The organism is Tessaracoccus zhenghani (assembly GCF_055326325.1).
On record NZ_JBUZNQ010000001.1, the window covers coordinates 459,498 to 515,114 of the forward strand.

54 protein-coding genes and 1 pseudogene (2 of these 55 running past the window's edge) are annotated in these 55,617 nt (G+C 69.2%); 21 read left to right on the top strand and 34 right to left on the bottom strand.

Features of this window, described 5'->3' with window-relative positions:
* Positions 1-122 carry the 3' portion of a LacI family DNA-binding transcriptional regulator gene (locus ACZK4S_RS02030; protein ID WP_463643201.1) on the top strand. The gene continues 883 nt to the left of window position 1, outside the view, so 122 of the gene's 1,005 nt are visible here — the last part of the coding sequence; its start codon lies off the left edge, out of view; its stop codon occupies positions 120-122.
* Here the strand turns inward: ACZK4S_RS02030 and ACZK4S_RS02035 are convergent.
* The 13 genes and pseudogenes from ACZK4S_RS02035 to ACZK4S_RS02095 form a co-directional block, all read right to left on the bottom strand.
* Positions 110-964 (bottom strand): aminodeoxychorismate lyase, encoded by an 855-nt coding sequence (locus tag ACZK4S_RS02035; RefSeq protein ID WP_463643202.1) that lies wholly within the window; start codon positions 962-964, stop codon positions 110-112. The two genes, ACZK4S_RS02030 and ACZK4S_RS02035, sit on opposite strands and share 13 nt — an antisense overlap.
* Positions 965-989: 25 nt before the next feature.
* Positions 990-2,087, bottom strand: a complete 1,098-nt coding sequence (locus ACZK4S_RS02040; RefSeq protein ID WP_463643203.1) for a PLP-dependent cysteine synthase family protein — start codon at positions 2,085-2,087, stop codon at positions 990-992.
* A 22-nt stretch (positions 2,088-2,109) separates the two neighbouring features.
* Positions 2,110-2,961, bottom strand: a pseudogene (locus ACZK4S_RS02045) (phosphoribosylaminoimidazolesuccinocarboxamide synthase); the annotation flags it as partial.
* Between the two features lie 239 nt (positions 2,962-3,200).
* Positions 3,201-3,941 carry a sirohydrochlorin chelatase gene (locus ACZK4S_RS02050; RefSeq protein WP_076061997.1) on the bottom strand — a complete coding sequence of 247 codons (741 nt, stop codon included), beginning with the start codon at positions 3,939-3,941 and terminating at the stop codon, positions 3,201-3,203.
* A complete protein-coding gene (gene cysN / locus ACZK4S_RS02055; protein WP_463643204.1) occupies positions 3,941-5,236 on the bottom strand; it encodes a sulfate adenylyltransferase subunit CysN in 1,296 nt (431 codons plus the stop codon). The genes ACZK4S_RS02050 and cysN overlap by 1 nt, the downstream gene beginning before the upstream one ends.
* A complete protein-coding gene (gene cysD, locus ACZK4S_RS02060) occupies positions 5,236-6,135 on the bottom strand; it encodes a sulfate adenylyltransferase subunit CysD (protein WP_198928267.1) in 900 nt (299 codons plus the stop codon). The genes cysN and cysD overlap by 1 nt, the downstream gene beginning before the upstream one ends.
* Positions 6,132-6,848: a phosphoadenylyl-sulfate reductase gene (locus ACZK4S_RS02065; protein ID WP_463643205.1), complete on the bottom strand. Its 717-nt coding sequence runs from the start codon at positions 6,846-6,848 to the stop codon at positions 6,132-6,134. Before ACZK4S_RS02065 ends, cysD begins: the two co-directional genes overlap by 4 nt.
* Entirely contained in the window at positions 6,845-8,512 is a 1,668-nt protein-coding gene (locus tag ACZK4S_RS02070; RefSeq protein ID WP_463643206.1) for a nitrite/sulfite reductase, read from the bottom strand. The genes ACZK4S_RS02065 and ACZK4S_RS02070 overlap by 4 nt, the downstream gene beginning before the upstream one ends.
* Positions 8,513-8,606: 94 nt before the next feature.
* Positions 8,607-9,008, bottom strand: a complete 402-nt coding sequence (locus ACZK4S_RS02075; RefSeq protein ID WP_463643207.1) for a pilus assembly protein — start codon at positions 9,006-9,008, stop codon at positions 8,607-8,609.
* Positions 9,009-9,071: 63 nt separating this feature from the next.
* The gene (purB, locus tag ACZK4S_RS02080; protein ID WP_463643208.1) at positions 9,072-10,502 is read right to left on the bottom strand and encodes an adenylosuccinate lyase; all 1,431 of its coding nucleotides are present in this window, start codon (positions 10,500-10,502) and stop codon (positions 9,072-9,074) included.
* Positions 10,503-10,611: 109 nt separating this feature from the next.
* A complete protein-coding gene (locus ACZK4S_RS02085; RefSeq protein ID WP_463643209.1) occupies positions 10,612-11,472 on the bottom strand; it encodes a MaoC family dehydratase in 861 nt (286 codons plus the stop codon).
* A gap of 3 nt (positions 11,473-11,475) precedes the next feature.
* Complete coding sequence (locus ACZK4S_RS02090; RefSeq protein WP_463643210.1) at positions 11,476-12,861, bottom strand: 3-oxoacyl-ACP reductase; 1,386 nt, start codon at positions 12,859-12,861, stop codon at positions 11,476-11,478.
* A gap of 1 nt (position 12,862) precedes the next feature.
* Positions 12,863-14,104: an acetyl-CoA C-acetyltransferase gene (locus ACZK4S_RS02095; RefSeq protein WP_143570972.1), complete on the bottom strand. Its 1,242-nt coding sequence runs from the start codon at positions 14,102-14,104 to the stop codon at positions 12,863-12,865.
* A 79-nt stretch (positions 14,105-14,183) separates the two neighbouring features.
* Here ACZK4S_RS02095 and ACZK4S_RS02100 point away from each other — a divergent pair, with 79 nt between their 5' ends.
* Entirely contained in the window at positions 14,184-14,828 is a 645-nt protein-coding gene (locus ACZK4S_RS02100; RefSeq protein WP_076061975.1) for a TetR/AcrR family transcriptional regulator, read from the top strand.
* Positions 14,825-16,789 (top strand): acyl-CoA dehydrogenase family protein, encoded by a 1,965-nt coding sequence (locus ACZK4S_RS02105; RefSeq protein ID WP_463643211.1) that lies wholly within the window; start codon positions 14,825-14,827, stop codon positions 16,787-16,789. The genes ACZK4S_RS02100 and ACZK4S_RS02105 overlap by 4 nt, the downstream gene beginning before the upstream one ends.
* On the opposite strand, the gene ACZK4S_RS02110 is transcribed toward ACZK4S_RS02105, so the two are convergent.
* The 6 genes from ACZK4S_RS02110 to ACZK4S_RS02135 all read right to left on the bottom strand — a co-directional run bounded on the left by ACZK4S_RS02110 (position 16,782) and on the right by ACZK4S_RS02135 (position 22,032).
* Complete coding sequence (locus ACZK4S_RS02110; protein ID WP_463643212.1) at positions 16,782-17,897, bottom strand: DUF3048 domain-containing protein; 1,116 nt, start codon at positions 17,895-17,897, stop codon at positions 16,782-16,784. The genes ACZK4S_RS02105 and ACZK4S_RS02110 overlap by 8 nt on opposite strands.
* 92 nt (positions 17,898-17,989) lie before the next feature.
* Positions 17,990-19,216 carry a phosphoribosylamine--glycine ligase gene (gene purD / locus ACZK4S_RS02115; RefSeq protein WP_463643213.1) on the bottom strand — a complete coding sequence of 409 codons (1,227 nt, stop codon included), beginning with the start codon at positions 19,214-19,216 and terminating at the stop codon, positions 17,990-17,992.
* A 29-nt stretch (positions 19,217-19,245) separates the two neighbouring features.
* On the bottom strand, positions 19,246-19,476 hold the full coding sequence (locus tag ACZK4S_RS02120) for a hypothetical protein (RefSeq protein WP_076061967.1): 231 nt from the start codon (positions 19,474-19,476) through the stop codon (positions 19,246-19,248).
* 43 nt (positions 19,477-19,519) lie between these two features.
* Positions 19,520-20,434 (bottom strand): sigma-70 family RNA polymerase sigma factor, encoded by a 915-nt coding sequence (locus tag ACZK4S_RS02125; protein ID WP_463643214.1) that lies wholly within the window; start codon positions 20,432-20,434, stop codon positions 19,520-19,522.
* Between the two features lie 73 nt (positions 20,435-20,507).
* The gene (locus ACZK4S_RS02130) at positions 20,508-20,747 is read right to left on the bottom strand and encodes a hypothetical protein (RefSeq protein WP_459398134.1); all 240 of its coding nucleotides are present in this window, start codon (positions 20,745-20,747) and stop codon (positions 20,508-20,510) included.
* Between the two features lies 1 nt (position 20,748).
* A complete protein-coding gene (locus ACZK4S_RS02135; protein WP_463643215.1) occupies positions 20,749-22,032 on the bottom strand; it encodes an adenylosuccinate synthase in 1,284 nt (427 codons plus the stop codon).
* A 207-nt stretch (positions 22,033-22,239) separates the two neighbouring features.
* On the opposite strand from ACZK4S_RS02135, the gene dhaK reads away from it, so the two are divergent.
* From dhaK to dhaM, 3 genes are read left to right on the top strand one after another with little or no spacing between them, the layout of a single operon-like run.
* Entirely contained in the window at positions 22,240-23,235 is a 996-nt protein-coding gene (gene dhaK / locus ACZK4S_RS02140) for a dihydroxyacetone kinase subunit DhaK (protein WP_076061959.1), read from the top strand.
* A complete protein-coding gene (dhaL, locus tag ACZK4S_RS02145) occupies positions 23,232-23,867 on the top strand; it encodes a dihydroxyacetone kinase subunit DhaL (protein ID WP_369819267.1) in 636 nt (211 codons plus the stop codon). Before dhaK ends, dhaL begins: the two co-directional genes overlap by 4 nt.
* Positions 23,867-24,580, top strand: a complete 714-nt coding sequence (gene dhaM / locus ACZK4S_RS02150) for a dihydroxyacetone kinase phosphoryl donor subunit DhaM (RefSeq protein WP_463643216.1) — start codon at positions 23,867-23,869, stop codon at positions 24,578-24,580. Before dhaL ends, dhaM begins: the two co-directional genes overlap by 1 nt.
* Positions 24,581-24,584: 4 nt before the next feature.
* Here the strand turns inward: dhaM and ACZK4S_RS02155 are convergent, their stop codons facing one another.
* The gene (locus ACZK4S_RS02155) at positions 24,585-25,025 is read right to left on the bottom strand and encodes a DUF3151 domain-containing protein (RefSeq protein WP_463643217.1); all 441 of its coding nucleotides are present in this window, start codon (positions 25,023-25,025) and stop codon (positions 24,585-24,587) included.
* A gap of 191 nt (positions 25,026-25,216) precedes the next feature.
* Complete coding sequence (locus ACZK4S_RS02160) at positions 25,217-25,660, bottom strand: VOC family protein (protein ID WP_459398139.1); 444 nt, start codon at positions 25,658-25,660, stop codon at positions 25,217-25,219.
* Positions 25,661-25,748: 88 nt separating this feature from the next.
* Here ACZK4S_RS02160 and typA point away from each other — a divergent pair, with 88 nt between their 5' ends.
* Positions 25,749-27,611 (top strand): translational GTPase TypA, encoded by a 1,863-nt coding sequence (gene typA / locus ACZK4S_RS02165; RefSeq protein WP_076061951.1) that lies wholly within the window; start codon positions 25,749-25,751, stop codon positions 27,609-27,611.
* 141 nt (positions 27,612-27,752) lie between these two features.
* On the opposite strand, the gene ACZK4S_RS02170 is transcribed toward typA, so the two are convergent.
* On the bottom strand, positions 27,753-28,319 hold the full coding sequence (locus tag ACZK4S_RS02170) for an HD domain-containing protein (protein ID WP_463643218.1): 567 nt from the start codon (positions 28,317-28,319) through the stop codon (positions 27,753-27,755).
* Positions 28,316-28,738: a hypothetical protein gene (locus ACZK4S_RS02175; protein ID WP_463643219.1), complete on the bottom strand. Its 423-nt coding sequence runs from the start codon at positions 28,736-28,738 to the stop codon at positions 28,316-28,318. Before ACZK4S_RS02175 ends, ACZK4S_RS02170 begins: the two co-directional genes overlap by 4 nt.
* A 170-nt stretch (positions 28,739-28,908) precedes the next feature.
* On the opposite strand from ACZK4S_RS02175, the gene ACZK4S_RS02180 reads away from it, so the two are divergent.
* Positions 28,909-29,541, top strand: a complete 633-nt coding sequence (locus ACZK4S_RS02180) for a SatD family protein (RefSeq protein ID WP_076061947.1) — start codon at positions 28,909-28,911, stop codon at positions 29,539-29,541.
* Between the two features lie 8 nt (positions 29,542-29,549).
* On the opposite strand, the gene ppk2 is transcribed toward ACZK4S_RS02180, so the two are convergent.
* Positions 29,550-30,467: a polyphosphate kinase 2 gene (gene ppk2 / locus ACZK4S_RS02185; protein WP_076061944.1), complete on the bottom strand. Its 918-nt coding sequence runs from the start codon at positions 30,465-30,467 to the stop codon at positions 29,550-29,552.
* A 119-nt stretch (positions 30,468-30,586) separates the two neighbouring features.
* On the opposite strand from ppk2, the gene tpx reads away from it, so the two are divergent.
* Positions 30,587-31,084: a thiol peroxidase gene (gene tpx / locus ACZK4S_RS02190; protein WP_076061941.1), complete on the top strand. Its 498-nt coding sequence runs from the start codon at positions 30,587-30,589 to the stop codon at positions 31,082-31,084.
* Positions 31,085-31,148: 64 nt separating this feature from the next.
* Here the strand turns inward: tpx and ygfZ are convergent, their stop codons facing one another.
* Both ygfZ and ACZK4S_RS02200 read right to left on the bottom strand, forming a co-directional pair.
* Positions 31,149-32,084: a CAF17-like 4Fe-4S cluster assembly/insertion protein YgfZ gene (gene ygfZ / locus ACZK4S_RS02195; protein ID WP_463643414.1), complete on the bottom strand. Its 936-nt coding sequence runs from the start codon at positions 32,082-32,084 to the stop codon at positions 31,149-31,151.
* The gene (locus tag ACZK4S_RS02200; protein WP_463643220.1) at positions 32,081-32,635 is read right to left on the bottom strand and encodes a heme-binding beta-barrel domain-containing protein; all 555 of its coding nucleotides are present in this window, start codon (positions 32,633-32,635) and stop codon (positions 32,081-32,083) included. Before ACZK4S_RS02200 ends, ygfZ begins: the two co-directional genes overlap by 4 nt.
* A gap of 35 nt (positions 32,636-32,670) precedes the next feature.
* Here ACZK4S_RS02200 and dtd point away from each other — a divergent pair, with 35 nt between their 5' ends.
* Positions 32,671-33,108 (top strand): D-aminoacyl-tRNA deacylase, encoded by a 438-nt coding sequence (gene dtd, locus ACZK4S_RS02205; RefSeq protein WP_463643221.1) that lies wholly within the window; start codon positions 32,671-32,673, stop codon positions 33,106-33,108.
* A 6-nt stretch (positions 33,109-33,114) separates the two neighbouring features.
* Here dtd and ACZK4S_RS02210 read toward each other — a convergent pair whose 3' ends face one another.
* The gene (locus ACZK4S_RS02210; RefSeq protein ID WP_463643222.1) at positions 33,115-33,867 is read right to left on the bottom strand and encodes an NADase-type glycan-binding domain-containing protein; all 753 of its coding nucleotides are present in this window, start codon (positions 33,865-33,867) and stop codon (positions 33,115-33,117) included.
* A 109-nt stretch (positions 33,868-33,976) separates the two neighbouring features.
* On the opposite strand from ACZK4S_RS02210, the gene ACZK4S_RS02215 reads away from it, so the two are divergent.
* The 9 genes from ACZK4S_RS02215 to ACZK4S_RS02255 all read left to right on the top strand — a co-directional run bounded on the left by ACZK4S_RS02215 (position 33,977) and on the right by ACZK4S_RS02255 (position 44,171).
* Entirely contained in the window at positions 33,977-34,630 is a 654-nt protein-coding gene (locus tag ACZK4S_RS02215; RefSeq protein WP_076061934.1) for a winged helix-turn-helix domain-containing protein, read from the top strand.
* The gene (gene mshD, locus ACZK4S_RS02220; RefSeq protein WP_158069066.1) at positions 34,620-35,489 is read left to right on the top strand and encodes a mycothiol synthase; all 870 of its coding nucleotides are present in this window, start codon (positions 34,620-34,622) and stop codon (positions 35,487-35,489) included. The genes ACZK4S_RS02215 and mshD overlap by 11 nt, the downstream gene beginning before the upstream one ends.
* Positions 35,486-37,588: an RNA degradosome polyphosphate kinase gene (locus ACZK4S_RS02225; RefSeq protein WP_076061928.1), complete on the top strand. Its 2,103-nt coding sequence runs from the start codon at positions 35,486-35,488 to the stop codon at positions 37,586-37,588. Before mshD ends, ACZK4S_RS02225 begins: the two co-directional genes overlap by 4 nt.
* On the top strand, positions 37,546-38,457 hold the full coding sequence (locus ACZK4S_RS02230; RefSeq protein WP_158069065.1) for an NUDIX hydrolase: 912 nt from the start codon (positions 37,546-37,548) through the stop codon (positions 38,455-38,457). The genes ACZK4S_RS02225 and ACZK4S_RS02230 overlap by 43 nt, the downstream gene beginning before the upstream one ends.
* Before the next feature lie 221 nt (positions 38,458-38,678).
* Entirely contained in the window at positions 38,679-39,818 is a 1,140-nt protein-coding gene (pstS, locus tag ACZK4S_RS02235; protein WP_076061926.1) for a phosphate ABC transporter substrate-binding protein PstS, read from the top strand.
* A gap of 115 nt (positions 39,819-39,933) precedes the next feature.
* Positions 39,934-40,923 carry a phosphate ABC transporter permease subunit PstC gene (pstC, locus tag ACZK4S_RS02240; RefSeq protein WP_076061924.1) on the top strand — a complete coding sequence of 330 codons (990 nt, stop codon included), beginning with the start codon at positions 39,934-39,936 and terminating at the stop codon, positions 40,921-40,923.
* Entirely contained in the window at positions 40,923-42,014 is a 1,092-nt protein-coding gene (gene pstA / locus ACZK4S_RS02245) for a phosphate ABC transporter permease PstA (protein ID WP_463643223.1), read from the top strand. The genes pstC and pstA overlap by 1 nt, the downstream gene beginning before the upstream one ends.
* Before the next feature lie 16 nt (positions 42,015-42,030).
* A complete protein-coding gene (pstB, locus tag ACZK4S_RS02250) occupies positions 42,031-42,810 on the top strand; it encodes a phosphate ABC transporter ATP-binding protein PstB (protein WP_076061919.1) in 780 nt (259 codons plus the stop codon).
* Between the two features lie 425 nt (positions 42,811-43,235).
* Complete coding sequence (locus ACZK4S_RS02255) at positions 43,236-44,171, top strand: type IV toxin-antitoxin system AbiEi family antitoxin domain-containing protein (RefSeq protein WP_143570968.1); 936 nt, start codon at positions 43,236-43,238, stop codon at positions 44,169-44,171.
* A 155-nt stretch (positions 44,172-44,326) separates the two neighbouring features.
* Here ACZK4S_RS02255 and ACZK4S_RS02260 read toward each other — a convergent pair whose 3' ends face one another.
* Both ACZK4S_RS02260 and ACZK4S_RS02265 read right to left on the bottom strand, forming a co-directional pair.
* A complete protein-coding gene (locus tag ACZK4S_RS02260; protein WP_463643224.1) occupies positions 44,327-45,568 on the bottom strand; it encodes an MFS transporter in 1,242 nt (413 codons plus the stop codon).
* Positions 45,565-46,500 (bottom strand): ferredoxin family protein, encoded by a 936-nt coding sequence (locus ACZK4S_RS02265; protein ID WP_463643225.1) that lies wholly within the window; start codon positions 46,498-46,500, stop codon positions 45,565-45,567. Before ACZK4S_RS02265 ends, ACZK4S_RS02260 begins: the two co-directional genes overlap by 4 nt.
* Positions 46,501-46,616: 116 nt before the next feature.
* Here ACZK4S_RS02265 and ACZK4S_RS02270 point away from each other — a divergent pair, with 116 nt between their 5' ends.
* Entirely contained in the window at positions 46,617-48,518 is a 1,902-nt protein-coding gene (locus tag ACZK4S_RS02270) for a heavy metal translocating P-type ATPase (RefSeq protein ID WP_076062058.1), read from the top strand.
* On the opposite strand, the gene ACZK4S_RS02275 is transcribed toward ACZK4S_RS02270, so the two are convergent.
* Positions 48,449-49,666, bottom strand: coding sequence for a glycoside hydrolase family 3 N-terminal domain-containing protein (locus tag ACZK4S_RS02275; protein WP_463643226.1), 1,218 nt, complete (start codon positions 49,664-49,666; stop codon positions 48,449-48,451). The two genes, ACZK4S_RS02270 and ACZK4S_RS02275, sit on opposite strands and share 70 nt — an antisense overlap.
* On the bottom strand, positions 49,663-51,069 hold the full coding sequence (locus tag ACZK4S_RS02280; protein WP_463643227.1) for a mycothione reductase: 1,407 nt from the start codon (positions 51,067-51,069) through the stop codon (positions 49,663-49,665). Before ACZK4S_RS02280 ends, ACZK4S_RS02275 begins: the two co-directional genes overlap by 4 nt.
* 33 nt (positions 51,070-51,102) lie before the next feature.
* On the opposite strand from ACZK4S_RS02280, the gene ACZK4S_RS02285 reads away from it, so the two are divergent.
* Complete coding sequence (locus ACZK4S_RS02285; RefSeq protein ID WP_463643228.1) at positions 51,103-51,867, top strand: SDR family NAD(P)-dependent oxidoreductase; 765 nt, start codon at positions 51,103-51,105, stop codon at positions 51,865-51,867.
* Here ACZK4S_RS02285 and ACZK4S_RS02290 read toward each other — a convergent pair.
* The 3 genes in view from ACZK4S_RS02290 to resB are tightly spaced (at most 3 nt apart) and all read right to left on the bottom strand, a layout consistent with a single transcriptional unit that may run on beyond the window.
* Entirely contained in the window at positions 51,864-53,315 is a 1,452-nt protein-coding gene (locus tag ACZK4S_RS02290) for a GerMN domain-containing protein (RefSeq protein WP_463643229.1), read from the bottom strand. The two genes, ACZK4S_RS02285 and ACZK4S_RS02290, sit on opposite strands and share 4 nt — an antisense overlap.
* Positions 53,316-53,318: 3 nt before the next feature.
* The gene (ccsB, locus tag ACZK4S_RS02295; protein ID WP_076061905.1) at positions 53,319-54,233 is read right to left on the bottom strand and encodes a c-type cytochrome biogenesis protein CcsB; all 915 of its coding nucleotides are present in this window, start codon (positions 54,231-54,233) and stop codon (positions 53,319-53,321) included.
* A protein-coding gene (gene resB / locus ACZK4S_RS02300; protein WP_233120771.1) for a cytochrome c biogenesis protein ResB crosses the window boundary here: on the bottom strand, positions 54,230-55,617 show its 3' portion. 178 nt of this gene lie beyond the right edge of the window; 1,388 of the gene's 1,566 nt are visible here — the last part of the coding sequence; its start codon lies beyond the right edge, outside the window; it ends in the stop codon at positions 54,230-54,232. The genes ccsB and resB overlap by 4 nt, the downstream gene beginning before the upstream one ends.

The window sequence follows — 55,617 nt, forward strand, 5'->3', positions numbered from 1 at the left end:
TGGGCGAGACCGCCGCGCGGCTGCTGATCGACCACGTGACCCATCCCGGGCACGAGCACCAGAGGGTGGTGCTGGAACCCGTGCTGGTGGTCCGCCGGTCGTCGGGCTGCTACGAGGAGTAGCCGGGCATCTTCAGCAGGCGGCACACGTCGTCGTGGAGCGGCGACACGGGCAGCTCACGGCCATCGGCCTGCGTGACGCGCGCGGCCAGACGGCCGCTGGACAACAGCCAGACACCCCGGGCCCGGAAGAGGTCCTCGACGGTGATGGGCTTCACCTCCACGCTCAGCCCGGCCGCGGGGCCCTCGTCGAGCAGCTCGGCGATTGTGATGGAGCGCAGGATGCCCTCGAGCGGCGGCGTGGTGAGCACCCCGTCGAGGTCCAGCACGACGCTGGAGGTGGGGCCCTCGAGGATGGTGCCCGACGGGGTGATGAAGATGACGTCGTCCGCGCCGTTGGCGATGGCGTAGCGGCGCGCGGCCATGTTGATGCCGTAACTCAGGGACTTGGCGCCGGGCAGCAGCCATGGCAGGTCGACGATGCCTGAGCCTTCAAAGCCGCGGTCGAGCATCAGGACGCGCACCCCGTCGCGGCGCTCACGCAACGTGCGCTCGTCCATGGGGGCGGCCATCACCCAACCGTTGGGCTCCTCGATGCCCTCGGCCCCACGGGTCATGATGAGGCGCAGCACCGCTTCCCGGTCGGCGTGCCAGTCCCACGCCCGCACGACGGCCTCGATCGCCCGCCGGTAACCGGCGGCATCCGGCGCAGGCAGGTGCAGGATCTCGGCAGACCTCGCCAGACGCGCGAGGTGTTCCTCGACATGGAGCGCGGCCCCGTCGACGGCGAGCAGCGCGTCGAACACCCCGTCGCCCCGGACGACGCCCTGGTCGTCTGCGCGGACGATGGGCTGGGAGGGGTCGATGATCGTGCCGTCGAGGAGTGCAACCATGCGGATAGCCATGGCTGGAACTCTACGCGGCCGCCGCTCAGGCGGGGCCTGCCTGGCCGAGCAGGTCCTCAGCCTGCCGCCGGTGGGCGGCCGGGTCGATTCCGTGCTCGGCCAGCCAGGAGTCGTGGCCGTAGGTGGCCGCGTAGCGCTCGCCGGAGTCACAGATCAGCGACACGATGCTGCCGCTCTCCCCCGCCTCCTGCATCTGGCGGGCGATCTGCAGGGTGGCCCACAGGTTGGTGCCGGTGGAGGGCCCGACGGTGCGGCCCAGCACGCCGGTGACGGCCCGGGCCATCGCGACGGAGGCACCGTCCGGCACGGCGATCATGCGGTCGACGACCCCCGGGACGAAGCTCGGCTCCACCCGGCTGCGGCCGATGCCCTCGATGCGCGAGCCGCGGTCCGTGTGCACGCCAGGGTCGCCGTCGCGCCAGCCGGGCAGGAACGCGGAGAAGTCCGGGTCCGCCACCGCGAGGCGGGTGTGGTGACGGCGGTAGCGCACGTACCGCCCGATGGTGGCGGCCGTGCCGCCGGTGCCGGCGCTCACCACGACCCACGACGGGATGGGATGACGCTCAAGCTCCAGTTGGGAGAAGATCGAATCGGCGATGTTGTTGTTGCCCCGCCAGTCCGTGACCCGCTCGGCGTGCGTGAACTGGTCGAGGTAGTGCCCCCCGGTTTCGCTGGCGAGGCGGGCGGCCTCGTCGGAGATGGCCGTCGGGTCGTCGACGAGGTGGCAGGTGCCGCCGGCGCGTTCGATGAGGCCGATCTTCTCCCCACTGGTGGAACGCGGGATGACGGCGATGAACTTCAGCCCCAGCAGCCGCGCGAAGTAGGCCTCACTGACGGCCGTGGAGCCGCTGGAGGATTCGATGACGGTGGTGTGCTCATGGATCTGCCCGTTGCACAGCGCGAAGAGGAACAGCGAGCGCGCCAACCGGTGCTTGAGCGAACCCGTGGGGTGCGTCGACTCGTCCTTGAGGTAGATGTCGACGTCGGGGTAGGCCCGCAGCGGGAGCCTGAGCAGATGCGTCTCCGCGGAGCGGTTCGCGTCGGCCTCCACCTTGCGGATGGCCTCGTGGACCCAGGCGCGGTCCACGGCGTCCGAGCGGTCGATGTCCTGGCCAGGTGTCATGTCAGGCCGCCGTGAAGTCCTCGCCCGTCAACCGGCGGTAAGCCTCGAGGTAACGGCTGCGGGTGGCGTCGACCACGTGCTCGGGCAGTGCCGGCGGCGGGGTGTCGGAGGCCCTGTCCCAGCCGGAGTCCTTCGCCAGCCAGTCACGCACGTACTGCTTGTCGAAGCTGGGCAACGACTCGCCCGGCGCCCAGAGGGCCGCGTCCCAGAAGCGCGACGAATCCGGGGTGAGCACCTCGTCGGCCAGCACCAGCGTGCCGTCGGGGCGGCGGCCGAATTCGAACTTGGTGTCGGCCAGGATGATGCCGCGCTCTGCGGCGATCTCGGCTGCCCGCGAGTAGATCCGCAGCGTGAGGTCGCGCAGCTGTGCAGCGAGCTCCTCGCCGTGGATGCCGGCGATGGTGGCGTAGTCGACGTTCATGTCGTGCTCCCCCATCGGCGCCTTGATGGCCGGCGTGAAGATGGGCTCGGGCAGCTTGTCGCCGTCGCGCAGGCCCTCGGGCAGCGGCACCCCGCACACCGTGCGCGACTCCTGGTACTCCGTCCATCCGGACCCGGTGAGGTAGCCGCGCGCGACGCACTCCACCTCGACCATGTCCAGCGACTCCACCAGCGTGGCGCGGCCGGCAACCGCCTCGGGTACCTCCGTCGAGACGACGTGGTTCTCGACGAGGTCCGTGAGCTGGGCGAACCACCACAGCGACAACTGGGTCAGGATCGCGCCCTTGTCGGGGATGAGCGTGCTCAGCACGTGGTCGTAGGCCGAGATGTTGTCCGTGGCGACCATCAGGATGCGGCCGTCCGCTTCGTACAACTCGCGGACCTTGCCCGCGTGCAGGAGGGGGAGGTTGAGGAGGTGCCCGTACTGACTCACCGGGTGAGCGTACCAATCCCCGCGCCGTCGCCCTGCGCCTGATCGAAGTCCTCTTCGATCAGCGCCCTGTTCACCGCACCGCCCGTCATGCCCCCGGCTCCCAGCCCGCCGCGCATGTGCGCCGCCTAGGGGTTGTGTGGGCTGCCAATGTCCACCACGAGGACCCGACGACCGGCGTGCCCATGCCGGAGATCTGCCAGGCATTCTTCAGAATCGCCTGAGGGCGCACCGAGGCCCCGTCAGGCGACCAGCGCTGGCGCCGCCGGATCCGCGTGCCGCGGCACAGTGACGGTGTGGTCCCCGTTCACCCGCGCCACCAGGAGATCCGCGAGGGCCCCGGTGTCGCCGAGGGCGCCGGGCACCATGTCGATGCCGAGCGCCGCGCACCGCTCAACCATGCGGTCGCGCAGGATGCCCTCCGCCACCATGAAGCTCACCGCGACCACCCGCGACGCCTCGTCGCGCAGGCGCGGGACGACCTCTTCGACGGCGTCCCCACCGTCGAGCGCCGCCACGGCCCAGCGGCCCCAACCCAGCCGGGGCGAGGCGGCGATGGTCTCGGCCACCGCAGTCACGGCGGGGCGGTCGGAGGATCCTGCGACGAACACCAGCACCGCGGTGTCCGGTTCCGGCGGCACACCGGCCGCAGCGAGCGCCTCCTCGCAGGCCGCGAGCAGGCGAGAGTCCGGGCCGAGGGGCGGCGTCGGCGTCACCGGGGAACCGTGCGCCCCGAGCGCCGCCACGGCGGCCGGGATGTCGACCCTCGCGTGGTAGGCCTTGGTCAGCAGCACGGGGGCCGCGACGGCGGGCCGGCCCTGCAGTGCATGGGCCACGTCATCGATCGTCGGGCCGTGGTGGTCCAGGTACGACGTGTGCACCTCGCGGCCCGGCTGGCGCAGCCGCACGGCGTCGGCGATCCGCTCGATGGCGGCCGCGTGGCGCGGGTCCGGCGAGCCGTGCGCGATGAGCACGACGTCCATCAGATCTCCGCCCCCGCGTAGCGGTCCGGGGCGTCTGCCATCCCGGCGGCCATGGTGGCACCGTCGGCTTCGTCGATCAACAGGAACGCTCCGGTGCGCCGCAGCTCGTGGTAGTCGTCGATGGGCAGGTCGTCGGCCAGCCGGATGCGGACGCGGCCGATGTCGTTGAGCTCCAACTGCTGAGGGGCTCGGGTGTATTCGACGGCCTCGATGTCGAGCTGGTCCAGGATCTCCTCCACCAACGCGCGGACGGTGCGGGTGCCGGCCCGCAGAAGCACGCGGTCGCGGGGGCGCACCGGACGCTCGGAGAGCACGCACACCATGCCGCTGACGGTGCGGGTGACGTGCCCGGGCGATTCCGCAGAGGCGAGCAGGTCGCCGCGCGAGATGTCGATGTCATCTGCCAACCTGACCGTCACGGACTGCGGCGCGAAGGCCTCAGTGAGCTCGCGCACCGTGCCGTCGGCCTGGCCCTGGTCGATGCCGATGACGCGCGAGCGGCGGCCGGAGGGCAGCACAGCGATCTCTTCGCCCACCCTGACGATGCCGGCAGCGATGCGCCCCGCGTAGCCCCGGTAATCGCGGTGCCCCTCGGATTGCGGGCGGAGCACTGCCTGGACGGGGAGCCGCAGCGGCTGAGTGGCCGGGTCTGTGCCCACCGGCACCGCTTCGAGGTGCTCGAGCAGAGTGGGGCCCGAGTACCAGGGGGTGTTGGCCGAGCGCTCCACCACGTTGTCGCCCAGCAGCGCCGAGAGCGGCACCGCCAGCACGTCCTGGATGTCGAAACGCGCGGCCACAGTGCGGGCATCGGCGACGATCTCGGTGAAACGGGCCTCGTCCCAGCCGACGAGGTCCATCTTGTTCACCGCGATCGCCACGTGCCGCACGCCGAGCAGCCCGGTCACCGCGAGGTGCCGGCGCGTCTGTTCGACGACGCCGTGGCGCGCGTCCACCAGAATCAGCGCCAGCTCTGCCGTCGAGGCGCCCGTGACCATGTTGCGGGTGTACTGCACGTGGCCGGGGGTGTCGGCGAGCACGTAGGAGCGGTTCGCCGTCGAGAAGTAGCGGTACGCCACGTCGATGGTGATGCCCTGTTCGCGCTCGGCGCGCAGACCGTCGGTCAGCAGCGCCAGGTCCGGGCCCTCGAGCCCGCGCTCGCGGGAAACCCGGTCCACGGCGTCGAGCTGGTCCGCCAGCACGGATTTCGTGTCGTACAACAGCCGGCCCACGAGCGTGGACTTGCCGTCGTCGACGGAGCCCGCGGTGGCCAGACGGAGAAGGTCGTGCGTGCTCATCAGAAATACCCCTGCTTCTTACGGTCTTCCATCGCAGCCTCGGAGAGGCGGTCGTCGGCACGCGTGGCGCCGCGTTCCGTGATCCTCGAGGCAGCCACCTCGAGGATGACGTCCGACACCTCGCGCGCGTCGGATTCGACGGCGCCGGTGCAACTCATGTCGCCGACGGTGCGGTAGCGCACCGTGCGGGTCTCGAGCGTCTCCCCGTTGGTCGGGCCGCCCCAATCGCCTGGTGCGAGCCACATGCCGTCACGCTGGAACAGTTCGCGTCGGTGGGCGTAGTACAGGCTGGGCAGTTCGATCTGCTCCCGCTCGATGTAGCGCCAGACGTCCAGCTCCGTCCAGTTGGACAGCGGGAACACCCGCACGTGTTCACCCGGGGCGTGCCGGCCGTTGTACAGGTCCCAGAGTTCGGGGCGCTGCCGACGGGGGTCCCAGGCGCCGAACGAGTCGCGCAGCGAGAAGACGCGCTCCTTGGCTCGGGCCTTCTCCTCGTCGCGGCGGCCGCCCCCGAAGACGGCGTCGAACCGGCCCTTCTCAATGGCATCGAGCAGCGGCACCGTCTGCAGCGGGTTGCGGGTACCGTCGGCGCGCTCACGGAGCCGGCCGTCGTCGATGTAGTCCTGCACGCTGGCCACGTGGAGCCGGGCGCCGACGCGCTCGACCGTGCGGTCACGGTAGTCGAGCACCTCGGGGAAGTTGTGCCCGGTGTCGACGTGCAGGAGCGAGAACGGCAGCGGCGCCGGCGCGAAAGCCTTGAGCGCCAGGTGCAGCATGACGACGGAGTCTTTGCCGCCGCTGAAGAGGATCACCGGCCGTTCGAACTCGCCCGCGACCTCGCGGAAAATGTGGATGGCCTCTGACTCGAGGTGTTCCAGGTGACTCAGGATGTAGCTCATGTGTGTAGTCCGCATTCCGTCTTGTTCTTGCCCGACCAACGGCCGGCCCGGGGATCCTCACCGGCCGCGACCGGCCGGGTGCAGGGCTGGCAACCGATGGACGGGTAGCCCTTCTGGCGTAGCGGGTTGAGGTGGACGTCCTCCTCGAAGGCGAACCGTTCCACGTCGTCGTCCGTCCACGCCGCGATGGGGTTGATCTTGATCATGTCGCGCTTGGCGTCCCAGCCCACGAGCGTGATGTCCGTGCGGGTGGGCGCGTCGACGCGGCGCATGCCCGTCACCCAGGCGCTGTGCCCACTGATGGCGCGCTCCAGGGGCTCGACCTTGCGGATCGCGCAGCAGTTGTCGGGGTTGGACTCGAAGAGCCGTGGCCCGTGCTGCGCGTCCTGCTCGTCGACGGTGAGCAGCGGCAGGACCGTGCGGAGCCGGACCCGGCCGGCGTAGTGGTCGCGCGTCTCGAGGGTCTCCGGGAAGTGGAAGCCCGTGTCGAGGAAGAACACGTCGAGCGACGGGGCGCTCTGGGCGATGAGCTCGACGAGCACCTCGTCGCCCATGGACGAGGCGGCCGTCACATCGCTGCCGAACGCGTCTGCCGCCCAGATGAGCACCTCGCGGGTGAGCGCCACCCGCCCGAGGTGCCCCTGATACCGCTCATCGGCCTCCAGCGCCGTGAAACGCGCCTGCGCTTCAGCCGCGGTGTCGAGGAGGGTCATCGGAGGTCGTCCTCTTCTGCGCGGTGCGCCCACTGACGGAAGGATTCGCCGTCGATGCGCTGCGCGAGGAAGGTGCGCGCGAGCCGCTCGATGTACTCCGGCAGGTCTTCGGCGGTGACCTTCAGCGCCCGCGTCTTGCGCGCGAGCTGGGGCTCGAAGCCCAGGCCGCCGCCCAGGTGCACCTGGAAGATCTCCGTCAGGTTGCCGTCGGCGTCCTGCTGCACCATGCCCTTGAGGCCGACGTCCGCCACCTGCGTGCGGGCGCAGGCGTTCGGGCAACCGTTGACGTGGATGGTGAACGGTACGTCGAAATCGGGCAGGCGGGCCTCGAGTTCCTCGACGACGGTGCGGGCCCGCGCCTTGGTCTCGACGAGCGCCAGCTTGCAGAACTCGATGCCGGTGCAGGCCATCACGCCGCGGCGGAACTCCGAGGGTCGGGCCTGCAGGTCCAGCGGGTTGAGCGCCGCGACGAGGGCCTCCGTGTTCTCCAGGGGGACGTCGAGCACCAGCAACTTCTGGTGCGGAGTGAGGCGGACGCGCCCGGACCCGTACTGCGATGCCAGGTCGGCGATGCGCTTGAGACGCGTGCCGGAGACGCGGCCGGCGATAGGGGCCACGCCCACCCAGAACAGCCCGTCGTTCTGCGGGTGGATGCCGATGTGGTCGCGGCGTGCCTGCGACACGTCGGGGGCCGGACCGTCCACGAGGCGGCGGTGGAGGTACTCGTCCTCCAGCACCTTCCGGAACTTCTCAGGGCCCCAGTCCGCCATGAGGAACTTGAGGCGTGCCTTGTTGCGGAGGCGGCGGTAGCCGTAGTCGCGGAAGATCGACGTGACGCCGGCCCACACGTCGGGGATCTCGTGCAGCGGGACCCACGCGCCCAGCCGCTGCGCGAAGATCGGGTTGACGGACAGGCCGCCGCCCACCCAGAGGTCGAAGCCGGGCCCGTGCTGCGGGTGCACCACGCCGACGAACGAGATGTCATTGGCCTCATGCACGATGTCGAGCGTGGTGTTGCCGGAGATGGCGGTCTTGAACTTGCGCGGCAGGTTGGAGAACTCCGGGTTGCCGATGTAGCGCTCCAGGATCTCCCGCACGGCCGGGGTGCCGTCGACCAGTTCATTGGCCGCGATCCCCGCCACCGGGGAGCCGAGAATCACCCGGGGCACGTCGCCGCAGGCCTCGGTGGTGGAGAGCCCCACCGCTTCGAGACGCTCCCAGATCTCCGGCACGTCCTCGATGCGGATCCAGTGGAGCTGGATGTTCTGGCGGTCCGAGATGTCCGCGGTGTCGCGCGCGAACTCGGAGGAGATGCCGCCGATCACCCGCAACTGTTCGTTGGACAGGGCGCCGCCGTCGGAGCGCACGCGCATCATGAAGAATTCGGCGTCGAGCTCCTCGGGCGCCAGCGTGGCCGTCTGGCCACCGTCGATGCCCTCCTTGCGCTGCGTGTAGAGGCCCCACCACCGCATGCGGCCCCGGAGGTCGTCACCAGGGATCGACGCGAAACCCTGCTTTGAGTACACGTCGATGATCCGCTGGCGGACGTTCAGGCCGTCGTCGGCCTGCTTGAGTGCCTCGTTCGGGTTGAGCGGGGTCTTGTCGCCGTCCGCCCACGCGCCAGTCACCTGTACGCGCTTGGGCCGCGCTGCCACATCTGTCATGGGGGGTCCTTCTCTAGGGCCTTGTCACCCGCCCACAACCTCCCAGGGGGCCCACGTCATTCCCCACATCGCCTCCAGCGAACATGTCAATCGTTCAACTACGCGTCACGGGTACGCCCCGTGCGGTACCCCCGCCCTCGACGGCGATACCGTGGATGCCGATGAGGCCGAGGAACACGGTGTCATAGGTGCCCCGCACCGTGACCTGCGCGCCCGAGGCCTGCGTGAGCCGGACGTCCGCGGTGTAGCCGGCTGCCTGGGCGAACCCGAGGGCCGCGCGCTTGCCGGCCGCGATGTCCAGCCTGACGCCGGCGTCCGTCAACGACACCTGGTGGGTGGCGGCGCGGGCTGCCTGGGCCGCGATCTCCCGGGCCTCCTGCTCGGCTGCGGCGTGGCCGGCGAAGTCGACGCCGAGGCCGACGGTGACGATGAAGGCGGGGAGGGCCACCGCCGTCCAGACGGACAGCGACAGCCCTCTCTCGTTTCTGCGGCGCATGCCGCCATTGAACAGGCCTCCCGGGTCACCGTGTCCGGCGCCGCGGGTCAGGGTGTGGACAACTCAGAGCACGGCACCCGGGCGGTAGGCCGCGGCCTCGGGATCAGCCTCGACGATCTCAGCCACCCGGGCGGAGATGCGCGCCACCTGCGCCTGAGCCGTGCCGGCCAACTCGAGTGGGCTGCCCACGAGCCCGCCCAGTTCGTCGCGCGTGAGGCCGAGCCTGTCGTCGGAGGCCAGCCTGTCGAGCAGGTCGTTGGTGCGCGCGCCCTTGCGCAGATCCAGCGCCACGGCGACGGCGTGCTCCTTGATCGCCTCGTGCGCCACCTCGCGGCCGACGCCCTTGCGCACGGCCGCCATCAGTACCTTGGTGGTGGTGAGGAAGGGCAGGTAGCGCTCGAGTTCGGCCTCGATGACCGCCGGGAAGGCGCCGAAGTCTGCCAGCACCGTGAGGAAGGTCTCGAACAGACCGTCGAGGGCGAAGAACGCATCGGGCAGCGCCACGCGGCGCACCACGGAACAGGAGACGTCGCCCTCGTTCCACTGGTCGCCGGCCAACTCCCCGAGCATCGAGACGTAGCCGCGCAGGATGACGGCCAGGCCGTTGACGCGCTCGCAGGAGCGGGTGTTCATCTTGTGGGGCATGGCCGACGAGCCCACCTGGCCCTCCTTGAAGCCCTCGGTGACCAGTTCGATGCCGGCCATGAGGCGGATGGTGGTGGCCACGTTCGAGGGGGCGGCGGCGATCTGCGCCAGGGCGGTCACCGCGTCGTAGTCCAGCGAGCGCGGGTAGACCTGACCGGTGGAGGTGAACACCGCTCCGAAGCCCAGTTCCTCGGCGATGCGGCGCTCCAGCTCGGCCAGCTTGTCGGCGTCGCCGCCCAGGAGGTCCAGCATGTCCTGCGCCGTCCCGACGGGGCCCTTGATGCCGCGGGCCGGGTAGCGGGCGATGAGGTTGTCCAGCCGGTCCAGCGAGACGAGCAGTTCGTCGGCGGCGGTGGCGAACCGCTTGCCGAGCGTGGTGAGTTGCGCGGCGACGTTGTGCGAGCGGCCGGTGAGGGGCTGGTCGGCGTACTGCGTGGCCAGGCGGGCGAGCTCGGAGAGCGTGGCGACGACGCGGACGCGCACCACCCGCAGCGAGTCGAGCACCTGCAACTGCTCTATGTTCTCGGTGAGGTCGCGCGAGGTCATGCCCTTGTGGATGTGCTCGAACCCGGCGAGCGAGTTGAACTCCTCGATGCGGGCCTTGACGTCGTGGCGGGTGACGCGTTCGCGTTCATCGATGGAGGCCAGGTCCACCTGGTCGACGACGCCCTCGTAGGCCGAGATGACCTGGTCGGCATCAGCGCCACCGAAGTCGACGCCGAGGTCGCGCTGGGCGCGGAGCACGGCGAGCCACAGCTTCCGTTCGGAGATGATCTTGGCCTCCGGGGCCCAGATCTGGCGCATCTGCGTCGATGCGTAACGGTTGGCCAGCACATTGGGGACGCTCATGGCGCGTAATCCTATCGTCCGGGCACCTTCGGACATTTTGACCGCGCGAAAAACAGGCACCGTGCCCGGCAGGGGGCGACGTGTGCCTGTCTCGCACGCTCCAGCTATGTCACCGCGCGGTGAGCGCTCCCACGAGGTGGGGCTTGCCCTCTTTGTTCACCACGGCGAAGGTGGAGGTGCCGTCGTGACCCGCGGCGGTGAAGCCCACCTTGCCGGGCAACATGATGGGTTTGGCGAACTGCACCTGCACTTCGTACGCCTCCGGCAGGCGACCTCCCAATGCGGCCACCGCCCGCGCATGCGTCCACATGCCGTGGATGATCGGGCGCGGGAAGCCGAAGAGTCTCGCCGTGAGCGGGTACAGGTGGATGGGGTTCGAGTCACCGGAGACCCTGGCATACTGGCGGCCGAGATCCGCGGGCAGCCGCCACAGTTGCGACGGCGCCGTCGTGGGCGCAGGCAGGCGCACCGACTTCCCTGGTTCGCCGTCGACCTTCGCGCCGGTGGCCAGATAGTTGGAGGTGCCGCTCCACACCAGTTCGTCGCCCGCATGGATCTCGCCGACCATGTCGAACGCCGCGCCCTTCGCATGGGGCGCCAGGTTCTCCGTCCGCACCGACATCCTCAGGCGCTCCCCCACCCGGACCGCCCGGTGGAGACGCATCGTGTTGGTCACGTGCACGAGCCCGGCCAGGGAGAACGGGAAGTCGTCCTGCGCCATCAGCGCCGCCTGGAGCGGGAACGTCTGCACGTGCAGCCACGTGGCCGGCACCTCGTCGCGGAGGGAGAAGCCGGTGACCCGGCAGTACTGGGCGAGCCGCGCCACGTCCTGCTGGTGGTCCATCACCAGGAAGGATCGGTCCGGCAGTTGGGCGCGTCGGCCCTTCTTGGTCACCGCACCGGTCAGGGCCTTGAGCAGCAACTTGTTGACGTCGGGCAGTTCCCGCAGCTCAATCACATCGCGTCCCATGGCTCACGCCCCCACGAGGTTCTGGCCACACACCCGGATGACCTGGCCGTCGACTCCGCCGGAGGCGGGGCCGCAGAGGTAGGCGAGCGTCTCGGCGACATCGACGGGCTGACCACCCTGGCTCAGCGAGTTGGTGCGGCGGAAGATCTCGCGCTGCAGGAACGGGATGGCCGCGGTCATCTCCGTTTCGATGAAACCCGGAGCTACCGCGTTGGTCGTGATGGGCCGGTCCTTGAGTTCGTCGCGCATCGCCCACACCAGGCCCATGACGCCTGCCTTCGAGGCCGCGTAGTTGGTCTGGCCCTTGTTACCGGCGACACCGGAGGTGGAGGCGATCCCGACGATTCGGGCCTCCTCGCTGAGCCCGCCGGGCACGTCGTTGTTCAGGAGGTACTCGTTGATACGCATCTCGGCGGCGAGATTCACGTCGAGGACGGAGCCCCACAGTTTCTCGTCGAGGTTGGCGAGCATCCTGTCGCGGGTGATGCCCGCGTTGTGGACGACGGCCCAGATTTCGCGGCCCGGGTACCGGGAGGCGACATGCGCAGCGATGCGGGCCCCCGCGTCGGGAACCGTGATGTCGAGCTGCAGCGCGGAGCCGTGCACCTCGTTGGCGACCTTGGCCAGCGCGTCCCCGGCACCGGGGATGTCGACGGCGACCACCAGGGCGCCGTCGCGGGCAAAGGTGCGTGCGATCGCCGCACCGATGCCCCGGGCGGCGCCCGTCACCACGACGATGCGGTCCGCGAACGGCCGGTCCGTCACGTCATGGGCGATCTTCGCCGGCCCGACGCGCCACGCCTGGCCGGAGACGAACGCCGAGCGGCCCTCCAACAGGAACGACATCGTCGACGCGAGGTCCGAGGCAGACGCCCCACCGCGCAGGAACACCAGGTTGGACGTGGCGCCGCCCCGCAGTTCCTTACCGACGGTGCGGTTGATGCCGTCGATCGCCTGGGCCACGGTCTTCGCCTCGAGGCCCTCGACCTCCGAGGCATCGGTGGCGAGGAGGATGACGCGCCCGGAGGGTTCCAGCCCGCGCATGACGGGGCGCAGCAACTGGCGCAGACCTTCCAGCTGGGTGATCTCCCGCAGCCCCGTCGCGTCGACGACGAGGGCACCCGGTCGTTGGGGATAGCGCGGCGCCTGGGCGCGCCCCTTCTCGTCCTTGGTCCGGTTGTCGGCCACGTCCAGCAGCGGCTCCCCTGGCGTCACGCCCAACAGCGCGAGCGTTTCGCGGGCGATGCCGCCGCCGTCGAGTTCACCCAGCAGCACCTCGCCCGTCGGCATGGTGCGGCCACGACGCAGGGCGGGGGGTTCTGACACGCCCAGCTTGCCGGCGACGAACTTTCCGGCGGGCGTGCCGTAGATCATTTCGAGGATGTCCATGTCAGGCCTCCAGAATGGCGACGATGCCCTGGCCACCGGCCGCGCAGATCGAGATCAGCCCGCGCGAGCCGGGCCCCTTGGCTGCCAGCATCTTCGCGAGCGAGGCGGCGATCCGGCCGCCGGTGGCGGCGAACGGATGCCCCGTGGCCAGCGACGACCCCTTCACGTTCAGCTTGGCGCGGTCCACTTCGCCCAGCCCCTGCTCCTCGAGCGACTTGAGGGTGGCCACCACGGTGGATGCGAACGCCTCGTGGAACTCGTAGAGGTCGAAGTCCTGCAGCGTGAGCCCGTTGCGCTTCAGCAGTTCCGGGATGGCCCGGGCGGGGGCCATCAGGAGGTCCTCGGAGCCGGTCACGTAATCCGACGCGGCGACCTGCGCATCGACGACCTTCGCCAGCACCGGCCACCCCTTGGCCCGGGCATGTTCCTCCTCCGCGAGCAGCACCAGCGCGGCACCGTCGGTGAGTGCCGTGGAGTTGCCGGCCGTCATGGTGGCGTTGTCCCTGCCGAACACGGTGCGCAGCTTGCCCAGCGCGTCCATGGTGGTCTCGGGTCGCAGGATGCCGTCCTTCGCGACCTTCAGATAGGGGGTGACGAGGTCGTCGAAGAAGCCCTCGTCCCAGGCCCCGGCGAGCCGCTGGTGCGACTGGTAGGCCAGTTCGTCCTGCTCTTCGCGACTGACGCCCCACTTGGTGGTGGTCATCGCCTGGGACTCGCCCATGCTGAGCCCGGTGCGGGGCTCCACGACGGCGGGCGGTACCGGCATCAGGTCCGCCGGGCGCAGCTTGCTCAGCGCGGCCAGTTTCTCGGGTACGTTCCTCGCCCGGTTCAGGGCAAGCAGGGCCCGGCGCAGCGGTTCGGTGACGACGATGGGGGCATCCGAGGCGGAGTCAACACCGCCGGCGATCGCCACGTCGGCCTGGCCGAGCCGGATCTTGTTCGAGGCGTAGACGACGGCCTCCAGGCCCGTTGCGCAGGCCTGCTGGAGGTCGCACGCCGGCGTCAACGGCGACAGTGCCGAGCCGAGCACCGCCTCGCGGGTGAGGTTGAAGTCGCGGGTGTGCTTCAGGACGGCCCCGGCCACCACCTCGTCGACCTTCTGCCCGGCCAGCCCGAAGCGGGCGACCAGCCCGTCGAGGGCGGCTGTGAGCAGGTCCTGGGCTGAGGCCGCGGCGTACTTGCCGCCGGCCTTGACGAAGGGGGTGCGGTTACCGCCGACCACCACCGCAGTGCGTGAGTTCATGAGGGATCCTCCGGAGCGCGGAAACATTATCTGTGACCGAGGGTAGCAGGTACGTAGAGTTTCAGGTACCGTGAGTTACATGAACAAGGTTGAGCAGATCGTCGACGGTCGCGCCGCCCGCTGGGAGCAGCACAACACCGAGCGTCGGCAGGCGCTGGTGGAGGGCGCCGTGAAGGCGATCCGCAAGCACGGCCCGGGCGTCGGCATGGATGAGATCGCCGCCATGGCACAGACCTCCAAGACCGTGTTGTACCGCCACTTCGGCGACAAGGCAGGGCTGTACCAGGCCGTCGTCGCGTCGGTGCACACGTTCATCCTGCGGAAGTTGCCGCTGGAGAAGGGCGAGCACATGCACCCGGCAGAGCTCGTCTCGCAGGTGGCCGACGCCTACCTGGCCGTGGTGGAACGCGACCGCAACCTGTACCTGTTCGTCACCTCGCGGCCCACGGGCGACACGCCCACGTCAGACCCGGTGGGCTCGATCACCGCCCGGATCGGCGACCAGGTCGCGGAAGCGATGCGTGCCTGGCTACGACGCGAAGGGCTCGACGAGGACCCCGCCAACATCTGGGCCCACGGCGCCGTCGGTTACATCTGGGCCGTGGCAGACCGGTGGATCGTCACCAATCTGCGCCGCCCCAGGGCCGACGTCGTGGCCTACATCAACCAGTTCTTCACCCCGGCTTTCGAAGCACAAAAGACACAAAGGAGTGACACCCCATGACCATCACCCCCACCGGCGAAGGCCTGCGACGTGCCCTGGACGGTCCGTTCCATGCGCTGAAGCAGCGTTGGCGTAACGAGGTGAGCGCAGACGACGTGGTCCGCGACACCGACCTCACCATCGAAGAGGCCCGCGAATGGACCTTCGACAGGCTCAAGCGGCTGACCCAGCGCGAATTCGTCACCGCCGGCTTCCCCGCCGCGCAGGGCGGCACCGGCTCCTCGGCCGAATCAGTGGCGAACTTCGAGATGATGGCCATGGGAGACCTCTCCCTCACCATCAAGTCCGGCGTCCAGCACGGCCTCTTCGGCGGGGCCATCACCAACCTCGGCACCCAGTGGCACCACGAGACGTTCCTGCCGGGCGCGATCGACGCGTCCCTGCCCGGTTGCTTCGCCATGACGGAACTGGGCCATGGCTCGGACGTGCAGTCCATCGAGACCTCCATCACCTGGGACGCCGAGACCGGAGAACTGGTCGTCCACTCCCCCAGCCCGACGGCGGCGAAGGCCTACATCGGCAACGTCGCCCGGGACGGCCGCATGGCCGCGGTCTTCGGCCAGCTGTGGGTCAACGACGTGCACCATGGCGTCCACGTGGCGCTCGTGCCCATCCGCGACGAGCAGGGCAACCCCATGCCCGGCGTCACCATCGGCGACCACGGCCACAAGGGCGGCCTCCTGGGCGTCGACAACGGCACCCTCATGTTCGAGCACGTGCGCGTGCCGCGCCGGATGCTGCTGGACCGCTACGGCGGCGTCGACGAGAACGGCGACTACCACTCGCCGATCGAGTCGCAGAACGCGCGCTTCTTCACGATGCTGGGCACCCTGGTGCGCGGCCGGATCTGCGTGGGGGGCGGCGCCGCGTCGGCCACTCGCAAGGCGCTGAGCATCGCGGTGCGCTACGCCAACCGCCGCCGCCAGTTCCGCCAGCCGGGTCTGGGCGAGGAGATCCTGCTGATGGACTACCTGCAGCACCAGCGCAGGCTGCTGCCGGACGTGGCACGCGCCTACGCCTACGGCTTCGCGCAGAACGAGGTGTCGCTGCAACTACAGCGGATCATGGAGGCCGACGGCTCGGATCCGCAGGCCGCCCGCGAACTCGAGACGCGGGCAGCCGGCATGAAGGCCGTGCTGACCCGCTGGGCCAACGACACCTTGCAGGAGTGCCGCGAGGCCAGCGGCGGCGCCGGCTACATGTCGGACAACGGCATCACGCTCGCCCGCCAGGACGCCGACATCTTCGCCACGTTCGAGGGTGACAACACCGTGCTGCTGCAACTGGTGGCCAAGGCGCTACTCCTGGACTACAAGTCCACCTGGGGCGACATGGACCTGGCCGGCACCGCGCAGAAGACGGCCAAGCTCCTGGGCGGCCGCTTCCTGGAGCGGACCACCGCCCGGTCGGCCATCGACAGGCTGGTGGCCACGGCCAAGCGTAGGCCGGAGGCGGAGCAGCTGCGGGCCCGCGGTTGGCACGTCGAGATGTTCGAGTACCGCGAACGCCACATGGTCGAGGGCCTCGCCCAGCGCATGCGCGCCGCGGGCAGGGCCAAGTCGTTCGACGCGATCAACGCCTGCCAGCCGCACATGATCGAGGCGGCCAAGGCCCACGTCGACCGCGTGGTCCTGGAAGCCTTCATCCAGGGCATCGAAGAGTGCGGCGACGACTACGTCAAGGCGCTGCTGATCAAGGTGTGTGACCTGTTCGCGCTGGCCACCATCGAGACGAACCGGGCCTGGTTCCTGGAGCACGAGGTGTTCGACGCCAGGCGCAGCAAGACGATCACGTCCACCGTCGATGCGTTGTGCGGTGAGTTGCGCCCGCAGTCGCTGGCGCTGGCGGAGGGTCTGGGCGTGCCGGAGGAATGGCTCGTCCACCCGCGCAGGGCCGTACCGCCGATGATGCAGGCTGAGGCCCCCGTCGTCGAAGCGGAGGAGTTGCGCAGGGTCAGCTGATCGCGATCTCGGACCGGGTGTGGGGCAACTCCACCCAGGTGCGTCCTGGCGCCATCGCCAGGGGTTTGCCGCCGGCGACGGTGAAGGTGAACTTCTCCGCGATGGCGCCCTTCGCCCAGGTTCCCGTGACGGCCTTGCCGCCCTGGAGGTAGAAGAACGGACCGCTGTCGTCAACGATGTCGACGACGGGGTCGGGCGCGCCGCCGCCCTTCCAGATCTTGTCCATCCGCCAGGCGGCCTGGATGACGAGCACGTTGTCGCAGACCAGTTGGATGTCACCCTCGACGATGTGCGGCCCCCAGGGCTGCGTGCGGGCGTACTGCCGGCTGCCGGGGTCATACTCGTAGCTCATGGCGAAGTCGCGGCCGTAGGGCACCTCCACCCTGTGGCCGGCGCTGCCCGCGGTCGCCGACGACTGCGCCGGGTCTGCCACGAAGGGCAGGTAGTCGGCCGGCGGCGGCGCCGTCATGCGTTCGGCGAGCCGTGCCATCTCCGCCGGGTGTGCCATGATCGCCCGGTCGAACTGGCTCTGGCCGTTGGCCTTGTAGACCCGCGACCGGTCGACGCTGTAGGCACCCTTGTCGCGCCACTCGAGGTAGGTCATCCGCTCGAGGTGCTCGTCGTGGGCCTTGACGTAGTTCATCACCCATTCCGCCGCCCCGGTGTTGCCCAGCACCGGGCCCATGGGGCTCAGCAGCGGGACGTCGACCGGGCGCATGGAGCGGATGGGTCCCACAGCCTCGGGGTACCGGCTGTGGAACACCGGCACGAGGCGCGTGTAGGAATCGCCGTTGGGCTGGCAGAACCACATGTCCGCGTCGGCGAAGCCGGCGGTCTGGGGGTTCTCCTGCTTGAGGTTGGGCACCTTCAGCGCGACGGCGGGGCCGAGCAGCGTCGCGGCGTCCTCCACCGGCAGCCAGGTGAGGGGCGCGCGTGTCACCGGGGCAGGCGACGGGCTGGGCGAGGGCGACGGCTTCGGCGACGCCTTCTTCGACGGCGACGGGCTGGGCGTCGGCGACTCCACCGTGGGCTGTTGATCCGCCGCGCAGCCCGCCAGTGCGGCGGTGCCGCCGAGCATGCCGAGCAGTAGGTGTCGACGCGTCGTCACTGACGTCCCCCTTGGTCGCTTACAAAATCGCCTCATGTTAGCGGAGGCGAACGCGGCCGATCAGCGCGGGAGGCGATCAGCGCCGGAAGTGATCAGTGCGGGATGCCGATGTCTGTGCGGTTGAACCCGTCGGCGTAGTCGATGCGGCCCAGCAGTCCGTAGGCGTTGGCGCGGGCCTCATCCACGTCGATGCCCCTGCCCACGACGCCCAGCACGCGCCCGCCTGCCGCGACCAACTGGTCTCCGTCGAGGCGGGTTCCGGCGTGCAGTACGTAGGCATCCGTCTCGTCGTCTGGCAGGTTGATCGCACCGCCGGGAGCCGGGACGCCCGGATACCCGGCCGCGGCCTGCACGACGACCAACGCGGCACCCTCGCGCCACTCGAGCTCTCCCACGGTGTCGAGCTCACCGCGGGCCGCGGCCCGGAGCACCCCGGCCAGCGGGGTCTTCAGCAGGGCCAGGACCGCCTGGGTCTCCGGGTCACCGAAGCGGACGTTGAATTCGACGATGCGCAGCCCCTTCGACGTGAGGGCCAGGCCCGCGTAGAGCAGCCCGACGAAGGGCGTACCGCGTCGACGCATCTCGGCGAGGGTGGGGTTGATGACCTCGTCCATCACCTGCCGGGTGAGGCCGGACTCGGCCCACGGCAGCGGGCAGTACGCGCCCATGCCGCCGGTGTTGGGGCCGGCGTCGTTGTCGCCCACCCGCTTGTAGTCCTGGGCGGGCAGCAGGGGCAGCGCACGTTCGCCGTCGCAGATGGCGAACAGCGAGGCTTCGGGGCCGTCGAGGAAGTCTTCGATCACGACGCGCCCGCAGCTCTCCGCGTGCGCGAGGGCCTCGTCGCGGTCGTTGGTGACGACGACGCCCTTCCCGGCCGCGAGGCCGTCGTTCTTCACGACGTGGGGGGCACCGAACTCATCCAACGCCGCTTCGTACTCGTCGCGCGTGGTGCAGACGCGCGCATCGGCCGTCGGCACGCCTGCCGCGCGCATGACCTCCTTCGCGAACGCCTTGGAACCTTCGAGGACCGCCGCCTCGCTCCCGGGGCCGAACGCGTCGATGCCTTCGGCGCGCAACGCATCCGCGACTCCGGCCACCAGCGGCGCCTCGGGGCCGATCACGACGAGGTCGATGGCGAGCCGTCGCGCGAGGTCCAGCACCGCTTCGGGGTCCGCGGGATCCGCGGAGTGGAGCGTGGCGATGGCGGCGAGCCCCGGGTTGCCGGGCACGGCGTGCAACTCAGTGACGGAGGGATCAGCGACGAGGGCGCGGCCGAGCGCATGTTCGCGGCCGCCCGAGCCCAGCAGGAGGATCTTCACCCGCGACAGCCTAGTGGGCTACCGCGAAATCAGAGCGCAGGCGGATGCTCGTCGTCGGCGATGGGCTCGTGCTCGACGTCTTCTTCGATGTGCTTCTGGGTGCCGATCCGCATGCCGAACCAGGCCACAAGAGCTGTGGCTCCCACGGGGATGACCCACCACCAGTTCCACGGGAAGCCGCCCTCACTGGTGGCGGCGATGATGAACCCGAGGCCGAACAGGGCGGCCCCGACCGCCAGGGCGATCACGATCCATTTCATTCTCGGCTGCACGGCCCCTCCTCGGATGGTTGATGGTCCGACCCTACGCATCCGACGGGTCACGATCACCACCCCGAGAGGTGCCACGGGTGGGCTCCACCACCGGCCAGGCGACCTGGACGCACCCGTCCCGCAGGCTCACGCAGGCCCGCAGCTCGCCGATCGCGACCTTCTCGATCTGCCGGATCCGCTCGCGGCCCACGCCGTAGGCCCGGCCGATCTCCTCCAGGGTCTGCGGCTCCCCGCAGAACCCGAACCGGCGGCCCAGCACGTCCACGGCGCGCGCATCGCTGAAGACGAGCGGGTCCAGGAGCACGCGGCGCAGCCACTCCCCCTCGAGCGCCTCGCCGACCCCGGCCGTCTCGTCCACGAGCACCCCGCCGAGCCAGTCTGCGCCCAGCCCGTCCTCGCAGAATTCCAGGCCGACGGGGGTGCGTAGCTCCGCCAGCCGCCTGATCATCTCCGGGTTGATCCCCTCCGATTCCAGGAACTCCCGGTTGTCCTCGGTGAACCGGCGCCAAGAGCCGCTGCCCTGGGCGGCGAAGAGGCCCGCCGCGCGTCGGTACACCGCATCCGTGTGGACCGGGATGCGGATGAGGCCCCCCTGGTCGGCTTCGGCGCGCCTCACCGTCTGCGCCAGCCACCAGAGGGCATACGAGGCGAACGTGACGCCCAGTGTGTGGTCGAACTTCTCGACGGCGCGGACCAGCGCTGCGGCGGCTTCCTGGGCCCGGTCCTCCGACGGCAGCCGGCCGTTCCCCGACGCGCCAGCCACCCGCAGCGCCAAGGGCAGGTGGCGTTCGATCACCCGCCTCTTGGCCTCGGCCCCCGCCTCGGTCACCCGTTCCAGTTCGGCCCGGGCCCACCGTCGAGCCCCCTGCGCCAGCAGGTGGGTGGCGTAGAGCCCAGCCTCGATAGCCGTCCACGTGCCCCGCTCGGCGCTGATCCGCTGATGCATGGTCGCTCCCCCTCATCCGGTTGGGAACGACGCTATTAGGACACTCGGACAATTCCGGGCGACGGCCCGGCTGCTAGGGGGCGTCTCCAGGGTGCTGGGCGTCGTACTCGGCGTCCGCACGGTCGGCCGCTTCCTGGGAGCGCTGGATCACCAGGCGGAACCCGACGATCACCGCGATGAACGCGCCGCCGAGGGGCACGGCCCACCACCAGTCCCAGCCGATGCTCTCCTGGGTCACGGCGATGATCACCGTGCCGATCATGAACACGGTGATCAGCGCGATGAGCGCAATGACCAGGGGACGAACCCGCACGTCAGATCAGGTTGTGGATGGCGACCGACTGCTCGCGGCCCGGCCCCACCCCGATGCCGCTGATGCGCACGCCGATGAGGTGTTCGAGGCGCTTGACGTACTCCTGTGCCTTGACCGGCAGCTCGTCGAACGTGCGGACGCCCGAGATGTCCTCGTGCCAGCCGTCGAGGTATTCGTAGACGGGCTTGGCGTGGTGGAACTCGGACTGCGTCATCGGCATGACGTCGTGGCGCAGGCCGTCGACCTCGTAGGCGACACACACGGGGATCTTGTCCCAGCCGCTGAGGATGTCGAGCTTGGTGAGGAACACGTCGGTGAAGCCGTTGATCTTGCAGGCCTGCTCCACCAGCAGTGCGTCGAACCAGCCGCAGCGACGGGGGCGTCCGGTGGTGGCGCCGAACTCGCCGCCGATCTCGCGCAGCTTCTCCCCGTCCTCGTCGAACAGTTCGGTGGGGAACGGGCCCTCGCCGACACGGGTGGTGTAGGCCTTCGCGATGCCGACGGTTCGGTCGATCCGCGTGGGGCCGACGCCGCCGCCCGTGGTGGCACCGGCCGCCGTGGGGTTCGACGAGGTCACGTACGGGTAGGTGCCCTGGTCGACGTCGAGGTGGTGCGCCTGGGCGCCCTCGAACAGCACGACCTTGCCCTCGTCGAGCGCATCGTTGACGAATCGGCCGGAGTCGATGATGTAGGGCCGGATGGTGTCGGCGTGCGCGAGCAGCGACTCCACGATCTCCTCCGGCATGATCGGGCGGCGGTTGTACACCTTGACCAGCAGCTGGTTCTTCTGGTCGAGCGAGGCTTCGATCTTCTGCCGCAGGATGGACTCGTCCAGGATGTCCTGGATGCGGATGCCGAGGCGGTTGACCTTGTCGGAGTAGCAGGGGCCGACGCCGCGGCCGGTGGTGCCGATGCGGCGCTTGCCGAGGAAGCGCTCGGTCACCTTGTCGATCACCTTGTGGTACTCGGTGATGATGTGCGCGTTGGCCGACACGTAGGGGTGCGGCACGTCGACGCCGCGGTCCTTCAGCACGCGCAGTTCACCGGCCAGGACGTCGAGGTCGACGACGACGCCGTTGCCGATCACCGTCGTGGTTCCGGGGTTCAGGATGCCGGACGGCAGCAGGTGCAGGACGAACTTCTCGCCGCCCACCACCAGCGTGTGTCCGGCGTTGTTGCCGCCGGAGTAGCGCACACAGAGATCCACCCTGTCGCCCAGCTGGTCCGTCGCCTTGCCCTTGCCCTCGTCGCCCCATTGCGCTCCGACAACCACCACACTCGGCATCTGGCTACTCCCATTCGTACATAGAGATGGCCCCGCGCGTCGCTTGGGGCCGTGCCACCGCAGTCTACCCCTCCAGGGTGGACCCCACGCGGCGCTCCTCAAAGGGCGGCGAAAGGTTGGGCACAGAGCCCCCACCGATTGCGCACGGATGGAAGAATAGAACCTGACGCGCGCACGCGCGCCGTGCAAAGACGCAGGAGTAGCGTGATGAAGAAATTGATCAATTCCCCTGACGACGTCGTCCGGAATGCTCTGAAGGGCGTCGAGGCCTCAGATCCGGAAGTCCGCGTGGATCACGACAACCGCATCGTCTACCGCGCCCAGCAGAAGGACCAGGGCAAGGTCGCCCTCATCTCCGGCGGCGGTTCCGGCCATGAGCCGATGCACGGCGGCTTCGTCGGGTTCGGCATGCTCGACGCAGCGTGCGCCGGTGAGATCTTCACCTCCCCCACCCCGGACCAGATGCTCGAGGCCACCACCACCGTCGACGGCGGGGCGGGCGTGCTGCACATCGTCAAGAACTACACCGGCGACATCATGAACTTCGAGATGGCGGCCGAGCTCGCCGCCGACGCCGGGATCACCGTCGAGACGGTCATCGTGGCCGACGACGTGGCGGTGCAGGACTCCCTCTACACGGCCGGTCGCCGCGGTGTCGGCACGACGGTGCTGCTGGAGAAGATCGTCGGCGCCGCCGCCGAGGAGGGCCGCGACCTCGCAGCAGTGAAGGAACTGGCGCAGAAGGTCGCCGACAACGGCCGTTCGATGGGGATGGCGCTCACGTCCTGCACCGTCCCCGCCGCGGGCCGCCCCACGTTCGACCTCCCGGAAGACCAGATGGAGATCGGCATCGGCATCCACGGCGAGCCGGGGCGGCACCGCGAGCCCATCGGCGACGCGAAGTCCGTGGCCAGGCAACTGGTGGAGCCCATCCTGCACGACCTCGACTTCACCGGCGCCCCGGTCATCGCCATGCTCAACGGCATGGGCGGCACCCCGCTCATCGAGCTGTACCTGATGTACGGCGAAGTCATCGACCTGCTGGGCGAGGCCGGCGTCCGCGTCGAGCGCAACCTGGTGGGCAACTACATCACCAGCCTGGACATGGCCGGCTGTTCGCTCACTCTGCTGCGTGCAGATGACGACATCATCGGCCTGTGGGACGCGCCAGTGCGGACCGCCGGGCTACGGTGGGGCCTGTGAGCGAGAACGAACTGACCCTCGACGACCTCGCGGAGTGGCTGCGCCGGTTCGCGCAGATCGTCGACGAGAACAAGATCTACCTGACCGATCTGGATTCGGCCATCGGCGACGCAGACCATGGTGCCAACATGGCCCGCGGCACTGCGGCCGTCGTGACCACGCTGGACGAGGCCAACAGCATCGATGCGCTGTTGAAGAAGGCGGGGATGACGCTGGTCAGCACGGTCGGCGGCACCGCCGGCCCGCTCTACGGCACGCTGTTCATGAAGATGGGCATGGCCACGGGCCAGGTCGTCACGCTACGCGCGGCAGACTTCGCGAAGGCCCTGCGCTCCGGCATCGACGGCCTGATCGCCCGCGGGAAGACGGAGCTCGAGGACAAGACGATGGTCGACGCGCTGCTGCCGGCCATCGACGCCCTCGACGCCGCGCTGGACGAGGGCGCCACCCTGAAGGACGCCATCGAATCGGCACAGGAGGCCTCGGCCGCCGGTCGTGACGCGACCGTCCCGCTGGTCGCCCGCAAGGGCAGGGCCAGCTACCTCGGTGAACGCTCGGCCGGCCACATGGACCCGGGAGCAGCCTCGGCCACCTACCTCTGGGATGCGTTGTCGCACGTGGTGCAGGCCTGATGGCTGTCGGCATCGTCGTCGTCTCCCACTCGCGGCGGCTCGCTGAGGCGGCCGTCGACCTCGCGCTGCAGATGGTCCACGACGAGCCGCCGCCCATTGCCCTGGCGGCCGGCACCATCGACGGCGGCATCGGCACGGACGCGACGGCGGTGACTTCTGCGATCTCAGAGGTGGACCAGGGCGACGGCGTGGTGATCTTCGTCGACATCGGCTCCGCCGTGATGAGCGCGGAGTTGGGCATCGAACTCTACGGCTCCGGGGGCCACGACATCCGCGTGCTGGCCGCCCCTTTCGTCGAGGGCATCATGGCCGGGGTGATCAAGGTCGCCAGTGGCGCCGGCATCGACGAGGTCGAGGCTGAGTGCGTGGCGGCGATGGGCCCGAAGCAGGCCCATCTCGGCACCCCGGAACAGGTGCGCGCGGCCCCCGAATCGAACCGCTCGGCGCAAGCGCGCGGTGAGGCGCGGTTGGTGAACGAGGCAGGGCTCCACGCCCGGCCGGCTGCGATGTTCGTCGCAAAGGCCCGTCAGTTCGACGCCCAGGTCCTGGTCAGCAAGGGCGTCATCGGCCCGGTTCCCGCCACGAGCAGCATCGGGCTCGCCACGCTGGACGCCCGGATGGGCGACTCCCTCTTCATCGAGGCCACCGGCGCTCAGGCGCAGGAGGCCGTCGACGCGCTGGTGCGTCTCATCGAGTCCGACTTCGCCGGCTGAGCCTTCAGGCAGGCTCGGCGGCAAGCGCCTGGTACGCCTCTTCGGACGAATCGCGCAGGAACTGCGCGCAACGGTCCTGTTCCTGGGCTTCACCGATCCGTCCCGCGGCAACGCTCAGCGCGTACAACGCCCGGAGGAAGCCCCGGTTGGGCTCGTGCGCCCAGGGGATCTGACCGCTGCCCTTCCAGCCGTTGCGACGCAGCAGGTCCAGCCCGCGGTGGTAGCCGGTGCGGGCGTAGGCGTAGGCGGCGATGTCGTTGCCCAGGTCGCCTTCAGCCAGGCAGGTCTCGGCGAGCAGTGCCCAGCAGAGCGAGCTCTCAGGATGCGACGCCACGACGTCGAGGAACCCCCCGCTGCCCCGCTCCACGATCGCTTCGAGAGCGGGGTCCTCGGGCAGGTGGACCACGACGTCGGATGCCATGAGATTGGGGTGCGTCTCGCTCATGGCGACAGCCTACACAGCCCGCGTCACAGCACCCCGAAGGCACTCCGCGTCGGTCCCCGGCGACGCCCCGGCGTCCAGCACCGATGCTCAGACGTTTGCTCATGCACCTCACTGGTACCTCCAGCCTGCTCCCCGCCGACCGGCGACACCATGGAGCTACGTCGCGTATGCGGGCCGACACGTCAGTTGCGTCAGTCGAGGCAGAACTCGTTGCCCTCGGGGTCCTGCATCACGATCCAGCCCGCCTCCCCGTTGTCGGGCGCAGGTTCCTCCCGCCGCACCCGTCTGGCGCCGAGGCCGACGAGCCGCCCGCACTCCGCTTCCAGCACCTCCATCCGGTCGGCCCCCACCTGCCCGGGCGCCACCCGCACGTCGAGATGGAGCCGGTTCTTGACCACCTTGCCCTCCGGCACCCGTTGGAAGAAGACCCTCGGGCGCACGCCGTCCGGGTCGATGATCGCGTTGATCGAGTTCCACTGGTCCCGGGGCACACCCCAGGCGACGAGCTGTTCCTCCCAGGTGTCGAATTCCGGCGGCGCCTCACGCACGTAGCCCAGCACCTCGCACCAGAATTGGCCGAGCGCCAGGGGGTCAGCGCAGTCGAAGGTAACCTGGAAGTCGAAGCGTCGCGGCATGCCACCAGTGTGGGCCTTTTTCTCCGTGGCCGCTTGCGGGCCGTACACTTTCCCGCGGCCCTCCGCCTTCTATCTCTGGGAGACCCCCATGCCCCAACGTTCCGATCTGCGTAACGTGGCGATCATCGCCCACGTCGACCACGGAAAGACCACCCTCGTCGATGCCATGCTGTGGCAGTCGGGTGCTTTCCGGGAAGGCTCGGACGTCAACAACCGGGTGATGGACTCGATGGACCTCGAGCGCGAGAAGGGCATCACCATCCTCGCGAAGAACACCGCCGTGCACCACCGCCGTCCCAACGGCGAGGACACCATCATCAACATCATCGACACGCCCGGCCACGCCGACTTCGGCGGTGAGGTCGAGCGCGGCCTCGAGATGGTCGACGGTGTGATCCTTCTCGTGGACGCCTCTGAGGGTCCGCTCCCCCAGACCCGCTTCGTCCTGCGCAAGGCGCTCGCGAAGAAGCTTCCGATCATTGTGGTGGTCAACAAGGTGGACCGCGCGGACGCCCGCATCTCCGCCGTCGTCGAAGAGACCTACGACCTGTTCATCGACCTGCTCGACGACGACGCGGCCGATGGCCTCGACTTCCCCATCGTCTTCGCCTCCGCCAAGGCGGGCCGCGCGTCGACGACCCAGCCGGCGGACGGCACCATGCCCGACAGCCCCAACCTGGAACCGCTGTTCGACACCCTGTTCGACACCATCCCCGCCCCCGAATACGAAGAGGGCGCCACGCTGCAGGCGCACGTCACCAACCTCGACGCCTCTCCGTACCTGGGTCGCCTCGCGCTGCTGCGCGTCGTCGCCGGTGAACTGAAGCGCGGCCAGCAGGTGGCCTGGTGCAAGACCGACGGCACCATCCAGAACGTCAAGCTCACCGAACTGCTGCGCACCGAGGCCCTCGACCGGGTGCCCGCGGAGAGCGCCGGCCCGGGCGACATCGTCGCCATCGCCGGCATCCCGGACATCATGATCGGCGAGACCCTTTCGGATCCGGAGAACCCCAAGCCGCTGCCGCTCATCGCGGTCGACCAGCCGTCGATCTCCATGACCATCGGCATCAACACGTCGCCGCTCGCCGGCAAGTCCGGCAAGAACCTGACGGCCCGCCTCCTCAAGGCCCGCCTGGACCAGGAACTCATCGGCAACGTCTCCATCCGCGTCTCGCCCACCGAGCGTCCCGACACCTGGGAGGTCCAGGGCCGAGGCGAACTGCAGCTCGCCATCCTCGTCGAGATGATGCGCCGCGAGAACTTCGAGCTCACCGTGGGCAAGCCCCAGGTGGTCACCCAGGTCATCAACGGCAAGGTCCACGAGCCGATCGAGCGCCTCACCGTCGACATCCCCGAAGAGTTCGTCGGCACTGTGTCCCAGCTCATGGGGCTGCGCCGCGGCCGCATGGAACAGCTGGTCAACCACGGCACCGGCTGGGTCCGCCTCGAGTTCATCGTCCCGGCACGCGGCCTGATCGGCTTCCGTACCGAGTTCCTCACCGAGACGCGCGGTACCGGCATCATGAACCACGTCGCCGAGGGCTACGAGCCCTGGGCCGGCGACTTCCGCACCCGCCCCACAGGCTCGCTGGTTGCGGACCGCACCGGCTCGGTCACGTCGTACGCGCTGTTCAACCTGCAGGAGCGCGGCACGCTGTTCGTCTCCCCCGGCGCGGAGGTGTACGAGGGCATGATCGTGGGCGAGAACCCGCGTCCCGAGGACATGGACGTCAACCCCACCAAGGAGAAGAAGCTCACCAACGTGCGCTCCTCCACCGGTGACGAGCTCGAGCGGCTGATCCCCGCCAAGCAGATGTCGATGGAACAGCAACTGGAGTTCTGCGCGGCCGACGAGTGCCTCGAGGTCACCCCGGCCGTCGTGCGCATCCGCAAGGTGGTCCTCAACGGCAACGAGCGTCAGCGCGAGCGCAACCGCCAGAAGAAGAACTAGCCCGGACACGTAGAACGCCGGGCGTGCCTTGGGGGGATCTGCACGCCCGGCGTCCATGTTGCGGCCACGTTGCCGCTAGGCAAACACTCCGCCGACGGTGGAAAACCGTGTGCATCTACGGTACGACGGCGGGAGGGTCATTTACAAGGATTCTCCGGCCAGTTCACGCTCAAGATTGGCCCGCGCGGAGCCCTCCCACCGCTCCAGGCCAAGCTCCGTGGCGAAAATACGGGGCCGCTCCAGCATGCGCTGGGCGAAGGCCCGACGGCGGGCCCGCCACTGCGCCGGAGGCAGCCCCGGGAGCTCCGCCCTGATCGCCTGCACGTTGGCCAGGTACCGCTCCCAGGTGAGCCCCAGACCGTGCAGATCCGCATCCGCGACGCGGGCGGCCCGCTGGTCCCCGGCTGTGGGCGCGTGGGAAATCGTGATCAACACCAGCCGGCACACCTCATCCACCTCCATGGGAGTCAGGTGCGGTGCGAGGAGAGCGCGGGCCACCTCTGCCGAGGCCAGTTCGTCCTGAGGGGAGGTGTTGGTGTGCACCGCGTCGTGGCACCAGTAGGCCAGACGCTCGAGGTCACCGGCCCCCAGCAGCTCAAGGGCCTCCAGCCCGTCGGCGAGGTGCGAGACGCCGTGGTAGCGACGGTGGGGTTCGCGCCAGCGGGCCAGCAGCTCCGCCGCCACCTCCTCCGGGAGCGGGTCCGTCACCACAACCGCACCACCCCGTAGGCGATGCCCGCCCACAGCGCGGCCCACAGCACGCTGGCGAAGGTGCCGATGATGAACAACTCACCCTTACGGGAAGTGCCGGACGCAGAGGTGGTCTTGAGGTCCGCGTAACGCCCGAGCCCCTTGACCGCGAGCACGATGGCGATGCCCTCCGGGAACCCCGCCACGAGGCAGCAGTAGATGGCGATGCGCTCGAGGATGCCCACCCACCGCCCGCCGGGCAGTTCCTGCTGGGCCGCCACCAGGCCCAGATTCCTCCGGGTCTGTTCCAGATCGTCTTCCACCCTGCGGGCAACCTGGTCGATGCGGCGCAGAAGCCAACGGATCACCCCGTTGCCGAGCAGCGCGAACGCTCCGCCCGCCACCAGGACGGCATCCTTCATCAGCAGATCCAGCACGCGTCAGACGCTACACGGCGACACCGACACCCGGGGGCCGGAAGATGGGGCACTTGCCCGATGCGCAGGGCCTACGCCGCTGTCACCGAGGTGGTTGAGCCGGGCGTGCTGCGCTGATCTGATCGCTGCACGGGACCTTCACCTCGCCGTTCTTAAGCTAATATCTTCATATGGCACAAATGAAGGCTTGGTCTAACGTGGTCGGCGTCCTCTTCGACGTCGTCGGCTCCCGCGGTGAATCCCGCGCGCAACGTCACCGTGCCCTGCTGTCCGCCGTCGACGACACCAACAGGCGGGTGTCGGCGCTGGACGCCCTGCGGTTCACCGTCGGCGACGAACTGCAGGGCATCTACGCCTCATTGGAGGAGGCGCTACGGGCGGCCTACTTCCTGCGCCTGACCCTGGCGCCGGAGGTGGACCTGCGCGTGGGCCTCGGCGTGGGCGAGGTGAAGGTGATCGACGAAGAGCGGGGCATTCAGGACGGCACCGCCTGGTGGCGCGCCCGGGAGGCGGTCGACGCCGTGCGCGCCCAGGCTTCTGACGCCGGCTACCGGGGAACCCGGACGGCCATCGTGGGCCTTGAGCCCCCGTCGGTCCTGCCCTCGACGGTGGGGCTCATCGACGCGCACCTCGCCCGGCTCCGGGGGGCCACCGTCGGGTCCCTGCTGGGCCTGCTCGACGGGCTGAGCAACGCGGAGATCGCGGAGCGGGAGTCCATCTCGGAGTCCGCGAACTCCCAGCGGGTGATCAACAACGACCTCCGGCCGCTCGCCGACGCCATCCGGGCGGTCACGGGCTGCTAGCCCGAGGCTCAGTCCTCGTGCTCCTCTGGCTCCTCGGCCATCCGGTTCTTGCGGCCCATGGTCACGATCAGCGGGTCGACCGGCTTGATGACCGAGGGGTCCTTGCCGTCGTAGTCGTGCAGGCCGAGGAACAGGCGCATGGCGTTGAGCCGGGCGCGCTTCTTGTCGTTGGACTTGATGCGGTACCAGGGGGCGATCGCCGTGTCGGTGTGCTTCAGCATCGCGTTCTTCGCGGCCGTGTAGTCGTCCCACCGGCCCAGCGACTCCAGGTCCATCGGCGACAACTTCCACTGCCGCACGGGATCGATCTGACGGATGGCGAAGCGCGTGCGCTGCTCGCGCTGCGTGACGGAGAACCACAGTTTCGTCACCGTGGTGCCGGCCTCGATGAGCATCTCCTCGAACAACGGCGCCTGCCGCACGAAGGTGTCGTATTCCTGGTCCGAACAGAACCCCATCACGCGCTCCACGCCTGCCCGGTTGTACCAGGAGCGGTCGAACATCACGATCTCGCCCGCCGTCGGGAGATGCTGGATGTAGCGCTGGAAGTACCACTGGCCCCTCTCCCGTTCCGTGGGCACGCCCAGTGCCACGGTGCGGGCGTAGCGGGGATTGAGGTGCTCGGTGAATCGCTTGATGGCGCCACCCTTGCCCGCCGCGTCGCGGCCTTCGAACAGGACGACGTGCTTGGTGCCGCGGTCCTGCGCCGAATACTGGAACTTCAACAGTTCGATCTGCAGCTGCCGCTTCTCGATCTCGTACTCGTTGCGCCCCAGGAGGACGTCGTACGGGTAGCGGTCGCGCCAGGTCTCGACGGCCTGTCCGAGCGGGTCGATGAGGTATGGGTCCTCGCCGTGCACATCAGTGACGGCGAAACCATCCGCGAGGAGTTGGTCGATGTATTCGCGCAGGCTCGATTGACTCATAGCAGGATCCAACCACTTCCGGGTGAACAGAGGGCGAACACACGCGCGACCACCCCTGTTCGCCGACAGGGGACGAGACGCACCGGTCGCCGTTTGGTTGCATGGGCAAGGATCGGGGCATGGCTGATATCACCCACAAAGGAAACCCCGTCCGTACCGTAGGCGAACTGCCCGCAGTCGGCTCCACCGCCCCGGATTTCGTGGTCACCGGCACCGACCTCGCCGAGGTCCGGCTGTCCGACTTCGCCGGCAGGAAGCTGCTCATCAGCATCTTCCCGTCGCTCGACACCGGAGTGTGCGCCACCTCGCTTCGCACCTTCAACGAGAGCGCAGCCGGCCTCGAGGGCGCCACCGTCCTGAACGTCTCGCGCGACCTACCGTTCGCGCACGCCCGGTTCTGCGAGTCTGAGGGCATCGACAACGTCGTGGTCGCCTCCGATTTCCGCACCGACTTCGGCGAGAACTACGGCGTCACGCTGGAGACCGGCGCGCTCAAGGGCCTCCTCTCGCGCTCCGTCATCGTGATCGACGAGGACGGCAAGGTCGTCTACACCGAGCAGGTGCCGGAGATCGGCCAGGAGCCGGACTACCAGGCCGCGCTGGCCGCGCTGAACTGACCTGAACGCGACACCCCCACGCCCGGCTGATGCTGAGCGTGGGGGTGTGTCGTTGGCGGCGGCGTCAGCCGAGCACGGGCCGGACGTGCAGGCCGACCTCCGGGTCCACCAGCACCTCCTGGGCCGCGGCGATTCCGTCGGCCAGCAGTTCCGCGTCGACAGGCACGTTGCGCTTCACCAGGGCCAGGGCGATGGGGCCCAGCTCGTGGTGGCGGGCCGACGAGCCCACGAAGCCGACGGTGCGGCCGCCGTACTCAACCGGGGAGCCCTGTTCCGGCAGCTGCGACAGCGAACCGTCCAGGTGCAGCTGCACCAACCGACGAGGAGGCCGGCCCAACGTGTGCACGCGGGCGACCGTCTCCTGCCCGCGGTAGCAGCCCTTGTTGAGGTGCGTGCCCACCAGTCCGATCTCGTTCGGGATGGTCTTGTGGTCCGTGTCGACGAAGAGGCGCGGCACACCGGCGGCCACGCGCAGGGCGTCGAACGCCCAGGTGCCGACGGTGGGCTCCACCTCTGCGTCCAGCGGGAGGAAGACGTCCAACCCGCCGACGTCGGAGTCGCGGACGCGCCACCGGGGATCCAGGGGCACCCTGTGCCCGACCCAGGCGAGGCGCAGGTCCGTGCGCCGGGTGACCTCCACGCGCATCACGAACCGCATGGAGTCGAGGAACTTCACCAGCGCTTCGGCCCTGCCCGGTTCGGTCCAGGCGAGGAAGCTGGTGCCGTCGTCGGTGCCGTAGAGCACGTGCTCGATGTGCCCCGTGGGAGACAGGATCAGCGCCGTGGTTGACTGCCCCGCCCCCAGGCCGGACAGGTGCTGCGTGGTGATGGAATGCAGCCAGGTGAGGCGGTCCGCGCCGGAGATTTCGACGACCTCGCGGTTGCGCAGGTCCACGACACCCTCGCCCGAGGCGAGCGAGCGGGCCTCTGCGACGGGGTTCCCGAAGTGCCAGATCAGCCCCGCGTCGAGGCCCTCATCCATGGCGACGGCGGCCATCAGACCCTCTTCAGGCGGGCCCACATGTGCGGGCGCAGGTCGTGGGCGGTGGTGGAGCGGTCGAGCGCGTACATGAGGTCTCCCTCGACCTTGCCGTACAGGCGCTGCCCGGACATGTGCTCGACCGCGGCGGACTCGCCGCGCACCACCGCGTCGGTGGTCATGTCGATGCGGGTCACCTGGATCTTGCCGATCAAGATCTCGGTCCAGCCCTCGGAGTTGGCCAGTTCCACCTCGACGGAGGCGTCGGGCTTCGGGCGCCAGAACCCGGTCTCCATGCCGAGCACCTTGGTGGCCCGGCCGATCCCCTCCGTGGCCTCCTGTTGCCCGGCGGGATCCTCATCGAGCAGGAAGGTCTGCGAGATGTAGTAGAGGTAGTCATCCCCGTTGTGTTGGAACTCCATGCGCTGCTCGAACTGGAAGCCGTTGCCCTCGTGGTCCGTGCCGTGGCCGGTGCCTTCCCAGCGACCGACCATCCAGCCCAGCGCCGTCAGTGCGGGATTGAGCCCCTCAGGGACCTCGATGTCAATATTCATCTGCGGTTCGGTCGACATGCGGGCCAGTATACGAAGCAGCCACAATGGGCACCATGCGTGTTGTGGTGACCCGGGTGCTCGAGGCCTCCGTGAAGGTCGACGGTGAGGTGGTCGGCGAGCTGGACGGCCCCGGCCTGCTCGTCCTGGCGGGCGTCGGCCACGACGACACCTCCGACGACGCCGCAGCGCTGGCCCGGAAGATCTGGTCGCTTCGGATCCTCGCCGACGAACAGTCGGCCAGCGACGTCGACGCGCCCCTGCTCGTCGTCAGCCAGTTCACCCTCTACGCCTCGACGCGGAAGGGGCGCCGCCCGTCCTGGAGCCGCGCGGCCGGCGGCGGCGTGAGTGAGCCGCTCGTCGAGGAACTGTGCCGGCAGTTGGAGTCGCTGGGCGCGACGGTGGCGCGGGGCAGGTTCGGCGCCCACATGCTCGTCAGCTCCGTCAACGACGGCCCCGTGACCATCACCATGGACACGAAGAACTGGGAGTGAGCCGGCTCAGGCTGGGGTGAGGAACTCCACCGAGCTGAGCGACACGGCGTCGGCATTGGCTTCGCCGTCGCCGGGAGCGGTGGCATCCAAGACCGTCATGGTCACGCCCGTGGCGGACAGCGGCGGGAAGCGCACTTCCTGCGGATTGCGGTTGTTCGCAGCCAGGCCCTGCACGAAGAACGACCCGTCGTCGAACTCCCACCTGATGCTGAGGACGCGGCGCTCCATCAGGTACCGGTCTGACCAGGCGGTGTTGCCGTTGACCACTCGCACGCCGACGAGGGGCCGGCGCCCGCTGAACGTGAACGTCACCTGTTCCCCCACGCCCTCGCCGTGGCAGCGCCACAGGGTGCCCGAGTCGTCGTCGATGAGCATCGCCGGCGTGTCCCGCGTGCCGCCCTCGAGGCACTGCCCCTCGGCAGCGACCACGTTGGCGACCACCACGGCGTCCGAATACGGCACCCCCTCGGTGCTGGGCGGGGCGGAGGCCGTCGCGGTGGGCAGCGGAGCAGGGCTCACGGTCACCATCGGATCCTGGTTGCCGCGGAAGAAGAACAGACGCCCGACGGCGAAGGCCAGCAGCACTGCGAGCACCAGGATGCCGGCCAGCATGCGCAGCGAAATCCCGTCCTCTCCGAGCGGCACCGTCTTGACCGACGACCGTTCAGGCACGTGGGACCGCTCCGGCTCCCCGCGCGCCTCCTCGGGCCCTTCTTCGGCCCCTTGCCGGAACAGATCGTCCGGAAGGTCCTGCGTCATGGGGAACATGGTAGCGGTGGAGCTCAGGCCACCCCGGAACGTGCGTACCACGGGGGGCGACGTACCACTAGGATGAGGTCGTCCCGCGGGGCGCGGAAGGAGGGCAGCCATGAGCAACATCGTGTTCGTCTCCTCCAAGGAAACGCCTCCGGAACTGGCGCTGCTGAGCCACCAGATCACCACTGTCACGTCGGCGGCCCAGGCCTTGATCGACGCCGAGGGCGCTGATGTCGTCGTGGTGGACGGCACCGTGGACCTCGCAGGCGCCCGCTCCACCTGTCAGGCGCTCTCGCGCGGCGGGAACGCCCCGGTGCTGTTGATCGTGGCGCTGTCCGGACTGGCCGTGCTGTCGCCGGACTGGGGATTCAACGACTTCGTCGCCGCGGGCAGTGAACCCGCAGAGATCGACGCGCGCATCCGGGTGCTGACCCGCTCCAGCGCAGACCCGGACCTGTTGGTGGCCGGGCCCATCCGCGTGGACGGGGCCGCCTACACCGCCACCCTCGACGGGGCACCGCTCGACCTGACCTACACGGAGTTCGAACTGCTGCGCTACCTGATGCAGCACCCCGGCCGCGTGCTGTCGAGGGAGACCCTGGTCAGCCAGGTGTGGGGGTACGACTACTACGGTGGCACCCGCACGGTGGATGTCCACGTGCGCCGGCTTCGGGCTAAGCTCGGCCAATTCGACTACTACATCGGCACTGTGCGCAACGTTGGTTACCGCTTCGCCAGTGCGAGGGAGGCTCACCGTGCTGGTTAGCTTGACGACGCTGACACCGACGATGCGCGACGCCCTGCGCGGCCTCGTCGACGCGATCACTGAGCATGACGGCATCTCCCCGGTCAACGAGTCGGGCTCGCTCGGCATCGACGGCGTGCGCGAGGCCGATTTCTTCTTCATGGGCAAGCGGAAGGACCCATACGGCTTCGTCGTCTGCGACGAGCGTGACGGCACGCTGCTCGTGGGCGTCCATCCGGACCACCGTCGCGAGGGCATCGGCACCGAACTGCTCACGGAGGCTCTGCGGGCCCACCCCGAGTCGTCGGCATGGGCCTTCGGGACGCTGCCCGGCGCGCCCCAACTCGCCACCCGCGTCGGCATGCGGCCGGTCCGGTCCCTGCTCCGCATGGAATCCCGCACCGACTATTCGCAGCCGGTCACCGGCTCCCTGCCTGAGGGTTACACCCTCGGCACCTTCGCCCCCGCAGACCGGGAACAGCTGGTCGCCGTCAACGCCGCCGCGTTCGCCCAGCATCCCGAGCAGGGCCGGCTCACCCTCGCGGAGTTCGACGACCTCACCCGCCAGCCGTGGTTCGATCCCCACGGCCTGTTCGTCGCCCGTCAGGACGGCGACGTGGTGGGCTTCCACTGGACCAAACGCCATGGCGGCGGCCTCGGGGAGGTCTACGTGATGGCCGTCGCGCCGGAGCACGAGGGCAAGGGCCTGGGTCGCATCCTGCTGGCCGCCGGTCTCCACCACCTCGCACAGCAGGGCGACGACCGCATCCAGCTCTATGTCGAGGGGAGCCAGGAGCGCGTGGTGGCCATGTACCGCAAGGCGGGCTTCGAGATCGTCCAGACCGACACGAGCTTCCACGCCGAGAGGACCCCTGCATGAGCGATCCCGCCATCGACGCCACCGACAACGCACGGTTGCCGGCAGACCGCTACCTCGACCGTGAACTGAGCTGGCTGGCTTTCAACGACCGCGTCCTGGACCAGGCCAAGGACGCGCTCCGCGTCCCGCTGATCGAGCGCGCCAAGTTCCTGGCGATCTTCTCGTCGAACCTGGACGAGTTCTTCATGGTGCGCGTCGCGGGCCTGAAGCGCCGCATCGCGGCCGGCGTGGCCGTCCCCACCGTGCTGGGCAAGATGCCCGGCGAACTGCATGCCGAACTGCTCGCCAAGGTGGGTCGCCTGGTGAACGAGCAGTCGTTGGTGTTCCAGAAGGACGTCCGCCCCGCGCTGCGCGCCGAGGGCGTGGAGATCCTCAAGTGGGAGGAACTCACGGCCAACGAGAAGGACGCGATGCGGGCGCTGTTCGCCGAGCGGATCTTCCCCGTGCTCACCCCCCTCGCCGTGGACCCGTCGCACCCCTTCCCCTACATCTCGGGCCTCTCGCTGAACCTGGCGGTGCTGCTGCGCAACCCCGTCACGGGCACCAGGCAGTTCGCCCGCGTGAAGGTGCCGCCGGTGCTGTCGCGCTTCGTCCGCCTCGCGGAGGGCCGCTACCTGCCCCTGGAGGAGATCATCTCCCGCCATCTCGGGCAGTTGTTCAGCGGCATGCAGGTGCTGTCCCACACCACCTTTCGGGTCACCCGGAACGAGGACATCGAGGTGGAGGAGGACGACGCCGAGAACCTCCTGTTCGCCCTGGAGAAGGAACTGCTGCGACGCAAGGTCGGTCGGCCTCCGGTCCGCCTCGAGGTCGAGGACGACATCGACGAGAAGATGCTCGACATGCTCATCAACGAGCTCGACATCAAGGCCAACGAGGTCTACCGGGTGCAGGCGCCGCTGGACCTCACGGGCCTGTTCTCGCTGGACGACTCCAACCGGGAAGACCTCAAGTACCCCAACTTCCTGCCCATCACGCACCCGGACCTGGCGGAGGTGGAGAGCGCGAGCCCCGCAGACATGTTCAAGGCGCTGAAGCTGCGCGACGTTCTGGTGCAGCACCCGTACGACTCGTTCGCCACCTCGGTGCAGCGCTTCATCGAGCAGGCGGCAGCTGATCCCGCGGTGCTCGCCATCAAGCAGACGCTGTACCGCACCTCCGGCGACTCCCCCATCGTCGACGCCCTCATCGAGGCGGCCGAGATGGGCAAGCAGGTCCTGGCCATCGTCGAGATCAAGGCCCGCTTCGACGAGCAGAACAACATCGGCTGGGCGCGGAAGCTGGAGAAGGCAGGCGTCCACGTCGTCTACGGCATGCTCGGGCTCAAGACCCACTGCAAACTGTCGCTGGTGGTGCGCGAGGAGGCCGACGGCCTGCGCCGCTACGCCCACATCGGCACCGGCAATTACAACCCGAAGACCGCCCGACTGTATGAGGACATGGGCCTGCTGACGGCGCACCCCATCATCACCGACGACCTGGCGCGGCTGTTCAACCACCTCTCGGGCATGACGCAGGAGACGCACTACCGCCGCCTGCTGGTGGCCCCGGACGGTATCCGGCGCGGGCTGCTGGACTACATCGACGGCGAGATCGCCAATCAGCGACGGGGCCTGCCGTCGGGCATCAAGATCAAGGTCAACTCCATCGTCGACGAGGCCATCATCGATGGCCTCTACCGCGCGTCCCAGGCTGGCGTGCCGGTGGACATGTGGGTGCGCGGCATCTGCACGATCCGGCCGGGAGTCCCCGGGCTGAGCGAGAACATCAGGGTCCGCTCCATCCTGGGCAGGTTCCTCGAGCACTCCCGCATCTACTCCTTCGTGGGTGGCGGCCAGCCCATCGTGGGCATCGGCTCGGCAGACCTCATGCACCGCAACCTGGACCGCCGGGTCGAGGCCATCGTCGGGCTCAGCAACCCGGCGCACCTGCGGCACATCGACGAACTCTTCGCGATGGCGTTCGACCCCGGCACCGTGCACTGGGAACTCAATGATTCGACATGGTCGGTGCACACCACCGGCCCGGACGGCACCCCGTTGAGAGACATCCAGGAATGGCTGATCCAGCAGACCGCGGCCAGGCGCTCGACCCGATGAGCCGTCGCGTCGCCATCCGCGCGGCGGGTGCCGTCGTGCTGAGGGGCACCGGCAAGGACGTCGAGGTGCTGATGATCCACCGCCCGGCCTACGACGACTGGTCACTGCCGAAGGGCAAGGGCACCGTCGACGAGCTCGCACCCCGGACGGCGGTGCGCGAGGTGTTCGAAGAGGCCGGGGTCGCCGTCCGACTGGGGCTGCGTCTGCCCCCCATCGAGTACAAACTCTCCAAGGGGCTCAAGGCCGTCCAGTACTGGCGCGCCGAGGTGCTGGCGGAGCAGCCCTTCGAACCCAACCGCGAGGTCGACAAGATCCGCTGGGCCCGGATCGACAAGGCCATGCGCACCCTCACCTATGCCGACGAGCGGCGCCTGTTGTCGACGGCGCTGCTGAAGCCGCGCACCACCCCCCTGCTGCTGGTGCGCCACGGCAAGGCCATGCTCCGCAAGGACTGGAGCGGGCCGGACCAGGAGCGTCGCCTCACGGGGCGCGGCCGGCGCCAGGCCAGGGAACTGGCCCAGTTGTTCGGCGCCTACGGCGTGGAGAACCTGGTGAGCTCCTCCTCCACCAGGTGCGTGGAGACGTTGCGACCCTACGCGGAACAGCGCGGGCTGGAGATCGTCACGGAGGACGTGCTCACCGAAGAGGAGGGCACGGTGCATCCGAGGGAGGTCCGCCGCTTCGTCGCCCGCCTCTTCAAGCGCACCACGGCCCCCACCGCGCTCTGTGGGCACCGCCCCGTGCTACCGGCGATGTTCGAGGGTCTGGGGATCAAGGCCAAGCCCATGGTCGTGGGCGAGGTCGTCGTCGTGCACCGGGACGACGACGGTGACCTCGTCGCCGTCGAAGTGCACAAGCCGACGGCCTGAGCCCGGATCTCTGTCCTGGGATGCCCCGGGGGTAACGATCCCGTCACAACTACCCGAGAAAACCCCGGGAGGGGCGAGAACTCGCCCTCCGTTCATCATCTGTTAACCAAACCCGGACCATTCGGTTACCTGGTCGTCCTACGTTCACATGCAGGAACACACAGTTCGTTCAGTTCCAGGGCCAACTTGCGGCCCATTCCCGTCTCGGAAGGTATCCCGAAATGAAGATCCGCCTGACCGCCGCTGCCGGCCTCTCGGCCGCCCTCCTCCTGTCGGCCTGCGCCGCCAACGAGGGCACCACCAACGCTCCCGCGGAGAACACCACCGCCGCCAGCGCCTCCGAATCGGCTGGCACCGAAGAAACCGCCAGCACGGAAGCGGCCGCCCCCGCCTCGAACCTCGAGGGCACCCTCTCGGGCATCGGCGCCTCGGCGCAGGAAGTCGCCCAGCAAACCTGGATCGCCGGCTTCCAGACCGCTAACGAAGGCGTCACCATCAACTACTCCCCCGAGGGCTCCGGCGCCGGGCGCGAAGCCTTCATCGGCGGCGGCGCGGACTTCGCCGGCTCCGACCGGGCCTTCAAGCAGGAAGAGATCGACGAGAACACCTTCTCGCAGTGCGTCGACAAGCCGATCAACCTGCCCGTCTACATCTCCCCCATCGCCGTTGTCTTCAACGTCGAGGGTGTCACGGACCTGAACCTGGACGCCGGCACGCTGGCTGCCATCTTCAAGGGTGACATCACCAAGTGGAACGACGAGAAGATCGCCGCGCTGAACGAGGGCGTCGAACTCCCCGACCTCGACATCACCGCCGTGCACCGCTCCGACACCTCGGGCACCACCGAGAACTTCACGGACTACCTCGCCGCCGCTGCCCCCAGCGTGTGGGACGCCGAGAAGTCCGGTGACTGGCCGTACGAGGGTGGCGAGGCCGCCGCTCAGACCCAGGGCGTTGTCTCCGCCGTCTCCGGCGGTGTCGGCACCATCGGTTACGTCGATGCCTCGCAGGCCGGCGACTTCTCCACCGCCAAGCTCGGCAAGGACGGGTCGTTCCACGGCCCCACCACTGAGGCCGCCGCCGCCATCGTCGAGAACTCGCCGGTGGAAGATGGCCGCGCCGAGAACGACATGGCCATCAAGGTGGACCGCGAGGCCGAGGGCTACCCCATCGTGCTCGTGTCGTACCTGATCGCCTGCCAGGATTACCAGGACGACGCCAAGGCTGAGCTCGTGAAGGCCTACGCCACCTACATCGCTTCGGAAGCGGGCCAGTCGGCCTCCGCCGAGCGCGCCGGTTCCGCGCCGCTCTCCGCCGCGCTGTCCGATGAGGTCACCGCCTCGATCGACTCCATCCAGTGATCATCAGCCTCTGATCGATGCAAAGTCGCGTCGCCCGAAACGGGTGACGCGACTTTGCACGATCAGGGGCGTGTAATCTGCAAACCGCTACTCTCGTTTCGATTCAGGAGCGCCCATGTCGGCAACGGAAGCCCCCGAAGCCCCGCAGACAGACACCGGACCCGAGTCCGAGTCCCATTCGCTCACCCGCAGCAAGAAGCGTTTCGGCGATTCCTTCTTCCGGGGTCTGTCCACCGGATCGGGCGTCCTGATCCTCGTCATCCTGGCCGCCGTGGCTGCCTTCCTCGTGGGCCTGGCGCTGCCGGCACTCCTGGCAGACCCCGAGACGTTCCAGTTCGGGCGCGGTCAGAGCTTCTGGTCCTACGTCGCCCCGTACGCCTTCGGCACGATGTGGTCCGCCCTGCTGGCCATGGTGATGGCCGTCCCTGTCGCCGTCGGTATCGCGCTGTTCCTCACGCACTACGCGCCCAAGCGGGTGGCCTCGTCGTTCGGCTACATCATCGACCTGCTGGCCGCCGTGCCGTCCGTCGTCTTCGGCCTGTGGGGCATCGCGGTGCTGGCGCCGGCCATGCGCCCGCTGTTCCTCTGGCTCAACGAGAACGCCGGCTGGATCCCGCTGTTCAGCGGCCAGGTGTCCGGCACCGGCCGCACCATCTTCACCGCCTCCGTCGTGCTGGCCGTCATGATCCTGCCGATCATCACCGCCATCTCCCGGGAGGTGTTCCTGCAGACGCCGAAGCTCCATGAGGAGGCTTCGTTGGCGCTCGGAGCCACCCGCTGGGAGATGATCAAGCAGGCCGTGATCCCGTTCGGCATGCCGGGCATCGTGTCGGCCTGCATGCTCGGCCTCGGCCGTGCGCTCGGTGAGACGATGGCCGTCGCCATGGTGCTGTCCGGCTCGGGCATCATCAGCTTCAAGCTCCTCACCAGCCAGAACCCCAACACCATCGCGGCCAATATCGCGCAGTCCTTCCCCGAGGCGCACGACATCGGCCGCAACGAGCTCATCGCAACCGGCCTGGTGCTGTTCATCATCACCCTGATCGTCAACATGACCGCGCGGTGGATCATCAACCGCCGCAAGGAATTCTCGGGAGCCAACTGATGAGCACGACACAGACCGCACCGTCCCCGAAGACGAACGTGACGCCGAAGCCCACCCCCCTGACGCATGGCAGCCTCCCCCCGTACACGGGCGTCGCGGCGCTCGTCGTGTCCGTGGCCGTCGCCGCGGGCCTGTTGGCGCTCCTGAAGTCGGCCAACATCGCCAGTGTGGTCGCGGTGGCCGCCGTGCTGTTCCTGCTGGCGATGTTCGTGCTCTCCAGCGCCGTCGAGGGCGGCCGCCGGGCCAAGGACCGCCTCGCGAAGTACGTCGTGACGGGGTTCTTCCTGATCGCGCTGACCCCGCTGGTCTCCCTGGTCTGGGGCACGGTGGCCAACGGTCTGGCCCGCTTCGACGGCGTCTTCTTCTCCTGGTCGATGCGCAACATCCTCGGGGAGGGCGGCGGCGCCGTCCACGCCATCTGGGGCACGCTGATCGTGACTGGCATCGCCACGCTGATCTCGGTGCCCGTGGGCCTGATGACGGCGATCTTCCTCGTCGAATATGCCGGCAACGGCAAGCTCGGGGCGGCGATCCGATTCTTCGTCGACGTCATGACTGGCATTCCGTCCATCGTCGCGGGCCTGTTCGCCTACACGTTGTTCTCCATGGTCTTCGGCGCCGGCCACAAGTCCGGCATGTCGGGTGCCGTCGCGTTGTCGGTCCTCATGATCCCGACGGTGGTGCGTTCCACCGAGGAGATGTTGCGGATCGTCCCCAACGAACTGCGCGAAGCCTCCTACGCCCTGGGTGTGCCGAAGTGGCGCACCATCGTGAAGGTGGTCCTCCCCACCTCGATCGCGGGCATCGTCACCGGTGTCGTGCTGGCCATCGCCCGCGTCATCGGCGAGACCGCGCCGCTGCTGGTCACGGCCTCCATCACGTCGTCGATGAACCTCGACCCCTTCGACAACCCCATGGCCACCCTGCCGGTGTTCGTGTACAACCAGTACATGTACGCGCCCGGCATTGATACGGCGGCGTACCATGCACGTGCATGGGCCGGCGCGCTCACCCTCATTCTGATCGTTATGGGACTGAACGCCATCGGGCGATTCATCGCCTGGAAGTTCGCCCCCAAGGCCGGACGCTGAGTTAAGGAACCTGGAAATGTCCAAGCGTATTGAGATCAAAGACCTTGACATCTATTACGGCAAGTTCCATGCCGTGAAGTCGGTCAACATGACCATCGAGCCCCGCGCGGTCACCGCGTTCATCGGGTCGTCCGGCTGCGGCAAGTCCACCGTGTTGCGCTCGCTGAACCGCATGCACGAGGTCATCCCCGGCGCCTACGTCGACGGCCAGGTACTCCTCGACGGCGTAGACCTGTACGCCGCCAACGTGGACCCGGTGCGGGTGCGTCGCCAGGTGGGCATGGTGTTCCAGCGCCCCAACCCGTTCCCCACGATGTCGATCAAGGAGAACATCCTGGCCGGCGTTCGCCTGAACAACGCGCGCATCTCCCGCAAGGACGCCGACGAACTCGTCGAGAAGTCGCTGCGCGGCGCGAACCTGTGGAACGAGGTCAAGGATCGCCTGGAGCGTCCCGGCTCGAGCCTCTCCGGCGGCCAGCAGCAGCGTCTGTGCATCGCCCGCGCCATCGCCGTCGAGCCCGACGTGCTGCTGATGGACGAGCCCTGCTCCGCGCTCGACCCCATCTCGACCCTGGCCATCGAGGACCTGATCAAGGACCTCAAGGAGGACTACACGGTCGTCATCGTGACGCACAACATGCAGCAGGCTGCACGGGTGTCCGACCGGACGGCCTTCTTCAACCTGAAGGCCCACGGCCAGCCGGGTGAGCTCATCGAGATGGGCCCGACGGAGAAGATCTTCCACAACCCTGAGCAGAAGGCCACGGAGGACTACATCACCGGCCGCTTCGGCTGAGCCTGGGAACCACCGTGTGACGGCGTCGCCTCTGTGGCGGCGCCGTTTTCCGTCTGGGGTCGGCGTCGGTGCCGCCACATCTTGATTCGGGGTCGTCCAGCACCCCAGATCCAGATGCAGTTGCTTCCTGCCTTCGGCCAGGAGCGACGCCGCACACCCCAAATCTAGATTCGGGGTCGTCCAGCACCCCAGATCCAGATCCAGGTCCTCCGGGACCACCCGCAGGTCGCTCGCTATGGTTGCGCCATCACCCCCGGGGAGCCGACGACGGACACCACGGAGGTGCGCGGCGGTGTGCTGCAGTGTTGTCCGAGTGGGGCACGGTGTTGTCCAACGGGTGCCAGGTGTTGTCCCTCCGCCTCCTGGTGTTGTCCGTTGCGGCCCAGGCACAGACAACGAGCCACCTCGCATGCGAGCGTCGGCACATGTACCCGCGTCAGTCTCTGCCCATCAACCTGGTCTCCCTCGCCAGGCAACAGGCCGGCATGATCACCACGAGGCAAATGCTCGACGGTGGCCTCAGCCGTACTGTCATTCGTCGCTTGACCGGACCGTGGACCCGTCTCATGTACGGCTTGTACTGCACGGAGCAACCCACCTGGAAGTCGGCCGTCTGGGCCGGCCTCTTGGCTGGTGGGGCCTCCGCCTCCGTGGGCGGCGCAGCGGCGCTCTACCTGGACGAGATCCTCCGTGATCCCCCAGAGCTGGTCACCGTGTGGAGCACCGAAAGCCGGGCCAATCTCGCCTTGGGCGAGTGGTCGATCCTGCTCAGGCGCGGAGAACGCACCGCGATCGGAACCGTCCCCCGGACGCGTGTGGAGGAAAGCCTGCTGGATATGGCGGACCACGCTGCCCAGGATGACCTCACTGACGCCGTCGTCCGGAGTTTCACCAATGGGAGAACCACGGCCAGTCGTCTTCTCGAAGCCCTGACGGCTCGGGGTCGCAACGCGCACCGTCGGCACCTGCACGATCTTTGCCAGCATGCCGCCCGAGGCATCGAATCGGCCCTCGAATGGCACTTCAGTCGCTCGGTGATCGCGGCGCACGGGCTGCCGGAACCGATACTCCAGCCGAAGAGCGACCACGGTCGCTCAGATGGCCATTGGCCAGAGTTCAAACTTCGGTTCGAACTGGATGGTCGCCGCGACCATACAGACGCAAGTAGAGACTGGTACAGGGACAACGCCCACAAGATCCATAACGACGAAGACACGCTTCACTATGGCTGGAACTCGTCCACGAAGCAGGCGTGCCGCACGGCAGCGCAGCTCGAGGACGGTCTGCGGAAGCTGGGGTGGCCCGGGCGAGCCCGCCCCTGCAGGGCGGTGTGCGACCTGCATACGCTTCGCGCAGCCTGAACCCGTCGTCGGGGAGTCCCCGAATCTGGATCTGGTGCGGTCCGCGACCCCGAATCTTGATTCGGGGCCCATCGCCCACCGGAGCCATGTCGGACCGAATCTTGATGTGGGTCCGTCCGCGACCCCGAATCAAGATTTGGCTTCTCCCCCGTGCGTCAGTGCTTCGCCCCGGCAGCGGACGGCGCGACCCGGGCCCGGGAGCGACGCGCCACCCAGCCCATGCCGCCGGCCGGCAGGATCAGCACCGCGGCGACGAGGGCCAGTCCCCCATACCCCAGCCAGGCCAGGACGGGACCGCCGATGAGCGCGGCAGCCGCGCCGGCGTAGTTCATCAGGGCATCGGTGGCGCCCTGCAGGGGCACGCGCATGTCGCCGGAGTTGGTACGCGCCAGCAGCGCGGAGCCGGAGATCATCGTGAACGACCAGCCGACGCCCAACAGGACCAGCGCCACCGTGACCAGCGGGAACGACTTCGGGGCGACGAGGATGATCCCGGCCGTCGACGCCAGGAGCAGCAGGCCGACGGCAGCGGTGCGCATGGCGCCGAAGCGGTCGGCGAGCCAGCCGACGACGGGGCTCAGCGCGTACATCCCCATGATGTGGAGGCTGATCACCAGGCCGATGGCGGACAGCCCGTGCCCCTCGTGCCCGAGATGCACCGGGGTCATCGACATGACGCCCACCATCACGGCGTGCCCCACGACGATGAGCAGCACCGCGAACCGCGCCACGGGGTGCGTGGCGGCCCACCTCAGTGCCGCCACGGCGCCAGTCTTGGAGGCCGGGACCGCCTCTGTCGCCGTCAGCGCCGGCGCGGCGGAGGGCGGGTTGCCGCGGTAGAGGGCCACGATGGCCACCCCGGCCAGGGCGAAGCCGGCGACGCTGAACAGATAGGGACCCGCGAGTTCCGGTAGCCGGATGCCCGACCCGAGCGCCGCACCGGCGCCGCTCAGGTTCGGCCCCACCACCGAGCCGATCGTCGTCGCCCACAGCACGATGGACATCAAGGTGGCCCGACGGTCCGGGCTTGCCAGGTCTGCCGCCGCGTAGCGCGACTGCAGGTTGGTCGCCTGCGCAGCGCCGAACGCCACGAGGCCCGCGAGCACGAGCAACAGCCAGCCCAGCCAGGCACCCACCAGCACTACCACGGCGCCGACGGCCGCGATCACATAGCCCAGGGCCAGCGCCGGCCGACGGCCACGGCGCGCGGCCAGATTGGCCAACGGCACCGCCAGCAGCGCCGCGCCGAAGATGCTGACCGCCTGCCCGGTGCCGGCCAGGTGGTCGCCGCCCATCGAGGCCACCAGCAGGGCCCCGACCGCGATGCCGGAGGCCACCCCGATCCCCCCGAAAGTGTTGCTCAGCAGCAGAGCGGTGATCGAGCGACGGGAACTCATGCGGGGGAATGGGGGCCGACGCGCCAGTAGTAGAGCGGCTCGGCAGGCTTGCCGCAACTGGCGGGAGCCTCGCCGTCCGTCGTGACGCGCTGCACATCCACCGTGATCTCCCAGCCCCGCAGCCGCACGCGCACGCCGGGACCGCCGTCCAGCAGTTCGCTGGAGAGGTCGACGGCGGGGACGGGCGTGAGCGAGATGCCCGCCGTGTCCGGGTGGGGGGTCTCGTCGCGGCGTCCGAACTCCGCCAGCGCCCAGGCCTCAGCGGCCTGCTGCTCCGGCGGGAGGTGCGAGCGGCCCCGGTCCTTGCGGGCGCCGCCGGGCCACAGGGCATGCTCCTCAGCCGCACGGTAGGCGCTCACCGCTGCCACCGCGTTGAGCCGCCCGAGGACCTGGCCTGTGGGCAGCAGCAGCATGGTGGGGGCGAAGCGGTGCCCGCCCAGGTGGGAGGCCTCCCAGATGGATTCGGGACCCACCTCCCTGGTGAGCGCCGCCAGGATGGGACGGCCCGCCAATGCACAGCACTGGTCGCGCCGCGCATGGCTGCACACCAGCATGGCCGCGCCGCCGTCGCGTCCCCCGGGTACACCGTCACCACCCCAGGCCCGGATCAGTTCGAGGAGTTCGGTGGGGTCCGAGACCTCCGAGCGGCGCAGCCAGCCGCCGGCGTCGAATCCCCCGGACAGGAGGACGGCGAGGGGGTCCGTGCCGATCGTGCGGCGCTCCGGGTGCCGGATCAGGATGAAGCGGCCGCCCAGCTCTGCGATGGTGGCCTCCAGTTCCGCGCCCACCGCAGGATCCAGCAGGCGGGCTCCCGTCGCGGCGAGCGGGCCCCAGGGGCCGGGGATCTCCAGGCAGACATAGAAGTTGGCGCGCGCGGCGGTGCCCCAGGCGGGGAGGTCGGCGCGCGACCACTCCATTGAGCAACGCAGCATGGGGTCGAGACTACTCGTTCGATACCTGGACGCCGGGTGACGCCACGGACCGGTACCCCCCGTAGGTAAGCCTCACCTTGATTGAAGAAGCAGTTCGAATGGCGAAGACTGGGGTCATGGCTGGCTACATCAGGCGGTACCCCCTCGTAGCGGCCACCGTGACCGCCCTGGTCACGGTGCTCGCGCTCCACTTCGCCGGGCAGGGCGTCGCCGCCCAGTGGATCGGCACCGGCTACGTCATCTTCATCGTCGCCCTCACCGCCGTGGGCATGGCCAGGGACATCGCACGGGGGCACTACGGCCTCGACATCCTCGCCGTCGTCGCCATGGCAGCGGCCATCGGCGTGGGGGAATACATCGCGGCGATGATCGTGGTGCTGATGCTGACCGGCGGCGAGGCGCTGGAGGACTTCGCCGCGGCCCGGGCCACCCGCGACCTCGACGCGCTCCTCAAGCGCGCCCCCGTGACCGCCCACCGCCTGGCTTCCGAGGAACCGACCGCCGCCGTCACCGACATCCCGGTCGACGAAGTCCGCCCCGGCGACCTGCTGCTCGTCAAGCCCTCCCAGGTGGTGCCCGTCGACGGCGACCTCCTCACCGATGAGGCGACCTTCGACGAGTCATCGCTCACCGGCGAATCGCTGCCCGTCGCGAAGACCCTCGGCGACCCCGTCCTCTCGGGCTCGCTCAACACCCAGCGCGCGGTCCGCATCCGGGCCACCGCCGACGCGGCGTCGTCGCAGTACCAGCAGATCATCGCGCTCGTGCAGCAGGCGGAGGACGCCAAGGCCCCCACCGTGCGTCTCGCCGACCGCTACGCCATCCCCTTCACCCTCATCTCGCTGGTGCTGGCGGGCCTCGCCTGGTGGCTCTCCGGCGACCCCGTCCGCTTCGCCTCCGTCCTGGTCCTCGCCACCCCATGCCCCCTGCTCATCGCCGCACCCGTCGCCTTCATGGGCGGCATGAGCGCCTCCGCGCGCTCCGGCATCATCGTCAAGGGCGGCGCCACCCTCGAGGCCCTCGCCAGGGCGAAGTCGATCGCCTTCGACAAGACCGGCACCCTCTCACACGGCGAGCCCGAACTCGTCGACGTGATCACCGCCAACGGCACCTCGCCGGAGGAACTGCTGAGGCTGGCTGCGTCCGCGGAGCAGTACTCGTCGCACGTCCTCGCCAAGGGCGTGATCCGGGCCGCCCGGGAGCGTGGCCTGGCGCTCAGCAGCACCCACGACGCGGAGGAGATCGCCACCAACGGCGTGCGGGCGCGCATCGACGGCCGGCGCGTCGTCATCGGCAAACTCGCCTTCGTGCGCGCCGAGGACCCCGCCGCCCACTCCGTGCCGCTGGGCGCCGGCCAGACCTCCGTCGCGGTCGCCGTCGACGGCCGCTTCGCCGGCACCCTCCTGCTGGCGGACAGGCTCCGGGAGAACGCGGCCCAGACCGTCGAGCAATTGCGGGGTCTCGGTTTCGAGAAGATCGCGATGCTCACCGGTGACAACCAGGACACCGCCGGGACCCTCGCCGATCAGGCCGGGATCGGGCACGTGCACGCTGAACTACTGCCCGCAGAGAAGGTGGAGCGGATCCGCGCGATGCCAGGCCCCGTGATCATGGTGGGCGACGGCGTCAACGACGCCCCCGTGCTCGCCATGGCGGATGTCGGCATCGCCATGGGCGCCCGCGGCTCCACGGCCGCCAGCGAATCGGCGGACGCCGTCATCGTGCGCGACGACGTGCACCGGGTGGTGCGCGCCGTTGAGATCGGCCGGCACACCTATCGCGTGGCGCTGACCGCGATCTGGATCGGGATCGTCCTGTCGCTGGGCCTGATGGTCGTGGCCGCGTTCGGGTACATCCCGCCCGTGGCGGGGGCGCTCACGCAGGAGGTCGTGGATCTCGCGGCCATTCTCTACGCATTGCGCGCGCTGACGGGCGGTAAGCCCGACACTCAGGCGCAGTCCACCAGCCCGACGGCCGACTTGAGCCGCAGCACGCGGCTGGTGGAATCCAGCACCTGAGCCGCGAACGACTCGTCGTCGCCCGCCGCCTCCAGGGTGGCTGTCACCATGTCGCGCATGATCGACGGGTTGGCGTTGATCACGAGGTCACCGCCGGCGTCGAAGAACCGGACCGCGCGCTCCCCCGGCTTCACGGCCTTCACGGCGGCGGCGGCGCCGAGGTCGTCGGCGATCACCACACCGTCGAAGCCCAGTTCCCCGCGCAGCAGTTCCGTGATGACGGTCTGCGAGAACACGCCCTCGTTGTCCGGATCGATCTCCTGGAACACGGCCGACGACACCATGACCGAATCCACCCCCGCCTCGACGGCGGCACGGAACGGCTCGAGGTTCGGCGAATCCCGGGTTGTGTCGGTGTCCTGCGCGGCGCCGTGGTCCGTGTTCGTGGTGACCTCACCCAGGCCCGGGAAGTGCTTGACCGAGGTGGCGATCCCGGCTGACCGCATGCCTTCGATGAACCCCACCACCGAATCAGAGACAGCTTCAGGATCGGCACCGAAATCTCGCTTCAGCTTGCCGATGGGCTCGTTCGACGAGCGCTTGCCCTCGGGCACCACGTCCGCGACGGGGGCCAGGTCGTAGCGGACCCCTGCCGCATGGAGTTCCTCTGCCCAGCCGGCCGCTGCGTCGCGCAGTTCGGACGCGGGCAGGGCGCCCTGGTCGCGTGCCGACGGGATGGCGTCGAAGCCCGAGCCCTTCAGCCGCTGGACCGCGCCACCCTCCTGGTCCACCGCGACGAGGAGCGGTAGCTGCGCGGTGCCGAGGCTGCCGAGTTCCGCCGTCAGCTTCCGCAGCTGGCTGGTGCCCGCCGTGGTGTTGCCCAGCAGCACCACCGACCCGATGCGGGAATCCGAGATGGCCGAGCGCGTCGTCGGGTCAAGCCCGCCGGTGTCGACGCCGACCATGAACAGCTGGCCCACCTGCTGCTCCAGCGACAGCTCCTCCGCCAGCGCGCGGCACTCGTCGGCGGGCGCCGCCTCGGGCGCGATCAGTTCCTGTGTGGTTGTTCCGCCGTCCGCGACGGGGGCGGACTGCACCGACTCCAGGGCCGGCTCAGCCGTGCGGTACTGCGGCGGGATCAGCGGTTCTGTGGCGCAGCCGGTCAGCCCGAGCGCCGCCACCCCCGCCGCTGCCAGGATGCGCCTCACTTGTGCTGCTCCGCATGCCGCTGGGCGGAGAGCAGGCCGAGCAGCGCGTTCTCCACCACCTCCGGCAGCGCGGGGTGGATCCAGTACTGGCCGCGGGCCATCTCGTCGACCCGCAGGCCGAAGCTCATCGCCTGGATGAGGGGCTGGATGAGGGTGGGAGCCTGAGGGCCGATGATGTGGGCGCCGAGCAGCCGCAGGCTCCCCGGATCTGCGAGCAACTTGACGAAGTGCCCCTCGTCCTCGAGCGCCCAGCCGTAGGCCACGTCGCCGTAGCGCTGGCGGGCGGCGACATACGGGGTCCCCCAGTTCTTGAGCTGCTCCTCGGTGGCGCCGACGGCCGCCACCTGCGGGTCTGTGAAGACGGCGTAGGGGACGTAGCGGTGGTCCGTCTCGATGGGGCGCTCCGGGTGCAGGAGGTTGTGCTGCACCGTGCGCATCTCCGCGTTGGCCACGTGCTTGAGCAGGTAGTCCGACGAGACATCGCCCAACGCCCACACGCCCTCGGCGCTGGTGCGCTGCTGCGCGTCCACCCGGATCTGACCGAAGGCGCGCATCTCCACTCCCCCGGCGGCCGGGTCCAGGACATCGGAGTTGCGTTCCCGTCCGACGGCCATCAGCACCGCGTCGGCGTAGTACTCGTACTCGATGCCGTTGCGGTCCGTCGTGACGACGGTGACCCCGCCGTCGGCGCTGCGCTCGAAGGACGACAGCGCCTGGTTGAGGCGCAGCTGCACGCGCCGGCCCAGCTTGTGGGCGAACTGCTCCGAGATCTCGCGGTCCGCGCCGCGCAACAGCACCTCCGAGCGGTTGATCAGCGTGACCTTCGTGCCGAGCGAGGCGAACACGTGCGCGAACTCAGCCGCGATGAAGCCACCGCCGAGGATCACCAGACGCTTGGGGCGCTCGTCGACCCGCATGATGGTGTCTGAGGTGTAGAGGCTGCTGCGGATGTCGTCGATGCCCGGCACGTCCACCATGCGGGGCCGCGAACCCGTGGCCAGCACGATCCGGTCCGCGCTGATCTGGACATCCCCCACCTGGAGGGTGCGCTCGCCGATGAAGCGCGCCTCGTCACGGAAGACGGTCACGTTCGGCGATCGCATCCGCCAGTCGAGGCCGCCGGCGGAGATGGGGTCGATGCGGCCGAAGATGCGGTCGCGGATGGCCGCCCAGTCTGAACCCTTGTACTCCAGGTCCACCCCGAGGCGGGCGGCCTCATGAGGCGAGGCCGCCAGGTCTGCCGGCAGCACGAACATCTTGGTGGGGATGCAGCCGCGGTTGAGGCAGGTGCCGCCGAACGTCTCGTCCCGGTCGATGAGTGCGATGTTCCACTTGTCGAACCGTTCATCGATGAGGGAGTTTCCAGAGCCGGAACCGATGACCACGAGATCGAAATGCTGCATGGCGCCCATTGTTCCATGCGTAAGGTAAAGGCCATGAGCAACACGTGGTCTGTGGTTACCGGAGGATCGACAGGGCTGGGGGTGGCGTTCGCCGAACGCCTCGCCGCCGAGGGCAGCGATGTCTGGCTGGCGGCCCGCAGCGGGGACCAGATGCAGGCAGTCGCCCGCCGGTTGGAGTCCGAGTACGGCGTCGCCACCCGTATCTCGACGGTGGACCTGACCCACCGGGAGGCCCGCCGCGCGTTCGTCGAGGAGGTCCGGGCGGCCAAGGTGGGCCACCTGGTGAACAACGCCGGCTTCGCCCAGCTCGGACGCTTCGCTGCGTCAGATCCCGAGGGCACCACCGACATGTTGGAACTCAACGTCGTGGCGCTCACGGATCTCACCCACGCCGTGCTGCCCGGGATGCTGGAGCGGGGCCGGGGCGCCATCGTCAACGTCGCCTCCACCGCGGCGTTCCAGCCGACGCCGAACATGGGCTCCTACGCGGCGAGCAAGGCGTACGTCCTGAGCTTCAGCGTGGCGCTGTGGCGCGAACTCAAGCCCACCGGCGTGCGGGTCATCGCCAGCTGCCCCGGAGCCACGAAGACCGAGTTCTGGGCCAGGGGCGGCGACGACAACATGATGCGCAACCGCCGTACCCCCGAGCAGGTTGCGACGGTGACCTTCGCCGCGCTGCGGAAGCACCGCCCGTTCGTCGTGGACGGCACCATGAACCGCGTGATGGCCTTCGCCACCCGCCTGGTGCCGATGGACCTGCAGACGCAGGTCGCCAGCGTCATCACGGCCTCGCGTTAGGAGACCGTGACGGCCTTGTTCTCCTTGACCTCGACCTGCGGATCACCGTCGAGGACGCTCACGGTGATGTCGAGGCTGCCCTTCGGCAGCGAGGTGGTCACCGTCCACACCCGCCAGCCCTCGACGTTGACGCCGGCCGTGGTCTGGGCCGTGGTCTCGAGGATGACCTCGCCAGAGTCCTGATCCGTGATCCGGACGACGGGCACGCCCACTCCCTCCTTCACCGTGCCGATGATCGAGGCCTGCCCGGCGCTCAGCGTCGCCTGGTTGCGCGGAGAGCTGATCCACACCGCAGGCATCGGGGCCAGACCGGTGCGCCCGTACCCCTCAGGATCGTCGAAGCCCTCGGGCGGGGTGCCACCGTCGGAGCGGAAGACCACCTTCAGCCGCGGGTTGCCCACCAGCTCGGAGGCCGTGTAGATCACCTGGTCACGCGCGCGGGCGATGGCCACGGGTGACGTCAGGCCCTCATAGGCCTCCGCCGACAGGTCCACGACCAGCTCGTCGCCGTGGATCTCGGCGCTCAGCAGCTTCCCGGCACTCCAGACGGTGCGGTAGTCCGGGTCCATCGGCACGAGGCCCAGCAGCGAGTTGAGCGCCGCCCGCACCAGGTTCCCGGTGGAGGGCAGATCGCGCAGCTCCCGGTAGAGCCGCCAGTCGCTGGCCACGTAGTACAGCGGTGTGTTGCGCACCGTGGCGTTGATCGACCGCGACTCCACCGCCGTCGGTGTGACCACCGGTTCAGGGGCGGGTTCGACGGTGGTGCCGATGTCGTCGCGCATCAACGCGGCCAGCACGATCCCGACGAGGACGGCGAGCACCGTCAACACCACCACGGCACGCGGCCGGAACCTCGTGCCGCGGTCTTCGGAGATGTGCTCCAGTTCACCCTCGAGCATGTCCGCCTCCGGCACCGGGGTGACGCGGGCCGCGGAGCGCAGCGCGGCCGTCAACTCCTGGGAGAGTGACTCGATCACACCGGGCTGGCTGCCGAGCGTCGGCGCACCCGCCCTGGCACGCAGTTGTTCGAGCGCCCCCTCGAGCTTGACGTTCGCGCCGCGCACCGAGAGCCGCATGATGCCGGCCAGGTCCGGGCCGAACACCGAGAGGTAATGGCTGACGATGAGGAGCTCCGCGGTGCGCGGAGCCATGGCCGACACGGCGCGGAGGATCTCGTCCTGCCGGGGTTCATCCACCCGCGGCAGGTGCAGGGGCTGCAGCGCAGGCCGCGTGGCCCGCGCCAGGTGCACGACATGCTCCTGCACGAAGTAGACCCGCTCGAGGGGGTCGATCAGCCGGTTGGACCGGCGCTGCAGCGCCAGCAGTGCGCTGCGCACGATGGTGGCGGACTGGTCCTCGGCGCCGAGGAGGACGCAGAGCCGGTGCAGGGTCGGCCCTTCCTCCTCGTACAGCCTGGGCAGCCAGTCTGCCGCCTCGTCACCGGTCACGGGTCAGATACCGGCGTACGAGTGCAACCCACTGAACAGCAGATTGACGCCCACGAAGTTGAACCAGAAGGCGAACACGCCGATGACCGCGATGATCGCGACCGGGCGGCCACGCCAACCCGCCGTCGCGCGGGCGTGCAGGTAGGCCACGTACACCACCCACGTGATGAACGACCACGTCTCCTTGGGGTCCCAGTTCCAGAACCGTCCCCAGGCGTACTGCGCCCAGATGGAGCCGGCCACGATGGTGAACGTCCAGAGGGGCACGGCGAACGCGTGCAGCCGGTAGGAGAGGAGGTCGAGCTTCGCGGACGACGGCACCTTCGCCAGGTAGCCCCGGATTTCACCCTGCCCCGCCTGGGCCCGGCTCTCGGCGCGTTCCCGGAGCAGGTAGAGGATCGAGGCGAGCGCCCCCACGTTGAAGGCCGCTCCGGCGATGGCCGCGGCCACGATGTGGATGACGAACCAGACGCTGTGCAGCGCCGGCACGAGCGGCGCGACCTCGACGTACCACTGCGTGACGGCCAGGCCGACCCCGACGGTGAACAGCAGCGTCATGCCCAACCCGAGCCAGCGCATCCCCCACTTCAGGGCCACCACGAGGTACAGGACCGCGGCGAAGGCCATCGTCGAGGTGATGAACTCGTACATGTTGCCCCATGGCGGACGCCCGGCCGCCACGCCCCGCAGCACGACGGCCGACACCTGCATCAGTGCGGCCACCACGGTGAAGATCAGACCGAGCCGGCCGAACAGGTCCACGCGGGTGCGGGCACCGTCCTCAGAACCGTCGAGGGGACGCACCGGGGACTGTCCGCGCGCGGAGGACCATTCGACGGTGTGCGCGGCGAACGCGATGAGGTACACCACCGCGGCATAGACCATCAGGGTGTAGGACCACTCGGACAGGGTCGTCATGCAACGGGCTCCTCGTTGTCGGGGTGGGGCGCGGCCCCACCATTGTGCCCCGGTTCGCCGGTCACCGCCCCCAGCAGGGCGGCCACCTCCTCGTCGAGGCCTGTTGCCGTGTCGGTACGGTCGAGGCCGCCGACGATGACCTCACCGTCGGCGATGCGCACGAACAGCCGCCGGGGCCGGATGTACAAGCTGAGAGTGAGGCCGATGACGCCCACCGAGATGGCGATGAGGGTGAGCAGGTTGCCGGGGGTCTCACTGACCTGGAGGCGCACCCACCGCTTGTACCCGTCGAAGCTCACGGAGCCGAGGTCGTCCGGCAACGACATGTGCGCGCCGGGCAACATCCGGGCGCTCAGCACCTGTCCGTCATCGCCCGGCACCTGCTCCATGCCCTCGCTGTTGAGGACGTACACGTTCTCCGGCGCGCCGGTCTCGGCGGCGGGCTCACCGAACCACGCGTTGAGGAAGACCTCCGGGTTGAGCGCATCCGGGAACACCGAATGGGGACCGGTCTCGTCCAGCACCGCCGTGGGGAGGAACCAGGCCTCGAACGCCAGGCGCTGGGGGCGCGCGTCCGGCACCTTGATGACGCCGGCGGAGGAGAAGTTACCGTCCTGGGGCAGGAACACGACGGGGCCGCTGAAGGCCACGTCGCCGTTGCCGTCCGTCACGGTGAAGATGGGGGCGTAGCCGTGGGCCTGCAGGTTCACCTGGGTGCCGTCGGCCGTGATGAGCGGTTCGTTGACCGTCATCTGCACGGGGCGCGTGCCCTGGGAATCCGAGAGCGTGACGTCGGCGTCGAAGACCCGGGCGGCGCCGCGCTGAACGTCTCCCGTCTCGAACTCGGCATGGAACTCGTCGATGGTGACGCTGAAGCGCTCCAGGTGGTCCGTGTCGAGGAAACCACCGGAGGTGAAGTCGTCGTACTGCGTGATGACGTTGGAGAAGCCGCGGCCCTCGACGACGATCGCGCTGCCGGAGAAGCCCCACAGGTTGGACCAGGCCAGCCCCACGAGCACGGCCAGGAGGGACAGGTGGAAGGTGAGGTTCCCGAACTCGCGCAGGTAACCGCGTTCGGCGCTGACGCCCGCGTCGGTCACCCGGGTGCGGTACCGCTTGGACTTCAGCCACGCCTCCGCCCGCGCCTCGGGGGCCTGGCCCGGGGACGCCGTCGGGGCAAGGGCTGCGCGTGCCGTCACCGGCAGCCGCTCGATGCGGGCCGGCACGTTCGGCGGGGGTTTGCGCACCGCGCGCCAGTACTTCGTCACGCGCGGGATGATGCAGCCGATGAGCGAGGCGAACAGCAGGAGGTAGACGGCCGAGAACACCGCCGAGGTGTAGATGTCGTAGAAGCCCAGCGGCTCGAGGATGCGGTCCCAGAAGG

Excerpts from the sequence above, each read along its gene's own strand:
- ACZK4S_RS02035 (WP_463643202.1), bottom strand. The coding sequence starts at position 964 with ATGGCTATCCGCATGGTTGCACTCCTCGACGGCACGATCATCGACCCC.
- ACZK4S_RS02040 (WP_463643203.1), bottom strand. The coding sequence starts at position 2,087 with ATGACACCTGGCCAGGACATCGACCGCTCGGACGCCGTGGACCGCGCC.
- ACZK4S_RS02050 (WP_076061997.1), bottom strand. The coding sequence starts at position 3,941 with ATGGACGTCGTGCTCATCGCGCACGGCTCGCCGGACCCGCGCCACGCG.
- cysN (WP_463643204.1), bottom strand. The coding sequence starts at position 5,236 with ATGAGCACGCACGACCTTCTCCGTCTGGCCACCGCGGGCTCCGTCGAC.
- cysD (WP_198928267.1), bottom strand. The coding sequence starts at position 6,135 with ATGAGCTACATCCTGAGTCACCTGGAACACCTCGAGTCAGAGGCCATC.
- ACZK4S_RS02065 (WP_463643205.1), bottom strand. The coding sequence starts at position 6,848 with ATGACCCTCCTCGACACCGCGGCTGAAGCGCAGGCGCGTTTCACGGCG.
- ACZK4S_RS02070 (WP_463643206.1), bottom strand. The coding sequence starts at position 8,512 with ATGACAGATGTGGCAGCGCGGCCCAAGCGCGTACAGGTGACTGGCGCG.
- ACZK4S_RS02075 (WP_463643207.1), bottom strand. The coding sequence starts at position 9,008 with ATGCGCCGCAGAAACGAGAGAGGGCTGTCGCTGTCCGTCTGGACGGCG.
- purB (WP_463643208.1), bottom strand. The coding sequence starts at position 10,502 with ATGAGCGTCCCCAATGTGCTGGCCAACCGTTACGCATCGACGCAGATG.
- ACZK4S_RS02085 (WP_463643209.1), bottom strand. The coding sequence starts at position 11,472 with ATGGGACGCGATGTGATTGAGCTGCGGGAACTGCCCGACGTCAACAAG.
- ACZK4S_RS02090 (WP_463643210.1), bottom strand. The coding sequence starts at position 12,861 with ATGGACATCCTCGAAATGATCTACGGCACGCCCGCCGGAAAGTTCGTC.
- ACZK4S_RS02095 (WP_143570972.1), bottom strand. The coding sequence starts at position 14,104 with ATGAACTCACGCACTGCGGTGGTGGTCGGCGGTAACCGCACCCCCTTC.
- ACZK4S_RS02100 (WP_076061975.1), top strand. The coding sequence starts at position 14,184 with ATGAACAAGGTTGAGCAGATCGTCGACGGTCGCGCCGCCCGCTGGGAG.
- ACZK4S_RS02105 (WP_463643211.1), top strand. The coding sequence starts at position 14,825 with ATGACCATCACCCCCACCGGCGAAGGCCTGCGACGTGCCCTGGACGGT.
- ACZK4S_RS02120 (WP_076061967.1), bottom strand. The coding sequence starts at position 19,476 with ATGAAATGGATCGTGATCGCCCTGGCGGTCGGGGCCGCCCTGTTCGGC.
- ACZK4S_RS02125 (WP_463643214.1), bottom strand. The coding sequence starts at position 20,434 with ATGCATCAGCGGATCAGCGCCGAGCGGGGCACGTGGACGGCTATCGAG.
- ACZK4S_RS02135 (WP_463643215.1), bottom strand. The coding sequence starts at position 22,032 with ATGCCGAGTGTGGTGGTTGTCGGAGCGCAATGGGGCGACGAGGGCAAG.
- dhaK (WP_076061959.1), top strand. The coding sequence starts at position 22,240 with ATGAAGAAATTGATCAATTCCCCTGACGACGTCGTCCGGAATGCTCTG.
- dhaM (WP_463643216.1), top strand. The coding sequence starts at position 23,867 with ATGGCTGTCGGCATCGTCGTCGTCTCCCACTCGCGGCGGCTCGCTGAG.
- ACZK4S_RS02155 (WP_463643217.1), bottom strand. The coding sequence starts at position 25,025 with ATGAGCGAGACGCACCCCAATCTCATGGCATCCGACGTCGTGGTCCAC.
- ACZK4S_RS02160 (WP_459398139.1), bottom strand. The coding sequence starts at position 25,660 with ATGCCGCGACGCTTCGACTTCCAGGTTACCTTCGACTGCGCTGACCCC.
- typA (WP_076061951.1), top strand. The coding sequence starts at position 25,749 with ATGCCCCAACGTTCCGATCTGCGTAACGTGGCGATCATCGCCCACGTC.
- ACZK4S_RS02180 (WP_076061947.1), top strand. The coding sequence starts at position 28,909 with ATGGCACAAATGAAGGCTTGGTCTAACGTGGTCGGCGTCCTCTTCGAC.
- ppk2 (WP_076061944.1), bottom strand. The coding sequence starts at position 30,467 with ATGAGTCAATCGAGCCTGCGCGAATACATCGACCAACTCCTCGCGGAT.
- tpx (WP_076061941.1), top strand. The coding sequence starts at position 30,587 with ATGGCTGATATCACCCACAAAGGAAACCCCGTCCGTACCGTAGGCGAA.
- ACZK4S_RS02200 (WP_463643220.1), bottom strand. The coding sequence starts at position 32,635 with ATGTCGACCGAACCGCAGATGAATATTGACATCGAGGTCCCTGAGGGG.
- dtd (WP_463643221.1), top strand. The coding sequence starts at position 32,671 with ATGCGTGTTGTGGTGACCCGGGTGCTCGAGGCCTCCGTGAAGGTCGAC.
- ACZK4S_RS02210 (WP_463643222.1), bottom strand. The coding sequence starts at position 33,867 with ATGACGCAGGACCTTCCGGACGATCTGTTCCGGCAAGGGGCCGAAGAA.
- ACZK4S_RS02215 (WP_076061934.1), top strand. The coding sequence starts at position 33,977 with ATGAGCAACATCGTGTTCGTCTCCTCCAAGGAAACGCCTCCGGAACTG.
- ACZK4S_RS02225 (WP_076061928.1), top strand. The coding sequence starts at position 35,486 with ATGAGCGATCCCGCCATCGACGCCACCGACAACGCACGGTTGCCGGCA.
- ACZK4S_RS02230 (WP_158069065.1), top strand. The coding sequence starts at position 37,546 with ATGGCTGATCCAGCAGACCGCGGCCAGGCGCTCGACCCGATGAGCCGT.
- pstS (WP_076061926.1), top strand. The coding sequence starts at position 38,679 with ATGAAGATCCGCCTGACCGCCGCTGCCGGCCTCTCGGCCGCCCTCCTC.
- pstC (WP_076061924.1), top strand. The coding sequence starts at position 39,934 with ATGTCGGCAACGGAAGCCCCCGAAGCCCCGCAGACAGACACCGGACCC.
- pstA (WP_463643223.1), top strand. The coding sequence starts at position 40,923 with ATGAGCACGACACAGACCGCACCGTCCCCGAAGACGAACGTGACGCCG.
- pstB (WP_076061919.1), top strand. The coding sequence starts at position 42,031 with ATGTCCAAGCGTATTGAGATCAAAGACCTTGACATCTATTACGGCAAG.
- ACZK4S_RS02255 (WP_143570968.1), top strand. The coding sequence starts at position 43,236 with ATGTACCCGCGTCAGTCTCTGCCCATCAACCTGGTCTCCCTCGCCAGG.
- ACZK4S_RS02260 (WP_463643224.1), bottom strand. The coding sequence starts at position 45,568 with ATGAGTTCCCGTCGCTCGATCACCGCTCTGCTGCTGAGCAACACTTTC.
- ACZK4S_RS02265 (WP_463643225.1), bottom strand. The coding sequence starts at position 46,500 with ATGCTGCGTTGCTCAATGGAGTGGTCGCGCGCCGACCTCCCCGCCTGG.
- ACZK4S_RS02270 (WP_076062058.1), top strand. The coding sequence starts at position 46,617 with ATGGCTGGCTACATCAGGCGGTACCCCCTCGTAGCGGCCACCGTGACC.
- ACZK4S_RS02280 (WP_463643227.1), bottom strand. The coding sequence starts at position 51,069 with ATGCAGCATTTCGATCTCGTGGTCATCGGTTCCGGCTCTGGAAACTCC.
- ACZK4S_RS02285 (WP_463643228.1), top strand. The coding sequence starts at position 51,103 with ATGAGCAACACGTGGTCTGTGGTTACCGGAGGATCGACAGGGCTGGGG.
- ccsB (WP_076061905.1), bottom strand. The coding sequence starts at position 54,233 with ATGACGACCCTGTCCGAGTGGTCCTACACCCTGATGGTCTATGCCGCG.